36 protein-coding genes and 2 tRNA genes are annotated in these 41,221 nt (G+C 68.3%); 21 read left to right on the forward strand and 17 right to left on the reverse strand.

Annotation, left to right across the window (positions count from 1 at the left end):
• The first annotated feature begins 161 nt into the window (after positions 1 to 161).
• From ON26_RS31865 to ON26_RS27095, 4 genes are all read left to right on the forward strand, one after another.
• Positions 162 to 1,085: an RsmA family anti-sigma factor gene (locus ON26_RS31865; RefSeq protein WP_051027699.1), complete on the forward strand. Its 924-nt coding sequence runs from the start codon at positions 162 to 164 to the stop codon at positions 1,083 to 1,085.
• Between the two features lie 122 nt (positions 1,086 to 1,207).
• Positions 1,208 to 2,191 (forward strand): thioredoxin-disulfide reductase, encoded by a 984-nt coding sequence (gene trxB / locus ON26_RS27085; RefSeq protein WP_040800314.1) that lies wholly within the window; start codon positions 1,208 to 1,210, stop codon positions 2,189 to 2,191.
• 34 nt (positions 2,192 to 2,225) lie between these two features.
• Positions 2,226 to 2,558 (forward strand): thioredoxin, encoded by a 333-nt coding sequence (trxA, locus tag ON26_RS27090; RefSeq protein ID WP_040800317.1) that lies wholly within the window; start codon positions 2,226 to 2,228, stop codon positions 2,556 to 2,558.
• Positions 2,559 to 2,741: 183 nt separating this feature from the next.
• Entirely contained in the window at positions 2,742 to 3,956 is a 1,215-nt protein-coding gene (locus ON26_RS27095) for an N-acetylmuramoyl-L-alanine amidase (protein WP_040800320.1), read from the forward strand.
• 72 nt (positions 3,957 to 4,028) lie between these two features.
• On the opposite strand, the gene ON26_RS27100 is transcribed toward ON26_RS27095, so the two are convergent.
• From ON26_RS27100 to rpmH, 9 genes are all read right to left on the reverse strand, one after another.
• On the reverse strand, positions 4,029 to 4,754 hold the full coding sequence (locus tag ON26_RS27100) for a GNAT family N-acetyltransferase (protein ID WP_040800323.1): 726 nt from the start codon (positions 4,752 to 4,754) through the stop codon (positions 4,029 to 4,031).
• Between the two features lie 194 nt (positions 4,755 to 4,948).
• Positions 4,949 to 6,109 carry a ParB/RepB/Spo0J family partition protein gene (locus ON26_RS27105; RefSeq protein WP_040800326.1) on the reverse strand — a complete coding sequence of 387 codons (1,161 nt, stop codon included), beginning with the start codon at positions 6,107 to 6,109 and terminating at the stop codon, positions 4,949 to 4,951.
• Between the two features lie 55 nt (positions 6,110 to 6,164).
• Positions 6,165 to 7,115, reverse strand: a complete 951-nt coding sequence (locus ON26_RS27110) for a ParA family protein (protein ID WP_373280967.1) — start codon at positions 7,113 to 7,115, stop codon at positions 6,165 to 6,167.
• Between the two features lie 1,481 nt (positions 7,116 to 8,596).
• Entirely contained in the window at positions 8,597 to 9,391 is a 795-nt protein-coding gene (gene rsmG, locus ON26_RS27120) for a 16S rRNA (guanine(527)-N(7))-methyltransferase RsmG (RefSeq protein WP_040800335.1), read from the reverse strand.
• A 151-nt stretch (positions 9,392 to 9,542) separates the two neighbouring features.
• Positions 9,543 to 10,061, reverse strand: a complete 519-nt coding sequence (locus ON26_RS27125; RefSeq protein ID WP_040800338.1) for a Jag family protein — start codon at positions 10,059 to 10,061, stop codon at positions 9,543 to 9,545.
• A gap of 35 nt (positions 10,062 to 10,096) precedes the next feature.
• The gene (gene yidC / locus ON26_RS27130) at positions 10,097 to 11,209 is read right to left on the reverse strand and encodes a membrane protein insertase YidC (RefSeq protein WP_040800341.1); all 1,113 of its coding nucleotides are present in this window, start codon (positions 11,207 to 11,209) and stop codon (positions 10,097 to 10,099) included.
• 4 nt (positions 11,210 to 11,213) lie between these two features.
• The gene (gene yidD / locus ON26_RS32635; protein WP_083884384.1) at positions 11,214 to 11,558 is read right to left on the reverse strand and encodes a membrane protein insertion efficiency factor YidD; all 345 of its coding nucleotides are present in this window, start codon (positions 11,556 to 11,558) and stop codon (positions 11,214 to 11,216) included.
• Positions 11,555 to 12,061 (reverse strand): ribonuclease P protein component, encoded by a 507-nt coding sequence (rnpA, locus tag ON26_RS27135; protein ID WP_083884385.1) that lies wholly within the window; start codon positions 12,059 to 12,061, stop codon positions 11,555 to 11,557. The genes yidD and rnpA overlap by 4 nt, the downstream gene beginning before the upstream one ends.
• 21 nt (positions 12,062 to 12,082) lie before the next feature.
• Positions 12,083 to 12,226 carry a 50S ribosomal protein L34 gene (gene rpmH / locus ON26_RS32640; RefSeq protein ID WP_006550910.1) on the reverse strand — a complete coding sequence of 48 codons (144 nt, stop codon included), beginning with the start codon at positions 12,224 to 12,226 and terminating at the stop codon, positions 12,083 to 12,085.
• A 599-nt stretch (positions 12,227 to 12,825) separates the two neighbouring features.
• Here rpmH and dnaA point away from each other — a divergent pair.
• The 14 genes from dnaA to ON26_RS27200 all read left to right on the forward strand — a co-directional run bounded on the left by dnaA (position 12,826) and on the right by ON26_RS27200 (position 30,008).
• Entirely contained in the window at positions 12,826 to 14,763 is a 1,938-nt protein-coding gene (dnaA, locus tag ON26_RS27140) for a chromosomal replication initiator protein DnaA (RefSeq protein WP_040800343.1), read from the forward strand.
• A gap of 788 nt (positions 14,764 to 15,551) precedes the next feature.
• Positions 15,552 to 16,727: a DNA polymerase III subunit beta gene (gene dnaN / locus ON26_RS27145; RefSeq protein WP_040800346.1), complete on the forward strand. Its 1,176-nt coding sequence runs from the start codon at positions 15,552 to 15,554 to the stop codon at positions 16,725 to 16,727.
• Positions 16,728 to 16,783: 56 nt separating this feature from the next.
• Entirely contained in the window at positions 16,784 to 17,992 is a 1,209-nt protein-coding gene (recF, locus tag ON26_RS27150) for a DNA replication/repair protein RecF (protein ID WP_040800349.1), read from the forward strand.
• A 350-nt stretch (positions 17,993 to 18,342) separates the two neighbouring features.
• Positions 18,343 to 18,882 carry a DUF721 family protein gene (locus ON26_RS27155; protein WP_040800352.1) on the forward strand — a complete coding sequence of 180 codons (540 nt, stop codon included), beginning with the start codon at positions 18,343 to 18,345 and terminating at the stop codon, positions 18,880 to 18,882.
• Positions 18,883 to 19,001: 119 nt separating this feature from the next.
• On the forward strand, positions 19,002 to 19,907 hold the full coding sequence (locus ON26_RS27160) for an alpha/beta fold hydrolase (RefSeq protein ID WP_051027701.1): 906 nt from the start codon (positions 19,002 to 19,004) through the stop codon (positions 19,905 to 19,907).
• A 382-nt stretch (positions 19,908 to 20,289) separates the two neighbouring features.
• Complete coding sequence (gyrB, locus tag ON26_RS27165) at positions 20,290 to 22,332, forward strand: DNA topoisomerase (ATP-hydrolyzing) subunit B (RefSeq protein WP_040800360.1); 2,043 nt, start codon at positions 20,290 to 20,292, stop codon at positions 22,330 to 22,332.
• Between the two features lie 70 nt (positions 22,333 to 22,402).
• Entirely contained in the window at positions 22,403 to 24,913 is a 2,511-nt protein-coding gene (gyrA, locus tag ON26_RS27170) for a DNA gyrase subunit A (protein ID WP_040800363.1), read from the forward strand.
• 57 nt (positions 24,914 to 24,970) lie between these two features.
• Positions 24,971 to 26,128, forward strand: coding sequence for a DUF3566 domain-containing protein (locus ON26_RS27175; protein ID WP_040800365.1), 1,158 nt, complete (start codon positions 24,971 to 24,973; stop codon positions 26,126 to 26,128).
• A gap of 178 nt (positions 26,129 to 26,306) precedes the next feature.
• Positions 26,307 to 26,380, forward strand: a tRNA-Ile gene (locus tag ON26_RS27180).
• A 36-nt stretch (positions 26,381 to 26,416) separates the two neighbouring features.
• On the forward strand, positions 26,417 to 26,524 hold the full coding sequence (locus ON26_RS34310) for a DLW-39 family protein (protein ID WP_218000635.1): 108 nt from the start codon (positions 26,417 to 26,419) through the stop codon (positions 26,522 to 26,524).
• Positions 26,525 to 26,552: 28 nt separating this feature from the next.
• Positions 26,553 to 26,625: transfer RNA gene (locus ON26_RS27185), tRNA-Ala, on the forward strand.
• Between the two features lie 87 nt (positions 26,626 to 26,712).
• Entirely contained in the window at positions 26,713 to 27,627 is a 915-nt protein-coding gene (locus tag ON26_RS27190; protein ID WP_040800368.1) for an acyl-CoA dehydrogenase family protein, read from the forward strand.
• A gap of 534 nt (positions 27,628 to 28,161) precedes the next feature.
• Entirely contained in the window at positions 28,162 to 29,154 is a 993-nt protein-coding gene (locus ON26_RS27195) for a daunorubicin resistance protein DrrA family ABC transporter ATP-binding protein (protein WP_040800371.1), read from the forward strand.
• A 59-nt stretch (positions 29,155 to 29,213) separates the two neighbouring features.
• Positions 29,214 to 30,008, forward strand: coding sequence for an ABC transporter permease (locus tag ON26_RS27200; RefSeq protein WP_040800412.1), 795 nt, complete (start codon positions 29,214 to 29,216; stop codon positions 30,006 to 30,008).
• 6 nt (positions 30,009 to 30,014) lie between these two features.
• On the opposite strand, the gene ON26_RS27205 is transcribed toward ON26_RS27200, so the two are convergent.
• A complete protein-coding gene (locus tag ON26_RS27205) occupies positions 30,015 to 30,233 on the reverse strand; it encodes a hypothetical protein (RefSeq protein ID WP_040800374.1) in 219 nt (72 codons plus the stop codon).
• Between the two features lie 110 nt (positions 30,234 to 30,343).
• Here ON26_RS27205 and ON26_RS27210 point away from each other — a divergent pair, with 110 nt between their 5' ends.
• Positions 30,344 to 31,213, forward strand: a complete 870-nt coding sequence (locus ON26_RS27210) for a rhomboid family intramembrane serine protease (protein ID WP_040800377.1) — start codon at positions 30,344 to 30,346, stop codon at positions 31,211 to 31,213.
• 74 nt (positions 31,214 to 31,287) lie between these two features.
• On the opposite strand, the gene ON26_RS27215 is transcribed toward ON26_RS27210, so the two are convergent.
• Together ON26_RS27215 and crgA are read right to left on the reverse strand one after the other, a co-directional pair.
• Positions 31,288 to 31,779, reverse strand: a complete 492-nt coding sequence (locus tag ON26_RS27215; protein ID WP_051027703.1) for a PH domain-containing protein — start codon at positions 31,777 to 31,779, stop codon at positions 31,288 to 31,290.
• A gap of 84 nt (positions 31,780 to 31,863) precedes the next feature.
• The gene (gene crgA / locus ON26_RS27220; protein ID WP_040800385.1) at positions 31,864 to 32,127 is read right to left on the reverse strand and encodes a cell division protein CrgA; all 264 of its coding nucleotides are present in this window, start codon (positions 32,125 to 32,127) and stop codon (positions 31,864 to 31,866) included.
• Between the two features lie 95 nt (positions 32,128 to 32,222).
• Here crgA and ON26_RS27225 point away from each other — a divergent pair, with 95 nt between their 5' ends.
• Together ON26_RS27225 and ON26_RS31870 are read left to right on the forward strand one after the other, a co-directional pair.
• Positions 32,223 to 32,867 (forward strand): aminodeoxychorismate/anthranilate synthase component II, encoded by a 645-nt coding sequence (locus ON26_RS27225; protein WP_040800387.1) that lies wholly within the window; start codon positions 32,223 to 32,225, stop codon positions 32,865 to 32,867.
• A complete protein-coding gene (locus ON26_RS31870; protein ID WP_245546088.1) occupies positions 32,864 to 33,991 on the forward strand; it encodes a dihydrofolate reductase family protein in 1,128 nt (375 codons plus the stop codon). Before ON26_RS27225 ends, ON26_RS31870 begins: the two co-directional genes overlap by 4 nt.
• Positions 33,992 to 34,007: 16 nt before the next feature.
• On the opposite strand, the gene ON26_RS27235 is transcribed toward ON26_RS31870, so the two are convergent.
• From ON26_RS27235 to ON26_RS27255, 5 genes are all read right to left on the reverse strand, one after another.
• Complete coding sequence (locus ON26_RS27235) at positions 34,008 to 34,427, reverse strand: CBS domain-containing protein (protein WP_040800391.1); 420 nt, start codon at positions 34,425 to 34,427, stop codon at positions 34,008 to 34,010.
• Between the two features lie 184 nt (positions 34,428 to 34,611).
• A complete protein-coding gene (pknB, locus tag ON26_RS27240) occupies positions 34,612 to 36,534 on the reverse strand; it encodes a Stk1 family PASTA domain-containing Ser/Thr kinase (protein ID WP_040800394.1) in 1,923 nt (640 codons plus the stop codon).
• On the reverse strand, positions 36,531 to 38,102 hold the full coding sequence (locus ON26_RS27245) for a protein kinase domain-containing protein (protein ID WP_040800397.1): 1,572 nt from the start codon (positions 38,100 to 38,102) through the stop codon (positions 36,531 to 36,533). Before ON26_RS27245 ends, pknB begins: the two co-directional genes overlap by 4 nt.
• Positions 38,103 to 38,137: 35 nt before the next feature.
• Positions 38,138 to 39,604 (reverse strand): peptidoglycan D,D-transpeptidase FtsI family protein, encoded by a 1,467-nt coding sequence (locus ON26_RS27250; RefSeq protein ID WP_040800400.1) that lies wholly within the window; start codon positions 39,602 to 39,604, stop codon positions 38,138 to 38,140.
• A complete protein-coding gene (locus tag ON26_RS27255; RefSeq protein WP_040800403.1) occupies positions 39,601 to 41,091 on the reverse strand; it encodes an FtsW/RodA/SpoVE family cell cycle protein in 1,491 nt (496 codons plus the stop codon). Before ON26_RS27255 ends, ON26_RS27250 begins: the two co-directional genes overlap by 4 nt.
• Between the last annotated feature and the right edge of the window lie 130 nt (positions 41,092 to 41,221).

The raw sequence follows: 41,221 nt of genomic DNA on the forward strand, positions 1-41,221 counted from the left end.
GTAATCGTGGCGCGTCATTAACAGTGAAGAGCCGAACGGCGATGATCACAACGCGACCTCACCGAGGCCGCACCCGGACAACAGCGACAGTGTCCGTGCCGGCCGGTGATCGTGTCGAAGGCGACGGGACACAGATGTCGAGTGGGAAAGACGGAGGTGCGATGGCGACCCGGTCTGTACCGCAGCCTCCCTTCTCAGCGGAGCTGCTCGCCGACCTGCACGCCGACAACATCGACCCCGACCTCGCCGCGCGGTTGTGGCCGGTGGTCCGTGCCGACGCGGACGCCGCGAGATACCTGCGCGACCTCGACGACGTCACGGCGCGGGTGCGCGGCCTGGGCGCCGAGGACCGGATCGTGCATCCGATGCCCGCCGATGTCGCCGACCGGCTGACCGCCTTCCTGGACGACCTCGACGCCGGCGGCGATCTCGACGGTCACCGGCCCCTCGACGATCACCGGCCCCTCGACGGCCACCGCCCCATCGAAACTCACGGCCACGGCGACGGACCGGGCGAGGAGCCCACCGAACGGCTCGACGGCGCACGTTCGGCATACCCCCTCGGGAACGGCGCGGCCACCTCGGTGGCCGGTCTGCGGACGGCTCCGCCCGACGGACCGACCGAGCGGCTCACCGCCCCGACCCCGCTCCGCCCACGCGGGCGTCCCGCCGTGCGCTGGATCGCGGCGGCGGCCGCCGCGCTCGCCGTCCTGGCAGGCGCCGGCGTGGGGATCGGCCTGCGCAGCTCCGACAACGGCGACGGTGCACCCCCGATCGCCCAGCCCACACCTACCGCCCAGCCGACCGCACCCGGCGACGCACTCGATGCGACCGCTGCGCTGGCCGCGCTCGGCCGTTACGAGGTCGACGGGCCGCTGGGGGATACGGCCGCGCTGGAGAGCTGCGTCCGGGCCGCCGGTCTGGACCGTCCCGTATTGGGCTCGATGAACCTCACCTACCGGGGTTCGGAAGCGGTGTTGATCCTGCTGGCCGGGCCACGAGCGCCGAAGATCACCGCGCTGGTGGTGGGCCCCGGCTGCGGCGCCGACGACCCCCAGGTGCTCGACATCACCGATATCGGCTGAGCTGCACCGGCGTCGGCCGGACCCGGCGTGACCGGCGCAACGGAGCGGCCGGGCCGGGAACAACAGCGTTTAGGCTGTTGTTGACCATCACGTTCCCCCGCCAGATCTTTCGGAAGGGTGTCATGAGCACGCCAGTTCACGACCTGATCATCGTCGGCTCCGGCCCCGCCGGCTACACCGCCGCCGTCTACGCGGCCCGTGCCGATCTGCAGCCGTTGCTGTTCGAGGGCACCCAATTCGGCGGCGCGCTGATGACCACCACCGAGGTCGAGAACTTCCCCGGCTTCCGCGAGGGCATCATGGGTCCCGATCTCATGGAGGAGATGCGCGAGCAGGCCAAGCGATTCGGCGCCGACATCCGCACCGAGGACGTCGACGCTCTCGATCTCACCGGACCGGTGAAGAAGGTCACCGTCGGCGAGGTGACCTACCTGGCCAAGGCCGTCATCCTGGCAATGGGTTCGGCCGCCCGCTACCTGGGCGTTCCCGGCGAGGAGCGGCTGCTCGGCCGCGGCGTGAGCGCCTGTGCCACCTGTGACGGCTTCTTCTTCCGCGGCCAGGACATCGTCGTGGTCGGCGGCGGCGACTCCGCGATGGAGGAGGCCATCTTCCTCACCAAGTTCGCTTCCAAGGTCACCGTCGTGCACCGCCGCGAAGAGTTCCGCGCCTCGCGCATCATGCTCGACCGCGCCAAGGCGAACGAGAAGATCGAGTTCGTGCTGAACGCCGAGATCGCCGAGGTCAAGGGCGATACCGCGGTGACCTCGCTGGTCCTGCGCGACACCCGCACCGGGGAGACCTCCGAACTGGCCGCGACCGGCCTGTTCGTCGCGATCGGCCACGATCCGCGCAGCGAACTCGTCCGCGGCCAGGTCGAACTCGACGACGAGGGCTACGTGCTGGTCCAGCACCCCACCACCGCCACCGCGATCCCGGGCGTCTTCGCCGCGGGCGATCTGGTCGACCACACCTACCGCCAGGCCATCACCGCCGCGGGCACCGGCTGCCGCGCCGCGATCGACGCCGAGCGCTGGCTGGCCGATCAGGGCGTCACCGGTACGTCCGACGACACCGCCGGTGAGCCGGTCGCGGTGCACGCCAACTGATCTCGTTCGCCGAAGAAAGACACGAGGAGTTTCCATGGCCGAGAACGGCAAGACGGTCACCGTCACCGACGCGACTTTCGCCGACAAGGTGCTGCTGAGTGAGAAGCCGGTGCTGGTCGACTTCTGGGCCACCTGGTGCGGTCCGTGCAAGATGGTCGCCCCCGTACTCGAGGAGATCGCGGGCGCACACGCGGACAAGCTGACCATTGCCAAGCTCGACGTAGACGCCAACCCGGGTACCGCACGGGATTATCAGGTCCTTTCGCTGCCCACTATGATGCTGTTCCGCGGCGGTAAGCCGGTCAAGCAGATCGTCGGAGCCAAGGGCAAGGCCGCCCTGCTGCGCGAACTGGGCGACGTTCTCTGACGTCGTGAACCGGTGGCATTCGACGCGGGCACTGCCGACGCGCCGTAGGATGCCTGCACCCGGGTAATTGCCGAATTCGGAGCCAGGTCTGCGACAATCGAGGCGTGTTCCGCATCGTGTGGGTGGTGTGCGCCATCACACGGGTGGGTATCCCGGTGGGACGGAAGGAAAGGGCTCTTACGCATGCACCGACTTCGTCACGGGGATACCGGACCCGCCGTAGCTGAGGTCCGGAACACCCTGGCAAGTCTCGGCTTCCTGCACGCGCACTCCGGGGGCTCGCCGACATCGGGAGTCGCACCGGCTTCCGAGGCGCCGGAGTACTGGAAGGACACCGCGGCCTCCTTCGACCACCACCTCGACTCCGCGGTCCGCGCGTTCCAGCAGCATCGCGGACTGCTGGTCGACGGCGTGGTCGGCCCGGCGACCTACCGGGCGCTCAAGGAGGCCTCCTATCGTCTGGGCGCGCGGACGCTGATCTATCAACTGTCCGCGCCGCTCTACGGCGACGACGTGGCCACTCTGCAGCGCAGGCTGCAGGATCTCGGTTTCTATGTACACCGGGTCGACGGCTATTTCGGCCCGCAGACCCACGACGCGCTCACCGCGTTCCAGCGTGAGATCGGCCTGTCGGCCGACGGCATCTGCGGTCCGGACACATTGCGCTCGCTGGACCTGCTCGGTGCCCGGGTCACCGGCGGCAATCCGCATCGCATCGCCGAGGAAGAGGTCGTGCACCGCGCCGGACCGCAGCTGACCGGCAAGCGCATCGTCATCGATCCCGGCCTCGGCGGTCCCGACAAAGGTGTTGCCGTGCCATCGGAATTCGGCGATGTCTACGAGTCGGAGATTCTCTGGGATCTGGCCAGCAGGCTGGAAGGCCGGATGGCCGCCACCGGCATGGAGACCTTCTTGTCCCGGCCGTGGGGTGCCAATCCCACCGATGCCGAGCGGGCCGAGACGTCGAACGCTTTCGACGCCGATCTGATGATCTCGCTGCGCTGCGCGACGAATATGAGCCCGTCGGCCAACGGCGTGGCCAGTTTCCATTTCGGTAATTCGCACGGCTCGGTGTCGATGATCGGGCAGGTGCTCGCCGGTTTCATCCAGCGGGAGGTGGTCGCGCGAACCTCGCTGCAGGACTGCCGGACCCACTCGCGCACCTGGGATCTGCTGCGGCTGACGAAGATGCCGACCGTGCAGGTCGACATCGGTTACCTGACCAACGAATACGACGCATCCGTGCTCACCAACCCGCGGATGCGCGATGTGATCGCCGAGGCCATCCTGATCTCGGTCAAGCGGCTGTACCTGCTCGGCCAGGACGACCAGCCCACCGGCACCTACACCTTCGCGGAGTTGCTGGCCGAGGAGCTCGCGGCCGCAGACCGCACCTGAGCCTTCGCATCGACGAAGAAGTCCCCGCCGAATCGTTCTCGAGCGGGGACTTTTCGTTTGTGCGCACTGCCGTCAGTGGGCACCCGCACGGGTCGGTACGGCCATCGAGGCAGCAGCCAGCAACTGGTCGAGTGCGCGCTCGACGTCTTCCTTCCAACCGTGGTCGGAATCGAGCTCCAGCCGCAGCCGCGGGAAGCGGTGGTGTGCGGCGACGACCTCGAACCCGAAACCCTCCAGCAGGTCCGCGTCGATCATGCACGTCTCCGGGGAACACCCGGCGGGGGAGGAGGGCTTCTCCCGGATCGGCGTGCCGATCCGCTCCATCAACCGCATCGAACCCGCCAGCCGGTCCGAGAGCGGTTCGGAGGTCGGAGACGATCGCAGCCCGAAAGCCTCCAGCGCGCGCACGCCGCGGCGCACCAGATCGGCCACCACGGCCTGCAGCAGGCGATGGGCGACGTCGTCATCGCCATAGCCGGGTTCGGTGTACAGCGTGGTCAGCAGGATGGCGTCCGGGCTCACCGGCGAGGTGGGGAAAAGGCCGGCGCGCGGCACGGTGGTCGGCGGTGAATACAGCGCGCACCCCGCGGGCTTGCCCGCGAGATCCGCGACCTGGCCGCAGGAGCCCCACTCCAGCATGACGGTCGAGAGCCAGGCTTCCTTCTCGAAGACCGGATCGCTGAAGCTGTGGGAGTCCGCGGCGACGGCGGGATCGATCTCCCAGAACACACATCGCCTGGCGTGTGTGGGAAGTTTGTCCAACCCGTCGAGGGTCAGTGCTGTGACGCTGGTCGACACCGCTCTGTTCAGCCTCCAGCTGTCGGATTCATCCACGCTCACGCCGCATCACAGATCATCTTAGAACCTGCCTCATTCCACGTCTCTGTGCTGTTGTCGGTCAAGATTCGGCCCCGCCCCCAGCGCCGTCACAGTGACGTTTCGGCGCTGGGGGCGGAGTCATCGGCTTTTCGGGCCTGATTTCGTCACTCCGGTCACAGCTGGAGTTCCTGCTGTTGCTGCATGAGCGACACGATCCGTTCGAGATCCTCCACCGAGCCGAACTCGACCACGATCTTGCCCTTGCGCTTGCCGAGGCTGACCGTGACACGGGTGTCGAAAGAATTCGACAGCCGCTCGGCGACGTCCTGCAGACCGGGCATGTGGATCGGCTTGCGCTTGGGGGCCGGGGGAGCGGGCGCGGCATCGGGATCGCGATTGGCCAGCGTGACCGCTTCCTCGGTGGCACGCACCGACATGCCCTCGGCGACGATCCGAGCCGCCATCGCCTCCTGCGCGTCGGAGCCGCCTTCCAATCCGAGCAACGCTCGCGCATGGCCGGCCGACAGCACACCGGCCGCCACGCGCCGCTGCACCGGGATCGGCAGCTTCAGCAGCCGGATCATATTGGTGACCACCGGACGCGACCGGCCGATGCGGGTCGCCAGTTCCTCGTGGGTGACACCGAACTCTTCGAGCAGCTGCTGGTATGCCGCCGCCTCTTCGAGCGGGTTGAGTTGCACACGATGGATGTTCTCCAGCAGCGCGTCGCGCAACATCGAATCGTCGGCGGTCTCCCGGACGATCGAGGGGATGGTCTCCAGCCCGGCTTCCTGGCACGCGCGCCACCGTCGCTCACCCATGACGAGCTGGAAGCGGTCGACGCCCGGCTCCACCCGGCGGACCACGATCGGCTGCATCAGACCGAATTCACGAATGGAATGGACCAATTCGGCCAGCGCCTCGTCTTCGAAAACCTGGCGTGGCTGCTTGGGATTCGGTTCGATCTGCTCCGGCGGAATCTCGCGGTAGACCGCACCGCCGGATAGCACGAGATCTCCGTCGGCATTTCTGTCGACGTTCTCCGGCAACGGCGACGCCGCCTGCACGTCGGCGGGATCGAGACCGATGATGACGTTGGCCGCCGCCACGCCCAGGCCGTTCGGAGTGGCGCCCAGTCCTTTGGCGGCGCCGCCCTTGGTGACGGCGCCGTTGGAGGCCGGCCGGGCGGGGGCGGGCCGGGCCGGAGCAGTCCCGTTCGGGATTGTCCCGGTCCCGGCGGGAATGGTTCCGAGCCCGCCGGGGACCGTCTCCGGACCCGTCGGAATCAACGCGGCCAGACCGCGCCCGAGTCCACCCTTCTTCGCCTGACTCATCGGCTCACCGATCCCTTCGCTAGTCCGCCATCACACCGTGTCGTACCGATGCGGATCACTCCGCGCCGCTCGCCAGCTGACGTGCCATCGCCCGCTGCGCGATCTCACGTCCGGCATCGAGATAACTCATCGCGCCCCGGGAGCCTGGATCATAATCGAGCACGGTCATTCCGTAGCCCGGCGCCTCGGAGACTTTGACGCTGCGCGGGATCACCGAGCGCAGCACCACATCACCGAAGTGACCACGCACCTCTTCGGCGACCTGGTCGGCCAGCTTGGTGCGCCCGTCGTACATCGTGAGGATCACCGTGGAGACATGCAGCTGCGGATTCAGATGTGCTTGTACGAGACTGATATTGCGGATCAGCTGCCCCACTCCCTCCAGCGCGTAGTACTCGCACTGGATCGGGATGAGGACTTCCTTGGCCGCGACCATCGCATTGACGGTCAGCAGGCCCAGCGACGGCGGGCAGTCGATCATCACGTAGTCGATGTCGTACCCGGCGATATTCGCTTCCTGGATGGCGGCTTTCAGGCGGCCTTCGCGGGCGACCATCGACACCAGTTCGATCTCCGCGCCGGCCAGATCGATCGTGGCCGGAATGCACAAGAGACGCTCGCTGTGCGGGCTCACCTGGATGGCGTCCTGGACACTGACCTCGCCGATGAGGAGTTCATAACTGGAGGGCACGCCGGAGTGATGGGGGATACCCAGCGCGGTGCTCGCATTGCCCTGCGGATCGAGATCGATCACGAGCACCTTCATGCCCTGATGAGCCAACGCCGCCGCGAGATTCACCGCGGTCGTCGTCTTACCCACGCCACCCTTCTGGTTGGCGATGGTGATGATTCGTTGCTCGCGAGGTTTCGGCACGTCCACCTTTCCTGGATGTAACATCCGGCTGGCTCGCTGGGCCTCGGCCGCGATCGGGGTCTCATTGGGGGAGATGTGCCCGAAGGGCGTGCTACCGAATGCGTCCGCATCGACGTTGCTGGAGTCCAGCATCCCCGGCACACGCGACGTTGTTTCCCGTGAAACATTCGCCGGACCGCTCGACATAGACAGCTCCTAACCCGAGAACTACAGACCGCGCGCGACAGACCGGGTGTCGTCGCCGTGCCTCAACTGCTGTGTGTCGGCTCGAATCCGATGCGCGAACCGGGTGATGGCACCCGATCAGCCGGGCGGAAAAACGCCCCGCACACCCGAATCACTCCGTGGCACCTCTGCTCACGCCCGACGCCCCATACTTTGCCAGCACCGGGCGCGTGAGGAAAGTTGAATCGCGGTGCAACGCATCGGACCCGAGAAAGATCGGCGATTCGTTTCACGTGAAACGCGGCGCGTCGGCATTTTCGACGCTCTCGCGTTCGCACGGAGCCCGCACCGCATCTCCGGTGGGTCCGGGGACCGCTCGCTCAGTCCTTGGAGGCCGCGTTCGAAGGCGGCGCGGTGGCTGCGGTCGGTGGCTGCGGTCGGTGGCTGCGGTCGGTGGCTGCGGTCGGTGGCCGCGGTCGGTGGCTGCGGTCGGTGGCCGCGGTCGGTGGCTGCGATCGGTGGCTGCGGTCGGTGGCCGCGGTCGGTGGCTGTGCCCCTGCGCCTCAGACCTATGCGGTGATGGCGATACTGCGCCGCTGCGAGCTGATGGAGACCGGACGGCCAACGGGACCGACCGATCCGCGATATCACCTTTGACGTCCGCGGCTGCGCGCTGCTGTGCCGCTAACTGTCTCTCGACGCCGAGCCGGCGACTCCGCGGCCAGCGGACCGAGCCCGACGCCCGACGCCTGGCGCCGGCTACAGGCGGAGCAGCCCGGGCCGATCCGCGCTCACGCATGCTCGACACGCGGCGACCGCGGGTGCCCGTCGCGCTCGGTTGCGGATTCCAAACCGGTGCAGGCGCTGTGCTCCGAACTGGCGCCCCGATGCCCGACCGCGTCGGCTCAAATCGCCTTCTCCCGGAATGCCCAGGTGCCAACCGACCGGGTACGTGGTAACCGGCCTGCGTCCACAGTCGCCCGCCGCGCCCTAACCGCAATTACCGCTACCTCGTCACCTACTGGCGCCATATGCCCCACGGACATGACAGCCCCGCCATGGACAGCGCCCTCTGCCCCGTGATGGCCGGCGTGATGGCCAGAACCTCCCGCTGCCGTAGCCCGCGGATACCCAATCGCGGCGGCGCGCACCTCGTCGCTGTCCACCGGCAGGCCCGCGGCGTACGCCCGGCCGTAGTCGGCGGCGATGTCGATCGCGTCCCGACCGAATCGCTGCTTCTGCTCTTCACTCAGCGGCCCTCTGCATCTGCTGCGCCCACTGCCGGCTGGAGGCGCGCCCGTTCCGCTCATCTCACGGCCGAGCCGCTGTCGGCATGTTTCACATGAAACATGCCGACGTCTCTGCCGCCGCAACACAGCCGAAAGCAACGCCCCCGCGGTCACCGGACCACGGGGGCGTCACGAGAAGCGCGGGCCGACGGCATCGGCTCAATCACCGCCGCGCGCGGGCTTCCCAGCCCGGCGGCGCACCTTGTCGACAACTGTGTCGCGATGCTTGTCCCCGCCCTCCCTACGTCGGGAGCTCTTCTCACGGTGACGCGACGGACGTTCGCCGCGGGGGAGGAGTTCCGCACTCAGGACGACGGTCGGCGGATCGACGATGCCGACACCACACTCGAGCACCTCGAACTTGCCCGCGCCGAGGCGGGTGAGTTCGTCCCGGTCACGTTCGAGTTCCTCGGCGGCGCTCGCCCCTTTGAGTGCGAGCATCCGGCCGTGGTCGCGCAACAGCGGCAGCGACCAATGGGCGAGCTTGGCAAGCGGCGCGACGGCACGCGAGGTGACCACGTCGGCGCCGCCGGCTTCCTTCGTGACGCCCGAGTGTTCGGCCCGGCCGCGCACGACGGTGATACCGAGACCCGCCTGCTCGATGAACTCGCTGAGGAACACCGTCCGGCGGAGCAGTGGCTCGACCAGAGTGATACGCAGATCCGGACGGGCGATGGCGAGCGGGATGCCGGGCAGACCCGCGCCGCTTCCGACGTCCACGACGCTCACCCCTTCCGGGATGAGTTCGGTGATCACCGCGCAGTTGAGGATGTGCCGTTCCCACAGCCGTGGCACTTCCCTGGGCCCGATCAGGCCGCGCTGCACCCCGTCGGTCGCGAGCGCGTCGTAGTAGCGGCGCGCGATGTCGAGCCGGTCGCCGAAGACCAGTGCGGCCGCGGCGGGCGGCGCGTCCGATTCGGATCGCTCGGCGCTTCCACCGAGATCTGGTTCCACGTGAAACGTCCTTCCGTGCTCGAGTCCGAGGCAGCCGGGGAAAGCACCGCGCCGGGGCGTGCATGAGATGGAGAAGGCCCCCGGTCCGAAGACCAGAGGCCTATCCAATCACCAGCGGTCCCGCTGTGGGAAACCCGCGTCCGTCACCGCGTCAGGCGGGCACCACCACGATGTGCCGGTTGGGCTCGACGCCCTCGCTCTCGCTGCTGACGCCCTCGACGGCAGCGACCGCGTCGTGCACGATCTTGCGCTCGAACGGGGTCATCGGCGCGAGGGCTTCCGGCTCACCGGAGGCGGCCACCCGCTTGGCCGCTTCGGTGCCCAGCGCACTCAGTTCGGAGCGGCGCTTGGCGCGCCAGCCCGCCACATCCAGCATGAGGCGGCTGCGCACACCGGTGACCTGCTGGACGGCCAGCCGGGTGAGTTCCTGCAGCGCGTCGAGCACCTCACCGTTACGGCCCACCAGCTTGGACAGATCCCGGCCGCCGTCGATACTGACGACCGCGCGGTCGCCCTCGACATCGAGATCGATGTCGCCGTCGAAGTCCAGCACGTCGAGCAGCTGCTCGAGATAGTCACCGGCGAGTTCGCCCTCTTCGATCAGGGCTTCCTCGGCATCGCTGACGAGATCGTCGGTGTCGGCGTTCACTCCGTCGGTTTCAACAGTCATGTCGTTTTCCTCAATCTCACGGGTGGCTGTGGCGGTCAGCGGCGGCGCTTCTGGTTGGGCCTGCCCCGGTTGGGGTTGCGCTTCTGCCCGCCCGTCTTGCGCGCTCCGCCTGCCTTGGCAGGTCGCGGTGTGGTGCCGTTGGCCGACGGGGTGCCGTTGGTGGAAGCATTACCCGATCCGGCTTCCCCGGACGCTCCCGACTCTTCGGAGTCGGGGACCGCGGTGGCCGGCTTCTTCTTGATATTGACCGGCTTGGCCCCGGGCTTGGGAGCGTTCTGCGCGCGCTGTTCGAGCTTGGCCTGCTTCTTGGCCTCTTCCTCCTTGGCCATGCGACCGAACACCAGGTGCTGCTGTCCATAGGTCCAGATGTTGTTGGACACCCAGTAGAGCAGGATGCCGATCATCAGGAACGGGCCACCGACGAGCACGCCGAGCGGGAAGACGTACAGCGCGAGCTTGTTCATCAGCGCCGCCTGCGGGTTGGCGGCGGCGTCCGGGGACTGCCGCGCGACCGAAGCGCGTGCGTTGAAGTGGGTGGCGACGCCCGCGATGATCATCAACGGAACAGCGACGAGCGCGATGGTGAGCTTGGTCGGCACCCCGCCGTACTCGGCGAAGGCCTGCAATTCCCCGGCCGGGGCGATGATGTGCGCGGCCAGCGGGGCGCCGAAGATCCGCGCGCTCAGGAACGACTGCACATCCGCCGGGCTGAAGGCGTAGTTCGACAGCGACGCGTTCAGCTCGGGGGACAGTCCGAGCTGCCCGATGCCGTGCCCGGTGCGGTTGAACGAACGAAGGACATGGAACAGGCCGAGGAACACCGGCACCTGCGCCAGCACCGGCAGGCAGCCCATCAGCGGGTTGAAGCCGTGCTCCTTCTGGAGCTTCTGCATCTCGGTCGCCATCTTCTGGCGATCGTTCTTGTATTTCTTCTGCAGCTCCTTGATCTGGGGCTGCAGCTCCTGCATCTGCTTGGTGGTGCGCACCTGTTTGACGAACGGTTTGTAGAGCAGCACTCGCAAGGTGAACACCAGGAACACCACCGACAGTGCCCAGGCGAAACCGTTGTCCGCGCCCAACGCGAACCCGAACACACGGTGCCAGAACCACAAGATCCAGGACACCGGCCAATAGATGAAGTCGAGCACGGCTCTATGCACTCCCGTCGTTCGTCACCGCGTGCGGCGAACCTTTACAAGCATGTGGCGCCGACGGCGCGTCGGCGGCTGCCGCGTTCCGGCCGCGCGGGCGGCGCTCCGGAACGGGGTCCCACCCACCAGGGTGCCAGGGTGCGCATTTGAGCAGTCGCACGGCTGCCAGTCCGAGGCCGACGACGAAGCCGCGGGTGCGTAAGGCGGTCACCGCGTACTCGCTACAGGTCGGCGTGAACCGGCACACCGGCATCCGGGTGGGGGAGACGTAGGTCCGATACAGCTCGATCAGAAAGATCAGCGCCCGGGCAGGCAGCCGGGTGAGGGCGGCAGCGGCGGACTTCACGAGCGGTGGTCCGCTCGCGACCGCGCGCCGGCCGGGACCCGGGGACGTCCGGCGGGCGCGCCGGCCGAACCGGAGGTGAGTCCGAGCTTGCGCAGTCCGCTGCGCACCTGACGCGCCAGTTCCGCCTGATCGGCGGTGGCCGCGCCGGGCAGCGCACGGATGACGACGTCGGTGTCGGCCGGCAGCTCGTCGACGATCGTGGCGCACATATGACGCAGGCGGCGGGCTACCCGGTGTCGAACCACCGCGGAGCCCACCGCCTTGCTGACGATCAATCCGAACCTCGGCCCACCGACGCGGACGAGCGACCCGGTCGTTACCGGGTCGCGAGAAATTGTCGCGTCCGCGAGTCCGTCGTCCCTCTGTGTCCCATCCGCCCGCGCCCAGTCGTAGCTGTGCACGAACGCGTGAACGACGAGATCTCGCCTCCCGATTCGCTGGCCGCGGCGCACCGTCCGGGAGAAGTCGGCACGATGATGCAACCGATACGGCTCAGGCAACACCCGAGCGTCCGAGGGCGAGGATCAGGCAGTGAGGGAAGCGCGGCCCTTACGGCGACGCGCCGAGACGATGGCGCGACCCGCACGGGTACGCATCCGGAGACGGAAGCCGTGAACGCGCGCCCGACGACGGTTGTTCGGCTGGAACGTCCGCTTGCCCTTGGCCACGGTCAACACTCCTCGAGTAGGTGGGCGTCGTTCGACACCCGAAGTTGTTCGGTGATACGTCCCTGGCGCACCGTGGTCGTTTGCGACCGGACGCGGTCCGTTGCACTCGACCAGACGCGGTCAGCACGAGACCGCCACCGCACCAAGGGGTGACTGTAAGAGAGTACTGACAGCCCCAGATCGGGTCAAACCCGGCCCCCGGCCGTCGCACCGGCCGCTACCTGGTACATCGCGGTCGCCCCCGCTCCCGGGGGCGCGGGGGCGTGAGCATGTGCACACATGTCCGGCCGGTCAGGGGGCCATGACCACCGGGATTGCTACAGTGTTGCCGCAGAACCGCAGGTCCACAGCGCGCCTCGGCCCGTTCCACGGGCATTCCACATTTCCCCAGGGTTTTCCACATCTGTGGATAATTGTGTGGAAAGACCCCTGGAGTGGCATATTCGTCCCACCGGGCGACGTTGGACCCGGCGGCCGGCGAACCGGCCGGGAAGGTAGCCGGGAACGTAGGCGGGATCACAGAATAGCCCATTTTCCCGCCACCGCTCACGCGCCCCGGCGGTCTGCTCCAATCGACCTACTTCCGGGGAGGAAACTGCATGGACGACGAGCAGAACGTGCTGGCCACCGTCTGGCCCGAGGTGATCGCCGAGCTCACCGCCGGATCCGCCGACGGAACCATCCCCGCGGTCACCAGAGCACAGCAGGCCTGGCTCAAGCTCGTCAAGCCGATCACCGTCGCGCAGGGTTTCGCCCTGTTGTCGGTGCCGTCCTCGCTGGCCCAGGAGGCCATCGAACGGGACCTGCGCGAACCCATCCTGCGTTCCCTCGGCCGCATGCTCGGCCCCCAGGTCGAAGGTCTCGGCGTGCGGATCGCCGCGCCCGTCAACCCGGCCGCCGATCGCCCTGCCCCCGGCGCCCGCCACGCGCGGATGACCAGCCGTCCCGAGCAGCCCCGCCCGGCGCGCACCTCGGGCGGATACGCCGGGCCGGATACACCGCGCTCCACCGAGCCCCCGACGCACTACGGCCGGACCACCGAGCCGGGCGGAGACTCCGGCTATCCGGTCTCCGAGCCGTTTTCGAACGACTATCCACTTCCGGACAACTATCCGGGATCTGTGGACTACGCGCCCGCGGCCCCCTACACGCCCGAACCCGAGTACCCGGCCTCCGACTTCCCGACCACGTCCTTCCGAATTCCCCCCGGCGGATTCGGCGACCCCGGCTACGCCGAGCCGACGGAGGACACAGCCGACGGACGGCCCGAGCTGCCGACGCCGGCGCGGCGCGACAGCACACCGCCCGGACAGGAATCGTTGTTCTCTCCCGAGCCCGGCCCCGGTCGCATCCCGCTGCGCGAGCCGAGCGCCGAGCACGATGTCCGCGAGCCCGGCGCCGACGGCCCGCACACCGAGCGCGACGACGAGCCCGTCGTGAGCATCCGCGAGTCCTGGCCCACCTACTTCGCCAAGAATCAGGAGCCGTCCGCCGCGCCGTCGAGCTCCGGCGCCAGCCTCAACGCCAAGTACACCTTCGAGACGTTCGTCATCGGCGCCTCGAACCGCTTCGCGCACGCGGCGGCGGTGGCCATCGCCGAAGCTCCCGCACGGGCCTACAACCCGCTGTTCGTCTGGGGCGCTTCCGGTCTGGGCAAGACCCACCTCCTGCACGCCGCAGGCCATTACGCCCAGCGGCTGTTCCCGGGGATGCGGGTCAAGTACGTCTCCACCGAAGAGTTCACCAACGACTTCATCAACAGCCTGCGCGACGACCGCAAGGTGGCGTTCAAGCGCCGCTATCGCGAGACCGACATCCTGCTGGTCGACGACATCCAGTTCATCGAGGGCAAGGAAGGCATCCAGGAGGAGTTCTTCCACACCTTCAACACTCTGCACAATGCCAACAAGCAGATCGTCGTCTCCTCCGATCGCCCGCCCAAGCAGTTGGCCACCCTGGAAGAGCGGCTGCGGACCCGGTTCGAGTGGGGCCTGATCACCGATGTGCAGCCGCCCGAGCTCGAGACACGCATCGCGATCCTGCGCAAGAAGGCGCGGATGGACCGGCTCGACGTGCCGCACGACGTGCTCGAACTGATCGCCAGCCGGGTCGAGCGCAATATCCGCGAACTCGAGGGCGCGCTGATCCGGGTGACGGCTTTCGCCTCGCTCAACGGCCAGCCGCTGGACATCTCGCTGGCCGAGGTGGTGCTGCGCGACCTGATGCCCGACACCGCGGCGCTCGAGATCAACGCGGCCACGATCATGGCGGTCACCGCGGAGTACTTCAACACCACACTCGACGAGCTGACCGGGCCGGGCAAGGCGCGGCCGCTCGCCCAGGCCCGCCAGATCGCGATGTATCTGTGCCGCGAGCTCACCGACCTGTCGCTGCCGAAGATCGGACAGGCCTTCGGCCGCGACCACACGACGGTCATGTACGCGGAGAAGAAGGTCCGCAAGGAGATGACCGAACGCCGTCGCGTCTACGACCAGGTGCAAGAACTCACAGCCCGGATCAAGCAGCGCTCGCGCTGAATCCATCCCCAGCCTGTGCACCGCCTCTGACCAGGGGCGGTGCATTTTTTTGCCCTGTGGATTCCTCGAGGAATCCCTGTGGAATCCTCGAGGAATCCACAGGTTGTCCTCGAGGCTGTCCACAGGCGGTGCGGCGCCTTCGTGCACAGGCGGTTGTCCACAGTTTCCACAGGCGATTTCGTGCACAGGGGCTGACCTGCCCACACGGCTGTGGGCGCTTGTGGATTCCTCGAGGAATCCCTGTGGAATCCTCGAGGAATCCACCGGTTGTCCTCGAGTCGGTGCACAGTGTGCACAAGTGCCCCGAAACGGTGGAACAACTCGAGGATGAGCAGTGGATAGACGTGGGATGGATCTGGACTCTCCACAGCCACGCACAGTTCATCCACCGGTCACTCAACATCCATCCACATCCCACCACGCGCTGTGACCTGCGCAGATGTGTTGAATCCACAGATTCCACAGGCCCTATTACTACTTCAGTTCTTCTTCTAGAAGATGTCTCTTGAAAACAGGGTGTGTGGAAAAGTTCGCCGGAGCGCTCGGCAGCCGAGCCGGTCGCCTCCACAAGGCAAGGACGGGCACGGACCGGCTCGGCGGGTACGCGGACACGGCACGCGCGGACGGCAGCCCGGACTAGGTTCAGCCGTCGCACGCGGGTACGGTTCTAGGTCTGTCACCCTTGCGATGTCGCGAGAGCGGCAGCGGCCGCACCGCCGCGGGGGCGGCGTCGGCACTATCGAGTCGCGAACCATCCACACGACAACCGGGAGAGGACACATCGGGCGATGGAGCTTTCGAGCATGAAGTTTCGAGTTGCCCGAGAGGACTTCGCCGAGTCCGTCGCGTGGGTCGCGCGCAGCCTGCCGTCCCGGCCGCCCGTCCCGGTGCTCGGTGGCGTGCTGCTGGTCGCCGACGAGAGCGGTTTGACCGTCTCCGGATTCGACTACGAGGTATCCGCGCAGATGCGGGTGGCCGCCGAGGTCGCCGGGCCGGGAGAGGTCCTGGTTTCGGGCCGGCTGCTCGCCGACATCACCAAGGCGCTGTCGAACAAGCCGGTGGATGTCTCGGTCGACGGCACGCGCGTGCTGATCAGCTGCGGCAGTGCGAAGTTCTCGCTGCCGACCATGCCGGTCGAGGATTATCCACAGCTTCCCGAAGTTCCCCAGCAGACCGGCGAATTGAGTGTGGATGTCTTCGCCGAGGCCGTCGGCCAGGTCGCCGTGGCGGCCGGTCGTGACGACACGCTGCCGATGCTCACCGGTATCCGGGTGGAGATCGAGGGCTCGCAGGTCGTGCTCGCGGCCACCGACCGCTTCCGGCTCGCGGTGCGCCACATCGAATGGCAGCCCGCCCGCGCCGACATCGAGACCGCGGTCCTGATCCCGGCCCGCACCCTGTCCGAAGCCGCCAAGACCCTCGGCGCCTCCGATGCGCCGGTCCAGCTCTCGCTCGGCTCCGGCGCGGGCGCGGACGGCCTGCTCGGCATCGTCAACGCCGGCCGTCGCACCACCACCCGGCTGCTCGACGCGGAATTCCCCAAGTTCCGCCAGTTGCTCCCCAAGGAGCACACCTCGGTGGCGACCCTGGAGGTCGCGGCGCTGACCGAGGCGATCAAGCGTGTCGCGCTGGTCGCCGAGCGCGGTGCACAGGTGCGTCTGGAGTTCTCCACAGAGGGCCTGTTGCTGTCGGCGGGTGGGGATGACGCGGGCCGTGCCGAGGAATGGCTGTCCGCCGACTTCCGTGGCGAGCCGCTCACCATCGCGTTCAACCCCGGCTATCTCGTCGACGGGCTGTCCGCGTTGCATTCGGACCGGGTGAGCTTCGGGTTCACAACACCAAGCAGGCCCGCCGTGCTGCTGCCCGCGAGTGAGGACGAGCCGCAGATCCTCGAATCCGGGTCGTTCGCGGCGCTGACCGGCTCCTACACCTACCTGTTGATGCCCGTGCGGCTGCCGGGCTGATCGCACTCGTGGCTGATCGGGGATCGCCGCGCCGATCGTCGCGGGCGCGGTAGCCGATGTTCGTCCGGGCATTGTCGCTGCGCGATTTCCGGTCCTGGGAACACGCCGAGCTGGAGTTGTCCACAGGCCGCACGGTGTTCCTTGGGGCGAACGGCAACGGCAAGACGAATCTGCTCGAGGCGGTCGGGTATCTGGCCACCCTCGGTTCCCACCGGGTCGCTTCCGACGCCCCCTTGATCAGGGCGGGCGCTCAGCAGGCCAGGGTGGGGGCCAATGTCGTCAATTCCGGCCGTGAGCTGCGTATCGACGTCGAGCTGAGGCAGGGGGCGGCCAACCGGGCGCAGATCAATCGCTCACCCGTGCGGCGGACTCGGGAGATCCTGGGGATTCTGCACACCGTGCTGTTCGCGCCGGAAGACCTGTCGCTGGTGCGCGGCGATCCGGGTGAGCGCAGGCGGTTCCTCGACGAGTTGTGCACAGCCCGGCTCCCCAGGCTGGCCGGGGTGCGCTCGGACTACGACCGGGTGCTGCGGCAGCGCTCGGCGCTGCTGAAATCGGCGGGCCGACACCGGTCCTCGGCCGATCTGAGCACTCTGGACGTGTGGGACGGTCATCTGGCGCAGCACGCCGGGGTGCTGTTGGGGCAGCGCTTGCGCCTGGTGCACGATCTGCATCCCTACCTCGCCGCGGCCTACCGCTCGCTCGCGCCGGAATCGCGCCCGGCGTCCATCGCCTATCGCAGCGGGTACCTGCCTGTGGAATTCCAGGATCCGGCGCGGACGCCGACGGATGCCGACGAGACCGAGTTGACCGCGATCGTGCTGCGCGAACTGGCGGCGGCGAGGCGCAAGGAACTCGAGCGCGGTGTCTGCCTGGTCGGCCCGCACCGTGACGATCTCGAACTGATGCTCGGCGATGCGCCCGCCAAGGGATTCGCCAGCCACGGCGAATCCTGGTCGTTCGCGCTGGCCCTGCGGCTGGCTTCCTTCGAACTGCTGCGGGCCACCGCGGCCGAACCGGTGCTGCTGCTCGACGATGTGTTCGCCGAACTGGACCGGCGACGACGGGCGGCGCTGGCGGCGGTGGCGGCCGGGGCCGAGCAGGTGTTGATCACCGCCGCGGTGCCCGAAGATGTGCCGGCCGAACTCGAGGCAACCCCGATCCGGGTGGAGACCCGTGGGCAGGCGTCGGCGCGCACCTCGTACATCGTCTCCGGCCCGCCGGATGACCAGGCGAAATCGAAGATGTACACAGAATCGTCATAGTTATCCACAGGCTGGCGCATCGATTGCTGGGAATGGGCCGGCGGGCTCTCCCGAGGGGTGTCCACAACCGGCCCGTTATGCCCGGTCGAGGCGTTTTCCTGGGGGTATGTCGGTCCGGTGACCGACTCGTGACCGTACCGCCCGACCGCCTCCGAGCAGCGTAAAGTTTGCTCGACGCCGGTTTCCGGGGCAGTTGTCGACAGGTTGTCCACAGGCCCTGTGGACAACTTTTGGACAGCTGTGGAATGTGCAGGTCGGGCCGGTGTGGCGTGGCCGACACGGTCCGCTGACACGCCGGATGCGTCAGGGCGCCGGTGTAGAACTGGGAATGAAAGGCGGGAGAGGAAACCATGAGCGAAGAGCCGGGACAGGAGCCGCTACGCGGTATCGATCTGGCCCGTCGCGCTCTGGAAGAGGCGAGGGCGGCCGCCCGGGCGAGCGGCAAGTCGGTGGGCCAGGGCCGAGCCTCCCCGGTGCGCAAACTGCGCGCCCGCGGCGGCAGGCGTAGCGGCTGGTCCGGCGCCCGCCCCGACGACCGCGATCCCCAGTTGCTCTCCCAGTTGGCCACCCGCATCGCCAAGAGCCGCGGATGGGACGGCAAGGTCGCCGAGGGCACGGTGTTCGGCCGCTGGGCCGGAGTGGTCGGCGACGACATCGCCTCGCACGCCACCCCGGTTTCGCTGCAGGACGGCGTACTCGGCATCGCCGCCGAATCGACCGCGTGGGCGACCCAGCTGCGCATGCTGCAACCGCAGATCCTGGCGAAGATCGCCGCCGCGGTGGGGCCCGGCGTGGTGCGGCAGCTCAAGATCACCGGTCCGGCCGCGCCGAGTTGGCGCAAGGGGGAGCGGCACATCAAGGGCCGCGGTCCGCGCGACACCTACGGCTGATCGGCAGATGCCGGGAGGAGAATGGGCTCCGAATTACTAGTACTCGGTGTTACGGTAAACCGTGACCTGCGGGTGTGACGCAGGTTTCACGTGGAACCCTTCAGGGAGAGCTGGAGCCGATGGCCGTAACAGTTACCGACAGCGTCTTCACCGCGCGCGCGAGCGTGCGACGCGACGGCGTCGAACTCGCCGTATTCGAGTGCGGCGATCCCGCGGGGGTGCCGGTCCTGCTGATCCACGGCTGGCCGGACACCCATCTGCTGTGGGACGAGGTGGCCTCCCGGCTGCCCGCCGGCTTCCGTGTCATCGCCTTCGACAATCGGGGCGCGGGCGCCAGCAGCGCGCCCGCCGCGGTCGCGGACTACCGCATCGAAGAACTCGCCGCCGACGTGTTCGCGGTTCTCGACGCCGTCGCGCCGGGGCAACGGGCGCACATCCTCGGGCACGACTGGGGATCGGTGCTCGGCTGGGAGGTCGTCGCGGATCCGCGGGCCCGCGACCGGATCGCCTCCTTCACCGCGCTGTCCGGACCGAATCTCGATTTCCTCGGCGCGTACCTGCGCGGACCGTTCTCACTCGCGCGTCTGCGGGGCACCGTGGAACAGGGGATCGCCTCCGCCTACACGATCGCTTTCCAGATTCCCGGGATGGCCGAGCCGGTGCTGCGGCTGCTGTCCCGCCGCTGGCCGAAGTTCCTGGCATTCTTCGACGAACTGGATGCCGATCGGGTCCGCCCGGCGCCGACGCTGCTGCCGGACATGCTCAACAACCTGAAGCTCTACCGGGCCAACATCCGCCCCAGAATGCGTGATCCGCACCCGCGTCCGATCGAGGTGCCGGTGCAGCTGCTGGTGGCCTCCGGTGATCGCGCGGTCCGGCCGGTGGTGAACGCCGAAGCCCCGCGGTGGGTGCGCGACCTCACGACCACCTCGTTCGACGCGCGGCACTGGTCGCCGATATCGCATCCCGACGAGGTGGCACGTCACTTCGCGACGTTCGTCACCGCCCGCAGCGCCGGGAACTGACGACGGAGGGTCCGGCAGGGCTCGAAGGACTCGGGGGACTTCGGAGGGCTTGGAGGGCCGTTACGCCCAGGGGCGGAAGGGCCGACGGCGAGACCGCCCGCGGCGAGCGGGCGGAGAACGGCTGAGCGTCCCGGAGACGTTCGGGAGGCAGACCGGACTCGTCGCCGGTCCGTTTCTCGCACTCACGGACCCGTCAGGGGTGTCGTAGGTGCATTCTGATTCAGGCCTACCAGTAGGATGGAGGAGTAACTAGCGGCGATCCTTCGGCGCGCTCTGCTCAGCCCCTTCGGTGGGCCCGTATCTCGACCAGTCGGACCTCGGGCCATCGGTGTGCTGCGCGCTCGTCGCGTCGAGGTCAGCAAGTAAGGAGAGCTACCGACCAGTGGCTGCCAAGCACTCCAACGAATCCGGCTCGAATGCGAAATCGGGCCAAAACTACGGTGCCTCCTCCATCACCGTCCTCGAAGGTCTCGAGGCGGTACGCAAGCGCCCGGGCATGTACATCGGCTCCACCGGTGAGCGCGGTCTGCACCATCTGATCTGGGAAGTCGTCGACAACTCCGTCGACGAGGCGATGGCCGGGTACGCGACCTCGGTCGGCGTCACCCTCCTCGCCGACGGTGGTGTCGAGGTGGTCGACGACGGCCGCGGCATCCCGGTCGAGATGCACGCGCAGGGCATCCCGACCGTCGAGGTCGTCATGACCCAGCTGCACGCGGGCGGCAAGTTCGACTCCGACTCCTATGCGGTTTCCGGCGGTCTGCACGGCGTCGGTATCTCGGTGGTCAACGCGCTGTCCTCGCGGGTCGAGGTGGAGATCGACGTCGACGGGTACCACTGGTCCCAGACCTACAAGGACTCGAAGCCGGGCAAGTTGGTCCAGGGCGAGCCGACGAGCCGCACGGGCACCACCGTCCGGTTCTGGGCCGATCCGGAGATCTTCGAGACCACCACCTTCAACTTCGAGACGGTCGCGCGCCGACTGCAGGAGATGGCGTTCCTGAACAAGGGCCTGACCATCACCCTCACCGACGAGCGGGTGTCCGACACCGACATCACCGACGATGTGGTCAGCGAGCACGCCGAGGCGCCCAAGCCGGGCGAAGCCGTCGACAAGCCGGTCGAGCAGAAGGTCAAGGCCAGGACCTACCACTACCCGGGTGGTCTGGAGGACTTCGTCCGCCACATCAACCGCACCAAGCAGTCCATCCACAATTCGGTGGTCGGCTTCACCGGCAAGGGCACCGGCCACGAGCTCGAGGTCGCCATGCAGTGGAACTCGGGTTACTCCGAGTCCGTGCACACCTTCGCCAACACCATCAACACCCACGAGGGCGGCACCCATGAAGAGGGCTTCCGCGCCGCGCTGACGACGGTGGTCAACAAGTACGCCCGCGACAAGAAGCTGCTCAAGGAGAAGGAAGGCAACCTCACCGGCGACGACATCCGCGAGGGCCTGGCCGCCATCGTCAGTGTGAAGATCGCCGAGCCGCAGTTCGAGGGCCAGACCAAGACCAAGCTCGGCAACACCGAGGTGAAGTCGTTCGTGCAGCGCACCTGCAACGAGCACCTCACGCACTGGTTCGAGGCCAATCCCGCGGACGCGAAGACCATCGTGCAGAAGGCGGTGTCCTCGGCGCAGGCTCGCGTGGCCGCGCGCAAGGCGCGCGAACTGGTGCGCCGCAAGTCCGCCACCGACCTCGGCGGTCTGCCCGGCAAGCTGGCCGACTGCCGGTCCAAGGATCCGAGCAAGTCCGAGATCTACATCGTCGAGGGCGACTCCGCCGGCGGCTCGGCCAAGTCCGGCCGCGACTCGATGTACCAGGCGATCCTGCCGCTGCGCGGCAAGATCATCAATGTCGAGAAGGCTCGTATCGACAAGGTCCTCAAGAACAACGAGGTCCAGTCGATCATCACCGCCTTCGGCACCGGCATCCACGACGAGTTCGACATCTCCAAGCTGCGCTATCACAAGATCGTGCTGATGGCCGATGCCGACGTCGACGGTCAGCACATCTCGACGCTGCTGCTGACCCTGCTGTTCCGCTTCATGCGCCCGCTGGTCGAGCAGGGGCACGTCTACCTGGCGCAGCCGCCGCTGTACAAGCTGAAGTGGCAGCGCAGCGAGCCGGAGTTCGCCTACTCCGACCGCGAGCGGGACGGCTTGCTCGAACGCGGCCTGGCCGCGGGCAAGAAGATCAACAAGGACGACGGCATCCAGCGTTACAAGGGTCTGGGTGAGATGAATCCGAAGGAGCTGTGGGAAACCACCATGGACCCGACCGTCCGGGTGCTTCGTCAAGTGACGCTGGACGACGCGGCCGCGGCCGACGAGCTGTTCAGCGTGCTGATGGGCGAGGACGTCGAGGCCCGTCGCAGCTTCATCACCCGTAACGCCAAGGACGTCCGCTTCCTCGACGTGTGATCGGTCCGGCGCCGCGGCGGATCGTCGCGGCGCCGGACATTTTCGCATGTCAGCCCGTTAAGGAGATTTCATGACCGACACCACGCTGCCTCCGGACGGTGCGGGCGACCGCGTCGAACCGGTCGACATCCAGCTGGAGATGCAGAACAGCTACATCGATTACGCGATGAGCGTGATCGTGGGCCGCGCGCTGCCCGAGGTGCGCGACGGCCTCAAGCCGGTGCATCGCCGCATCCTCTACGCCATGTACGACAACGGCTACCGGCCCGATCGCGGTTATGTGAAGTCCGCGCGCCCGGTGTCGGACACCATGGGTAACTACCACCCGCACGGCGACTCGGCCATCTACGACACCCTGGTGCGCATGGCCCAGCCGTGGGCGATGCGGTACCCGCTGGTCGACGGCCAGGGCAACTTCGGCAGCCGGGGCAACGACGGCGCGGCCGCCATGCGCTACACCGAGTGCCGCCTGACGCCGCTGGCGATGGAGCTGCTGCGCGAAATCGACCACGAGACAGTCGATTTCATCCCCAACTACGACGGCAAGACGCAGGAGCCGGTGGTCCTGCCCGCCCGCGTGCCCGCCCTGCTGATGAACGGCAGCAACGGCATCGCCGTCGGCATGGCCACCAACATCCCGCCGCACAACCTCACCGAGCTGGCCTCGGCGATCTACTGGGCGCTGGACAACCACGACGCCGACGAGGAGACCACCCTCGCCGCCTGCATGGAGCGCATCAAGGGCCCGGACTTCCCGACTTCGGGTCTGATCGTCGGCACCCAGGGCATCCACGACGCCTACACGACCGGGCGCGGCTCGATCAAGATGCGCGGCGTGGTGGAGATCGAGGAGGACAATCGTGGCCGCACCACGATCGTCATCACCGAACTGCCCTATCAGGTCAACACCGACAACTTCGTCAACGCGATCGCCGAGCAGGTCAAGGACGGCCGCATCGCCGGCATCGCCGACATCCACGACGAGTCCTCCGACCGCGTGGGTCTGCGCATCGTGGTGACGGTCAAGCGTGACGCGGTCGCCAAGGTCGTGCTGAACAACCTGTACAAGCACACCCAGCTGCAGACCAGCTTCGGCGCGAACATGCTGTCCATCGTCGGCGGCGTGCCCCGCACGCTGCGGCTGGACCAGATGATCCGGTACTACGTCAATCACCAGCTCGAAGTCATCATCCGTCGCACCAAGTACCTGCTGCGCAAGGCCGAGGAGCGCGCTCACATCCTGCGCGGCCTGGTCAAGGCACTCGACGCGCTCGACGAGGTCATCGCGCTGATCCGCCGCTCGGCCAACACCGACACCGCGCGCACCGGCCTGATGCAGCTGCTCGAGATCGACGAGATCCAGGCGACCGCGATCCTGGACATGCAGCTGCGCCGCCTCTCGGCGCTGGAGCGGCAGAAGATCATCGAGGATCTGGCCAAGATCGAGGCCGAGATCGCCGATTACAAGGACATTCTGGACAAGCCGGAGCGCCAGCGCGCGATCGTGCGCGACGAGCTGGCCGAGATCGTCGACAAGTACGGCGACGAGCGGCGCACCCAGATCGTCTCCGCCGACGGCGATGTCGCCGACGAGGACCTGATCGCCCGCGAGGACGTGGTCGTCACGATCACCGAGACCGGCTACGCCAAGCGCACCAAGACCGACCTCTACCGCTCGCAGAAGCGCGGCGGCAAGGGCGTGCAGGGCGCGGGTCTCAAGCAGGACGACATCGTCAAGCACTTCTTCGTGACCTCGACCCACGACTGGCTGCTGTTCTTCACCAACAAGGGCCGGGTGTACCGGGCCAAGGCCTACGAGCTGCCCGAGGCCAACCGCACCGCGCGCGGTCAGCACGTGGCGAACCTGCTGGCCTTCCAGCCGGACGAGAAGATCGCCCAGATCATCCAGATCAAGACCTACGAGGATGCGCCGTACCTGGTGCTGGCCACCAAGAACGGCCTGGTCAAGAAGTCGCGGCTGTCGGACTTCGATTCCAACCGCAGCGGCGGCATCGTGGCGGTGAACCTGCGCGACAACGACGAGCTCGTGGGCGCGGTGCTCTGCTCGGCCGAAGACGACCTGTTGCTGGTCTCCGCCCAGGGCCAGTCGATCCGCTTCTCGGCCACCGACGAGGCGCTGCGCCCGATGGGCCGGGCGACCTCCGGTGTGCAGGGCATGCGGTTCAACGCCGAGGACGAGCTGCTCTCGCTCAACGTGGTTCGCGAGGGCACGTATCTGCTGGTCGCCACCTCGGGTGGCTACGCCAAGCGGACCGCCATCGAGGAGTACACCGCACAGGGCCGCGGTGGTAAAGGTGTGTTGACTATTCAGTTCGACGTCCGGCGTGGCACGCTGGTGGGCGCGCTCATCGTGGACAACGACGACGAGCTGTATGCCATCACTTCCGGCGGTGGCGTCATCAGGACGGCGGCGAACCAGGTTCGCAAGGCGGGTCGGCAGACCAAGGGCGTGCGATTGATGAACCTGGGCGATGGCGATACCTTGCTTGCGATCGCGCGTAACGCCGACGAGCCCGATGTGGTCGACGGTGGCGATGACGCCGGTTCCTCTCAGCAGTAAGAACACAGCGAGAAACCCCTCCACAGCGGCGGCAACGAACGGATCTAAGGATTCCCATTGACCACTCCGAATCAGCCGAATGACGGGCACCAGAACAACGGTGTGACCGAGCGGATCGCGCCGTCCCCGATTCCGCCGCGGCCGGCTCCCCGGCCCGGCTCGGCCGAGTCCGGACCTCAGGGCGGGAACAACCCGGGCGGTCAGCAGGGCGGCGGCCAGCAGGGTAAGGACGCCGCGCCCGAGAGCAAGCCGGGCGCCGACCAGGAGACCGCCCGGTTCGGCGGCGGTTCCGCCGACTCGGGCGCGGGCAAGGATTCCGCGCCTGCCGGCGGCAAGCCGCAGAACGGGCAGCCACAGAATGCCCAGGCGCCGGGTCAGGGCCAGAACGGCCCCCAGCAGGGTGGCTCCGCTCAGGGTGGTCCGGCGCAGGGCGGCCAGGGGCAAGCCGGTCAAGGCCAGTTCCAGGAGGGCTGGTCGCAGCTGCCGCAGCGGGAGCCGCAGTCGAACCTCTACCGGCCCGGCCAATCTCCGGTGACCGGCAGGCCGGGCGCGGGCGGCGGTCTCGGTGGAGGTGGCCTCGCGGGCGGTGGTCTCGGTGGCGGGGCCTCCAACGCGCGCACCACCGCGGACCTCGCGGCCAAGGCGGCGCGCAAGGAGGCCGCGATGGTGAAGTCCGTCGGCATCGACGGACCGACCCGCAGCATCGCCCGCCCGGAACTGATCAAGGACATGCCCGATCTGTCCGAGATCCGGCATCCGCTGCCGCCCGCGGAAAAGACCGGCCCCGGCCTGTCCCCGCAGTCGTCGGTGCCGCAGGCGGTGCCGATGGCGGTGGCCGCGGCCGTGTCCGCCGGTGATCCGCTGCGCGCCACCGTGCAGATCCGCCGCATCGACCCCTGGTCGACGCTGAAGATCTCGCTGGTGATCAGCGTGGCGCTGTTCTTCGTGTGGATGCTCGCGGTCGGTCTGCTCTACATCGTGCTCGAGGGCATGGGCGTGTGGGAGCGGCTGAACAACACCTTCACCGAGATGGTGTCGCAGGACGGCGGTACCTCCGGGCTCATCGACGCGGGCACGGTGTTCGGCTACGCAGGCGTCATCGGCCTGATCAATGTCGTGCTGTTCACCGCGCTCGGTACGGTCGGCACGTTCATCTACAACCAGTGCTGCGATCTGGTCGGCGGCATCCAGGTGACCCTGGCCGACCCCGACTAGTCCACGGCTACGGCTGGTCCACAGCTACGGCACGACGGCCGGTATCGCCTCTGCGGGGGCGGTGCCGGCCGTCTCCCGTCTCGCTCGGTGGCTCGCCCTGACCAGGCGTTTTGGTTGTTCCCGCTCTGTCGGGTAACCTTTGTCCTCGGTTCGCCCGATACGGTGCGAGACCGGATACGGGCCTATAGCTCAGGCGGTTAGAGCGCTTCGCTGATAACGAAGAGGTCGGAGGTTCAAGTCCTCCTAGGCCCACTCCTACTCCCCGAACCGCACAGTAGGGTGGACATCATGAAGATCGTTCTCGCGGCCGGCGTCGTTCTCGCCGTTCTGATCGGGATCACCAAGCTCCGCAAGCGCGAGGAAGCCGACCACTGGCACGAGGTCACCGCCCGCTGAGTGCGGCGGCACCGAATTCCGGTGACTCGGGGCCTTAGCTCAATTGGCAGAGCACTGCCTTTGCAAGGCAGGGGTTAGGGGTTCGATTCCCCTAGGCTCCACTCCGACGCTCCCTACCTGATACGGGTAGGGAGCGTTCTGCATTCCGGGCGCACACGGGTTCGCCGGTCGTGGGTTAGCGTGCAGAAATGAGCACAGTGTTCGACTATCTGCTGACCGAGGCGCCGGGCGGTCCGATGGCCTCGATGAACGTGGCCTGGGAGCGGTATCGGGCAGCGGCGCAGCGGTTTCCGGTCCCGGTGGACGCGGCCGTGGCGGGCGGGTTCGCCGCGGATCGGCTCGGTTACGCCTTTCTGGCCGGATATCAGGCGGCGATCGCCGCGCTGCTCCCGGAGACGGCCGGGGAGCGGGCGTACGCGCTGGCGGCGACGGAGGAGGGCGGGGGACACCCGGCGGCGATCCGGACCGCGCTGAGCGAGCGTGACGGCGGGTGGACCGTACGGGGCACGAAGACTTTCACGACGCTGGCCGGACTGGCCGATCGGCTGGTGGTGATCGCGAGCCGGGGCGCGGGGGAGGACGGACGCAACCGGCTGGCGGCCGTGCTGGTGGACGTCACGGGTCCGGAGGTGACGGTGACCGACCGGCCCGCGCTGGCGTTCGCACCCGAGATCCCGCACGCCGTGGTCACTTTCGAGGACGCGCCGGCGACCCCGCTGCCCGGTGACGGCTACACCGAGGTGCTCAAGCCGTTCCGCACGATCGAGGACATCCACGTGACCGCCGCGGCCCTGGGCTGGCTGGTGCGGGTCGGCAGGCAGGCGGACTGGCCGCAGCCGGTGCTGCAGCGGCTGTTCGGGATGGTCGCGGCGCTGCGCGGGCTGGCGAGTTGCCCGGCCTCCTCGGCGGGCGTGCACGTCGGCCTCGGCGGGGTCTTCGATGATGTCGGGCGGCTGTTCGGGGAGATCGAACCGCTCTGGGCACAGGTCGACGGGCCGACACGGGCGCGCTGGGAACGGGATCGGCCACTGCTCGGTGTCGCGGGGCGGGTACGGGAACAGCGACTGGCAACCGCCTGGCGAGCGGCCGGCGCCGTGGACTGAACGGGCCGCTGGACCGACTCCGGACATGGAGCGGGCCTCGGCGAAGGGGGGGAGTTAGCCGAGGCCCGCGTAAGGTCGGCCCGGGGGGAGGGGCCGACGCCAACGATCCTACGCGATAACCGGCCGATTGTGTGCGCGCCACGAGTTTGATTTCGCCGACATTCTTCGATCGGCCGCCGGAGTGCCGAAGCCGACCTTCCGGTCCGCTGTCTGCGCTGCCGTCGGAGCGGGGCCGGGCCGAGAGGTCGTGGCATTCGCCCGGTTACGCCGGATTCCGGCCGCTCATCGCGAACCGCCCGGGCGGGGTGAGCCGATCCGGGATATCCGGCACGGCAGAAAGTGTCGTACCCCTCTGCCACGATGGCGCGATGGTGATCGGGAGTCGGGGGAGTTCACGGTGACGAGATCCGAGGGGGCGCGCGGCCGGCGTCGAAATGGGCTGCGGTTCCGGGGTGGTGGGGACATACTGGCACCGGCTCACCGCGGGCGCCGACCGGAACGGCGCAGCGAGCAATCGTCTACGGCAGGAGAATCATGCCCGACGCAATCATCGCCGAGGGGCTCGTCAAGCGTTACGGTCGTCTGGTCGCCCTCGACGGCCTGGACCTCACGGTGCCGGAGGGCACCGTGACCGCATTGCTCGGGCCCAACGGCTCGGGTAAGACCACCACCGTCCGGGTGCTCACCACCCTGCTCGTACCCGATGCGGGCCGCGCCACCGTCGCGGGTATCGACGTGCTGCGCAACCCGCAGGCCCTGCGTTCCCGGATCGGCGCCTCCGGGCAGTACTCGGCGGTGGACGAATACCTCACCGGCTTCGAGAACCTGGAGATGGTGGGGCGGCTCTACCACCTGGGCGTCAAGCGCAGCAAGGAGCGGGCACGCGAACTGCTGGAGCGGTTCCGGCTCAGCGACGCCGCCGATCGCCCGGTACGCGGCTACTCCGGCGGCATGCGGCGCAGGCTCGATCTCGCCGGCGCCCTGGTGGCCAACCCGCCGGTGCTGTTCCTCGACGAACCGACCACCGGCCTGGATCCGCGGGCGCGGCTGGATCTGTGGGATGTCATCGAGGAACTGGTCGCGGGCGGCACCACGCTGCTGTTGACGACGCAGTACATGGACGAAGCCGATCGGCTCGCCGACGCCATCGCGGTGATCGACCACGGCAGGGTCATCGCCCGCGGTACCGCCGACGAACTCAAGTCCCTGGTCGGCGGCGACCGGATCGAACTCACCGTCGACTCCGCGGCCGCCCTGCCCACGGCCGAGCGCGTGCTGAAACCGCTGGCGGACGGCGATATCCATCTAGAGCCGGGATTGCGGCGCGTCATCGTGCCGGTGGGCAACGGCTCCCAGACCCTGGTCGACGCCATCGGTCTGCTCGGTGGCGCGGGCGTGCAGATCCACGACGTCGGCCTGCGCAGACCCTCGCTCGACGACGTGTTCCTCACCCTCACCGGCCACGAGGCCGAACAACGATCGTCCACCACAGACAGCGTCGATGCCACGGAAGGGGCCACCCCATGACCTCGGCACCCACGACCTTCGACACCGCATCCGAGTCCGGCCTCGCGAGCAGGCTCGCCATGGTCGTCGCCGACAGCATCACGGTCACCAAGCGCAATGTCATCAAGATCAAGCGCGTACCCGATGTGCTGATCTTCTCGACGCTCGCACCGATCATGTTCGTGCTGCTGTTCGCCTATGTGTTCGGCACCGCGATCCAGGTGCCCGGTCTCGAGGGTGGTTACCGCGAATTCCTGATCGCGGGCATCTTCGCCCAGACCGTCGTCTTCGGTTCCTCCTTCACCGGCGCCAGCCTGGCCGAGGACATGCAGAAGGGCATCATCGACCGGTTCCGCTCGCTGCCGATGGCGCCGGTGGCGATGCTGATCGGCCGGACCGTCAGCGATGTGGTGATCAACATCGTGAGCTTGACGGTGATGTCGATCACCGGTCTGCTGGTGGGCTGGCGCATCCGCGGGTCGTTCGTGGATGCGGTGCTCGCCTACCTGCTGCTGTTGCTGTTCGCCTACGCGCTGTCCTGGATCATGGCCGTGGTCGGCATGCTGGTCCACTCGCCGGAGGTGTTCAACAACGCCAGCTTCATGGTGGTGTTCCCGCTGACCTTCCTGGCCAACACCTTCGTCCCGATCGAGGATCTGCCCGCGGTGCTGAAGGTGTTCGCGGAGTGGAACCCGGTCTCGGCGGTGGTGGCGGCGACCCGTGAGCTGTTCGGTAACACCGGCGGACTCACACCGCAATCCGATGCCTGGTCGATGCAGCATCCGGTGGCGACCACGCTGATCTGGGTGGTCGTGATCCTGGCGGTGTTCGTGCCGCTGGCGCTGCGGCAGTACAAGCGGACCGTCAGCCGCTGAGGCGGCTCAGTGCGCGTCGGCTCCGGTCTGCGGAGCCGACGGCGAGCCGTTGGTCGACGCCACGTCGCGGGTGTGGCCGATGCGCGGCGGCTCCGGGGCCGGTTCCGGAGGCAGCGGTCGCTTGCTGCGCACGATCCAGGCCGCGCCGCCCGCCGCGCCGAGCAGAGCCGCGGCGATGAGCCGGTTACGGGAATTCGGGGAGAGGAACGAGGGCCTCGAGGTCATCGGACCACTCTCGCACAACGCGGCACGGGATGCAGAAACTCCTGGTCACTGCCGGTGCCAGGGTCGGCCGCCGTCGGCGGGTGTCCGAATTTGATTAGCATTGCCGGGTGATGAACGCTCGCCCGCACGCGCCCACCTGCGTCCGACACCCCGATCGTGCGACCGGTCTGTCGTGCACGCGTTGCGGGCGACCGGCCTGTCCGGAGTGCCTGCGGCCCGCGGCTGTGGGCCAGCACTGCGTCGACTGCGTGCGTGCGGGCCAGTCGCAGGTGCGTCCGGTACGCACGGTGGCGGGCGCCCCGGTCGCCCGGATGACGAAGCCGTATGTGACCTATGGCCTGATCGCGGTGAACCTGCTGTTCTATGCCGCCACGGTGTTGCAGTCGGGCAGCCTGATGGAGAACTATCGCTCCTCGCTGTTCCTGCGGCTGGCGCTGATCCCTTCCCTGGTCGCCGATGGGGAGTGGATCCGGCTGATCGGCGCGGGCTTCCTGCACTGGGGGCCGCTGCATCTGGCACTCAACATGTTCGCCCTCTATGTCATCGGCATCCAGATCGAGCCGGTGCTCGGCCGGTGGCGGATGCTCGCGCTCTACCTGGTCTCGCTGCTCGGCGGCTCGGCGGCGGGCATGCTGCTGGAGGCGCCGAACTCGATCGGGGCGGGCGCGTCCGGCGCGGTCTACGGCTTGTTCGGCGTGATCGCGGTGGTGATGTTCCGGCTGCGGGCCAATCCCACCCAGATTCTGGTCGTTATCGGCATCAACGTGTTCCTCAGCCTGAGCCTGCCGGGGATCTCGCTGTGGGTGCATCTCGGCGGCTTGGTCGCGGGCACGCTGGCCACGCTCGGACTGCTGTTCCTGCCGGAATGGCTGCGGGTCCGCGACGCCGCGACCGCTCGGCGGGTGGGCTGGGCTTCGATCGCCGCGGTCGCGCTCGCCTCGGTCGTCGTCACCGTGGTGGCGGTGGTCCTGCTCGGCTGATCGGGTGTGCGGTATCGCACGCGGAAGGCGAAACGCGGTGATTCACGTGAAACGTCGCCTGCCCGGTCAGCTGTTCAGTCTGTGCGCAGCACGGCGAGACGATGCACGACCAGCGCGTCGAAGACGTCTTCCGGGTTGGTCCCGAGATCCCATCGGCCGAAGATCAGCAATCTGTCGCCGTCGCCGTGGCGCACGTCGATCTCGAGCATCGGGGTGCGACGCCCGAGCCGGCGGTAGCTCACGATGCGAGCGCGGATCAGCTCGTCCGGGCGGTATTCGGTGGGACCGAGCAGGCCGCGCACGATGAGGCGGGGCTCGGCGCCGGGGCGCACCTCCAGGCGGGGGCGTTGCCGGACGCCGAGCACGGCGAGTCCGATCAGGCCGGCCGCGGCCACGCCGACGATCAGCGTGCTCGGCGCGTCACCGGCGAAGAAGGCGGCGATCGCCAGCGCCACACCGCCGAGACCGACGGCCACAAGGGCCGGGGTGGGAGTGGACCAGGTGAGTCGGGACGGCGATTCCGGGGGCGTCGATTCCGGGTTCACGTGGCGCTGTCCCCAATCCATCCTCGAGTTGTCCACAGGCTCATCCACAGGGTGTGAATGAATGACACAGGTGTAATCCAGGAACCTGAGGCGGCTGCGCGCAGGTCAGCGCCACCGCATGGTCATGATCAACCCGATGACCATGAGGCCGAAGCCGATCAGGAAGTTCCACGCGTTCAGATCGTTCATCCAGCTGATCTGCTCGGCGGCCAGGTAGTACACCAGCAGCCAGAGCAGCCCGGCCAGCATGAAACCGAGCATGATCGCGACGTACCAGACCGGTGACGGCCCCGCCTTGACCTTGACCGGGGTGCGGCTGGCAGGATTGATCGCGTAATCGGCCTTCTTGCGGACCTTCGACTTCGGCATGACATCCTCGGCATCGGGACTATTTGTCGACGTCCAGGCTATCCCAAGAGGTAATCGATGGGGCACCCCGGCGAACCTGCACTAATCTCGAAGCCATGCGTGTTCTGGTCGTCGACAACTACGACAGCTTCGTGTTCAACCTGGTGCAGTATCTGGGCCAGCTGGGAGCCGAGGCCGTCGTCTGGCGCAACGACGATGCCCGGCTGGCCGATGCGGAGGCCGTCACCGCCGATTACGACGGCATTCTCATCAGCCCCGGCCCCGGCACCCCGGACCGCGCGGGCGCCAGTATCGACCTGGTGCGAGCCTGTGCGAAGAACGCCACTCCGCTGCTGGGCGTGTGCCTCGGGCACCAGGCCATCGGTGCGGCGTTCGGTGCCACCGTCACCCGCGCGCCCGAACTCCTGCACGGTAAGACCAGCGAGGTCTTCCACATCGGCGCGGGCGTGCTGGCCGGGCTGCCCGACCCCTTCACCGCGACCCGGTACCACTCGCTGACCGTGCTCGAGGACACCATGCCCCCCGAGCTCGAGGTGCTGGGGCGCACCGCATCGGGTCTGGTCATGGCCATGCGCCATCACGAGCTGCCGATCCACGGCGTGCAGTTCCATCCCGAGTCGGTGCTCACCCAGGGCGGGCACCGGATGCTGGCGAACTGGCTGGGCGTGTGCGGCGAACGCCCGGCCGAGGGGCTGGTGGAGCGGCTGGAGGCGGAGGTCGCGTCGCTGGTGCTGCGGTGAGTCCCGGGGCCAGGCCCTACGTGCTGCTCTCGGCGGCGATGAGCCTGGACGGTTACCTCGACGACGACAGCCCGCACCGCCTGCTGCTCTCCGACGCCGCGGACTTCGATCGCGTCGATCAGGTACGCGCGGAATCCGATGCGATCATGGTCGGCGCCCAGACGCTGCGCGCGGACAACCCGCGCCTGCTGGTGGCCGACGAGTCCCGCAGGCGCGCTCGGATCGCGTCGGGCAAGCCGGAGTTCCCGGTGAAGGTCACTGTCACCGACAGCGGCAGACTGGATCCCTCGCTGAGGGTGTGGCGCGACGGCGGCGACAAGCTCGTCTACACCACCGAGGCGGGAGCCGCAGCGCTCAGTGATTCGTTGGCGGGTCTGGCCGAGGTATGTGTGCTCGGGCCGCGGGTCGACCTCGGCGCGGTGCTCGACGATCTGGGCGCGCGCGGCATCGAGAGGTTGATGGTCGAGGGCGGCACCAGGATGCACACCGCCTTCCTGGCCGGCGATCTCGCCGACGAATTGCGGCTGGCCGTCGCGCCGCTGTTGGTCGGCGCGCCGGGCGGGCCGCGATTCGTCGAACCGGCCGTGTTCCCCGGACGCAGGCTGACACTGGCCGATGTGAGCACGGCCGGCGACATGGCCGTGCTGCGGTACCTGCTGCGCACGGAATCCATCGCCGACCGGGATCGGCGGTTCCTTCTTCGGGCGATCGAACTCGCGCGCGCCTGCCCGCCCAGTCCGACGGCGTTCTCGGTCGGCGCGGTGATCGTCGCCGGCGGGGCCGAGATCGCCACCGGATACTCGCGCGAGTCCGACGAGAAGGTGCATGCCGAGGAATCGGCGCTGAACAAGCTCGATCCCGACGACCCGCGCCTGGCGGGGGCCACCATCTACAGCACGCTGGAGCCGTGCTCCCGGCGCGCCACCGCCACCAGACCGCCGTGCACCGACCGCATCCTGGCCGCGGGCATCGCGCGCGTGGTCATCGCCTGGCGCGAGCCCGCGACGTTCGTCGACAACTGTGTGGGCGTGGAGAAACTCCGGGACCACGGCGTGGAGGTCGTGGAGATCCCCGAGCTGGCCGACGCGGCGATGGCGATGAACCGCCACCTCGACCTGGGCTGAACTGCTCGGCCGCGGGTTACGGCCTGCCGTAGATGGCGGTGACGAATTCGCCGAGCTGGTTGTCGTCGAGATGCCGGGCCAGGTCGGCTTCGCTGATCATGCCGACCAGCCGCTTGTTGTCGATGACGGGCATCCGCTTGACCCGATGGTTCTCCATCGCGTCGAGCACCTCCTCGACGTCGGCGTCGGCCGCCACCCAGCGCGGCGTCGCCTCACAGAGTTCGGCGGCCCGCATGGTGGTCGGCGAGCCGCCGCGCGCCACGCACTTCAGCACGATGTCGCGGTCGGTGACGATGCCGCACATCCGCTCGTTCTCGTCGGCGACGACGAGCGAGCCCACGTCGAGTTCGGCCATCAGGCGGGCCGCGTGCTCGACGGTGTCCTGCTTGGAGATCCACTGTGCGCCGGGCTTCATGATTTCCCTGGCTGTGGTCATGGGGTCATCTCCTCTTTCCTGCGGGCTGATTCGGACGGATCACTGCTTCGGAGGATCACCGATCCGGGACGGATCACTGATCCGAAGAGACCTGCCCATTCTGACGCCGCGGCCACCCGATCGCGCCCGTCATTCGGGTAACGATCGGGTGGCCGGTGCACAGGGATCAGGGGGAGACGACCGATCAGGGCGGACCGAGGATGCCCGTGGTGATGGACACGGTCCCGGTCTTCGACACCGACGATCCGGCCTGCGGCTGCTGGCTGACGATGCGGCCCACGCTTCCGGTGTCGAAGGTGCCGACGGTGGACTGGCTGATCTGCGCGGAGGTGCCGGTCCAGCCCGCCTGGCGCAGGCGGTCGACCGCCTGCGAGGGCGTCAGCCCGACCAGGCTCGGCATGGTGATGTTGTCACCGGTGGAGACCTGCACGGTCACCGTCGAACCGCGATCCGCGCTGCTACCGCCCGCCGGGCTGGTGCCGACCACCTCGCCCTTCGGCCGCGCGGAATCGACTTCCTCGATGGTGATCCGGAAACCCGCGCTGTCCACCAGGTTCGGCTCGGCCACACTGATGTCCTGGCCGACCACGCTGGGCACCCGGACCTTCTCCGGCCCCTTGCCGACCCACACCACGATGGCCTGATCGACATCGACCCGCGCGCCGGCCGCGGGCTCGGTGCCGATCACGGAATCGACATCCTGGGCGCTGGACTCCTTGCGCTCCACGTTCGGGTCCATCCGCAGGCCGACGGCGTTGAGTTCCTGCTGGGCCTGTTCCACCGTCAGGCCGTCGAGCCGGGGCACCTGGACCTGCGCGGGCCCGGAGGACACCTGCACCGTCACGGTGCTGCCCTCGTCGATGCGGGAACCGCCGAGCGGCTGGGTGGCGATGACATTGCCCGCGGCGATCTTGCTGTCGGGTTTCTGCTGGATCGCCACCGAGAAACCGAGCCGTTGCAGGGTGTCCTGCGCCTGCTGGGACGACTTGTTCGACAGGTCCGGCACGGCCACCTGATCGGGCTTGCTGCCCGGACCGAGGAACACCCAGAACATGGCGAAGGCGACCGCGAGCACCGCCGCGGCGCCGAACGCCAGGTAGGCGGTCCGGCGGCCGCTGCCGGGGTCGGCGGCCTCCTGCTCGGCCGTGGCCGGTGCGGCGTTGTTGTCCTCGCGCGGGTGCATCCGGTACCCGCGCGGCGCGGGCTCGTCGTCGTCGAGGAAGGTGGTGCGGTCCTCGTCGGTCATCACCATCGGCGCGCTCGGCTTCTGCCCACCTAGCACCCGGATCAGATCCGCGCGCATCTCCGCGGCGGTCTGGTACCGGTTGGCCGGGTTCTTGCTCATCGCCTTGAGCACGACCGAGTCGAGTTCGCGCGGCACCCCGTTGTAGACGTGTGAGGGCAGCCGCGGATCTTCCTTGACGTGCTGGTAGGCCACCGCGACGGGGGAGTCGCCGCTGAACGGCGGTTCCCCGGTGAGGATTTCGAACAGCACGCAGCCGACCGAGTACACGTCCGAGCGGGCGTCGACGGTCTCACCGCGTGCCTGCTCGGGGGACAGATACTGGGCGGTGCCGATGACGGCCGCGGTCTGGGTCATCGGGTTGGCGGCGTCGGCGATCGCGCGGGCGATGCCGAAGTCCATCACCTTGACCGCGCCGGACCGGTTGATCATGATGTTGGCCGGCTTCATGTCGCGGTGCACGATGCCGTGCTTGTGACTGAAATCCAGAGCGGCACAGACGTCGGCGACGATCTCCATGGCGCGTCTGGGCGCCAGCGGTCCCTTGCTGCGCACGATGTCGCGCAGGGTGTCGCCCTCGACGTACTCCATGACGATGTAGGGCAGTGGGCCGCCGTCGATCTCGGCTTCGCCGGTGTCGTAGACGGCGACGATGGCCGGGTGATTGAGCGCCGCGGCGTTCTGCGCCTCACGCTTGAAACGCAGGTAGAACGTGGGATCGCGGGCCAGGTCGGCGCGCAGCACCTTGATCGCCACATCGCGGCTCAGCCGCAGATCCCTGGCCTTGTGCACCTCCGACATCCCGCCGAATCCGATGATCTCGCCCAATTCGTAGCGCGACGAGAGATTCTTCGGGGTCGTCATCGTTGTCCTTGCTCAGGTGGGGTGGGCTCGCTGGGAGTGGCCGTCGGACCTGCGGCACCGGAATCGGAATCCTCCGCAAATGGTAGGTCGAAGGTCGGGAACAAGGTACGCGTGGTGGTCGTGCGCCTGGTCCGGGTCGGCTCCGGCGTGGTGGTCGGCGCTTGGGTGGTCGGCTGCACGGTGGTCGTGGTCGGCGCGACCGTGGTGGTGGTCGGCTCCGGCGTGGTGGTGGTCGGCTCCGGCTCGGTGGTCGCCGGCGGAGGCGGCGGCACGTACCGGGTGGTGGTCGGCTCGGCGGTGGTCGTGGTGGGTTCCTGTGGCGGCGGCGCGAGGGTGGTACTCGCCGGCGGGGTCTTCGGTTCCGGGTTGGTGTCGCCGCCGAAGAGCAGCCACAGCACCGCGCCCACCATCAGGAGCGCGGCCGCGCTGAGACCGGCAAGCGCCTTCTGGGTGGTGGTCCACTGCCCGTTGCCGCGCTGCGGGGGCGGGCCGTAATGGCCGGGGGCGGCGTTGGGCCCGGTCCCGTTCCGTCCGCCCCCGTTGTGGTTGCTCATCATGGTGGCGGGCGCGTCGGCCTGCCCCATGCCGCCGACGGCGGCCGCGGCCGGACGGCTGTAGCGCACGGTCGGTCCGTCGCCGGGGCTCGCGGGGATCGCGACCGTCGGCCCGGGCGGCAACATCTGGGTGGCGTCCTCGACCGGCCCCGGTCCCGCGGCGCCCTTGGGCGGCGGCGGACGATGCCCGGCACGCACCGCGGCCACGGCGTCGGCGAACTCGCCGCCGCTGGCGTACCGCAGATGCGGGTCCTTGCCGATGGTGATCTCGATCAGCTCGCGCACGTTCGGCGGCACATCGGGCGGCAGCGGCGGCGGGGTCTCGCGCACGTGCTTCATCGCCACCGTGATGGCGCCGTCGCCGGTGAACGGGCGCTTGCCCGCCAGCGCCTCGTAGCCGACCACGCCGAGGGAGTACACGTCGCTGGCCGAGGTGGCGTCCTCACCGACGGCCTGCTCGGGCGCGATGTACTGGGCAGTGCCCATCACCATGCCGGTCTTGGTGACCGGGCTGGCGTCGACCGCCTTGGCGATGCCGAAGTCGGTGATCTTCACCTGCCCCGTCGGCGTGACCAGGATGTTGCCCGGCTTGACGTCGCGGTGCACGACACCGGCGGCATGCGCGGCCTCGAGCGCGCGTCCGGTCTGTTCGAGCATGTCCAGGCCCTGGTTCACCGAGAGCTTGCCGAGCCTGCTGAGCACGGCATTGAGCGGTTCGCCCTGCACCAGTTCCATCACCAGGTACGAGGTCTCGCCCTGGCTCGGGTCGTAGGTCTCGCCGTAGTCGTAGATGCCGGCGATGCCGGAGTGGTTCAGCTGCGCCGTGGTCTGGGCCTCGGTGCGGAACCGCTGGCGGAAGGTCGGGTCGGCGGAGAATTCGGCCTTGAGGACCTTGACCGCCACGCGGCGGTTCAACCTCGTGTCCAGCGCTTCCCAGACCTGGCCCATGCCACCGGTGGCGATCAGGCGTTGCAGTCGGTAGCGGTCGGCTATCAGCGCACCGTTGTTCAGCATCGGGGCCCCCGAACCTCTCCTCGCACGTTCAATTCCTAGCCCCCTTGCAGACCGGCGTCGAGCACGGCCCTGGCGATGGGCGCCGCCACCGAGCCGCCGGTGGCCGCCAGCGACCGATCGCCGCCGTCCTCCACGATGACCGCGATCGCGATCTTCGGGTTCTGTGCCGGTGCGAAAGCGATATACCAGGCGTGCGGCGGGGTGTTACGCGGATCGGAGCCGTGCTCGGCGGTGCCGGTCTTGGACGCGATCGTGTACCCGGATCGCCCGCTGCCCGTCGTGTTCTGCTCCGACTCGATCATCATGGCGGTCACCTGGGAGGCCACGTCCGCGCTGACCGCCTGCCCCACCGAGACCGGTTTGGTCTTGGAAAGCTCGCTCAGATCCGGGCCCTGCCTGGCGTCGACCAGGTACGGCTGCATGCGGACCCCGCCGTTGGCGATGGTGGCCGCGACGACCGCGTTGTCGAGCGGGGTGAGCGCCACGTCGCGCTGTCCGATGCTGCTCTGGCCCAGCGCCGCGTTGTCGGGAATCGGTCCCAGCGTGCTCTCGTACCAGTCCAGCGGGATGCCGGAATGCTCACCGATGCCGAACGCCGCCGCGGTGTCCTCGAGCGCGGTCGCGCCGACGCCGATGCCGAGCTCCACGAAGGCGGTGTTGCACGACAGCCGGAAGGCGTTGGTCAGCGTGGTCGTCGGTTCGCCGCCACACGGGCTGCCGTTGTAGTTCTCCAGCGAGGTGCTGGTGCCCGGCAGAGTGATCGAGGGAGCGGCGGTGAGCTGGGTGTCCGGCTTGGCGACACCGTGGGCCAGCGCGGCCGCGGTGACCACCACCTTGAACGTCGAGCCGGGCGGATAGGTCTGCGAGACGGCGCGATTGAGCATCGGCTTGTCCGGATCGGACTCCAGTCCCTCGAGCGCCGCGGTGGTCTCCGCCGCGTCGTGCCCGGCCAGCACGTTCGGGTCGTAGCTGGGCGTGGAGACCATGGTGAGGATCTTGCCGGTGCTCGGCTCGATGGCCACCACCGAACCGGTGTAGCCCTTGGCGGTGAGTTGCTCGTAGGCGACCTGCTGCATCACCGGGTCGAGCGTGGTCAGCACATTGCCGCCGCGCGGGTCACGGCCGGAGACCAGGTCGATGAGCCTGCGCCCGAACAGCTGGCTGTCGGAACCGTTGAGCAGCGGATCCTCGGTGCGCTCCAGTCCGCCGCTGCCGTTCTGCATCGTGTAGTAGCCGGTCACCGGTGCGTAGGCCTGCGGATCGGTCGGGTAGACGCGCAGGTACTTGTAGCGGTCGTCGGTCTCGACCGAGGAGGCCAGCACCGTGCCGCCCGCGGCGATCTGCCCGCGTTGGCGGGAGTACTCGTCGAGCAGCACCCGGGAGTTGCGCGGATCGTTGCGGTAGTCGTCGGCCTTGATGACCTGCACGTAGGTGGCGTTCATGAGCAGCGCGACGATCATCACCATCACCGCGACCGCTACCCGTCGTAGTGGTGTGTTCATTCCGGTCGCCTCGCCTCCGGGTGTCGCGGGTCCGGACGACGCAACATCTCGGTCTGCGCCTCGGCGATCGGCGCCGCCGGTTCCCGCTTACGCACCGGAGCCGGTGCGCGGGCCGCATCGGAGACCTTGATCAGCAGCGCGAGCAGCGCGTAGTTCGCCAGCAGTGAGGAACCGCCGTAGGACATGAACGGCGTGGTCAGACCGGTCAGCGGGATCAGTTTGGTGACGCCGCCGACGACCACGAAGATCTGGATCGCCAGGGTGAAGGCCAGGCCTGCGGCGAGCAGCTTGCCGAAACTGTCGCGCACCGCGAGCGCGGTCCGCAGGCCGCGCACGATCAGCACCAGGAACAGGATCAGCACGGCGCTCAGGCCGATCAGGCCCATCTCCTCGCCGATGGTGGTGACGATGAAGTCGGTCTTGGAGAAGGGCACCTGGTTCGGGCGGCCGCTGCCGAGTCCGGTGCCCGCCAGTCCGCCGGTGGCCAGGCCGAACAGCGACTGGGAGAGCTGGTAGCCGGTGTTGTGGTAATCGGCGAACGGGTCGAGCCAGGTGTCGATGCGGACCTTGACGTGGCCGAAGATCTGGTAGGCGAAGACGAAACCGGCGAGCAACAAGCCGAATCCGATGATCAGCCAGCCCACCCGCTCGGTGGCGATGTAGAGCATCACCAGCACGGTGCTGAAGATCAGCAGCGAGGTGCCCAGATCCTTCTCCAGCACCAGCACACCGATGCAGATCACCCAGACCGCCAGGATGGGGCCGAGATCGCGGGCGCGCGGGAAGTCCATGCCGAGCCAGTGCTTGCCCGCGACGGTGAACAGTTCACGCTTGGAGACCAGCACCGAGGCGAAGAAGATGATCAGCAGCAGCTTGGCGAACTCACCGGGCTGCACGCTGAAACCGGGCAGCCGGATCCAGATCTTGGCGCCGTTGATCTCGGACATGCTCGCCGGCAGCAGCGCCGGGATCATCAGCGCGACAAGGCCGATCAGGCCGAGGGTGTAGCTGTAGCGGGCCAGCGTGCGGTAGTCGCGCAGCACCACGAGCACCGCCACGAACACCACCATGCCCAGCGCCGTCCACAGGATCTGCTGGTTGGCGTCGGGGGAGGGGATCGGCACCGAGTTGAACACCGCGTTCTGCGCCGCGCCCAGGTCGAGCCGGTGGATCAGCACCAGCCCGAGACCGTTGAGCGCGGCCACGATGGGCAGCAACAGCGGGTCGGCGAACGGCGCGAACCGGCGCACCGCAAGATGGGCGACCGCGTACAGCGCCAGGAAGGCAGCGCCGTACTTGGCGATGTCCCAGGTGATCGACTGCTCCTGGCTGGCTTCCACCAGGAACAGCGCGGCGGTCACCAGGACGGCCGCGAATCCGAGCAGCAGCAACTCGACATTGCGCCGCGTCGACGGCGGCGGCGCCGGCGCGAAACCACCCGGTGGACTCGGAAAGGCCCCGGCGGACGGCGGTGCCGGTGCGGACATCAGTCCGTCACCCGGCAGTTCTCCCCCGCGGTCTGGGGGCTCGGCGCCGGAGTCGCCACGGCCGTGGGAGCGGCGGTATCGGGCGCGGGCTGCGGCGCGGGCTCGGATGCGGGTGCCGGTGCGGGCGGAG

It is taken from the genome of Nocardia higoensis NBRC 100133 (assembly GCF_000308595.1).
GTDB lineage: Bacteria > Actinomycetota > Actinomycetes > Mycobacteriales > Mycobacteriaceae > Nocardia > Nocardia higoensis.

What these genes read in the sequence shown, in the direction of transcription:
- ON26_RS34310 (WP_218000635.1), top strand. Translation starts at nt 26,417, where the DNA reads ATGAAGATCGTTCTCGCGGCCGGCGTCGTTCTCGCCGTTCTGATCGGG.
- ON26_RS27125 (WP_040800338.1), bottom strand. Translation starts at nt 10,061, where the DNA reads ATGACTGTTGAAACCGACGGAGTGAACGCCGACACCGACGATCTCGTC.
- trxA (WP_040800317.1), top strand. Translation starts at nt 2,226, where the DNA reads ATGGCCGAGAACGGCAAGACGGTCACCGTCACCGACGCGACTTTCGCC.
- dnaA (WP_040800343.1), top strand. Translation starts at nt 12,826, where the DNA reads ATGGACGACGAGCAGAACGTGCTGGCCACCGTCTGGCCCGAGGTGATC.
- ON26_RS27205 (WP_040800374.1), bottom strand. Translation starts at nt 30,233, where the DNA reads ATGACCTCGAGGCCCTCGTTCCTCTCCCCGAATTCCCGTAACCGGCTC.
- ON26_RS27225 (WP_040800387.1), top strand. Translation starts at nt 32,223, where the DNA reads ATGCGTGTTCTGGTCGTCGACAACTACGACAGCTTCGTGTTCAACCTG.
- ON26_RS27105 (WP_040800326.1), bottom strand. Translation starts at nt 6,109, where the DNA reads ATGAGTCAGGCGAAGAAGGGTGGACTCGGGCGCGGTCTGGCCGCGTTG.
- ON26_RS27215 (WP_051027703.1), bottom strand. Translation starts at nt 31,779, where the DNA reads ATGGATTGGGGACAGCGCCACGTGAACCCGGAATCGACGCCCCCGGAA.
- ON26_RS27195 (WP_040800371.1), top strand. Translation starts at nt 28,162, where the DNA reads ATGCCCGACGCAATCATCGCCGAGGGGCTCGTCAAGCGTTACGGTCGT.
- gyrA (WP_040800363.1), top strand. Translation starts at nt 22,403, where the DNA reads ATGACCGACACCACGCTGCCTCCGGACGGTGCGGGCGACCGCGTCGAA.
- ON26_RS27155 (WP_040800352.1), top strand. Translation starts at nt 18,343, where the DNA reads ATGAGCGAAGAGCCGGGACAGGAGCCGCTACGCGGTATCGATCTGGCC.
- ON26_RS27250 (WP_040800400.1), bottom strand. Translation starts at nt 39,604, where the DNA reads ATGAACACACCACTACGACGGGTAGCGGTCGCGGTGATGGTGATGATC.
- dnaN (WP_040800346.1), top strand. Translation starts at nt 15,552, where the DNA reads ATGGAGCTTTCGAGCATGAAGTTTCGAGTTGCCCGAGAGGACTTCGCC.
- pknB (WP_040800394.1), bottom strand. Translation starts at nt 36,534, where the DNA reads ATGACGACCCCGAAGAATCTCTCGTCGCGCTACGAATTGGGCGAGATC.
- ON26_RS27245 (WP_040800397.1), bottom strand. Translation starts at nt 38,102, where the DNA reads ATGCTGAACAACGGTGCGCTGATAGCCGACCGCTACCGACTGCAACGC.
- ON26_RS31865 (WP_051027699.1), top strand. Translation starts at nt 162, where the DNA reads ATGGCGACCCGGTCTGTACCGCAGCCTCCCTTCTCAGCGGAGCTGCTC.
- crgA (WP_040800385.1), bottom strand. Translation starts at nt 32,127, where the DNA reads ATGCCGAAGTCGAAGGTCCGCAAGAAGGCCGATTACGCGATCAATCCT.
- ON26_RS27255 (WP_040800403.1), bottom strand. Translation starts at nt 41,091, where the DNA reads ATGTCCGCACCGGCACCGCCGTCCGCCGGGGCCTTTCCGAGTCCACCG.
- ON26_RS27160 (WP_051027701.1), top strand. Translation starts at nt 19,002, where the DNA reads ATGGCCGTAACAGTTACCGACAGCGTCTTCACCGCGCGCGCGAGCGTG.
- ON26_RS27110 (WP_373280967.1), bottom strand. Translation starts at nt 7,115, where the DNA reads ATGCTGGACTCCAGCAACGTCGATGCGGACGCATTCGGTAGCACGCCC.
- ON26_RS27200 (WP_040800412.1), top strand. Translation starts at nt 29,214, where the DNA reads ATGGTCGTCGCCGACAGCATCACGGTCACCAAGCGCAATGTCATCAAG.
- ON26_RS27095 (WP_040800320.1), top strand. Translation starts at nt 2,742, where the DNA reads ATGCACCGACTTCGTCACGGGGATACCGGACCCGCCGTAGCTGAGGTC.
- trxB (WP_040800314.1), top strand. Translation starts at nt 1,208, where the DNA reads ATGAGCACGCCAGTTCACGACCTGATCATCGTCGGCTCCGGCCCCGCC.
- ON26_RS27210 (WP_040800377.1), top strand. Translation starts at nt 30,344, where the DNA reads ATGAACGCTCGCCCGCACGCGCCCACCTGCGTCCGACACCCCGATCGT.
- ON26_RS27190 (WP_040800368.1), top strand. Translation starts at nt 26,713, where the DNA reads ATGAGCACAGTGTTCGACTATCTGCTGACCGAGGCGCCGGGCGGTCCG.
- ON26_RS27235 (WP_040800391.1), bottom strand. Translation starts at nt 34,427, where the DNA reads ATGACCACAGCCAGGGAAATCATGAAGCCCGGCGCACAGTGGATCTCC.
- recF (WP_040800349.1), top strand. Translation starts at nt 16,784, where the DNA reads ATGTTCGTCCGGGCATTGTCGCTGCGCGATTTCCGGTCCTGGGAACAC.